The 53,007-nt window shown below is 66.0% G+C and carries 52 protein-coding genes and 1 tRNA gene (1 of these 53 cut by a window edge); 30 read left to right on the top strand and 23 right to left on the bottom strand.

Annotation, left to right across the window (positions count from 1 at the left end):
• Window positions 1–148: 148 nt before the first annotated feature.
• Window positions 149–646 carry a methylated-DNA--[protein]-cysteine S-methyltransferase gene (locus M1247_RS23815; protein WP_317158854.1) on the bottom strand — a complete coding sequence of 166 codons (498 nt, stop codon included), beginning with the start codon at window positions 644–646 and terminating at the stop codon, window positions 149–151.
• Window positions 646–2,145, bottom strand: a complete 1,500-nt coding sequence (locus M1247_RS23810; RefSeq protein WP_317158853.1) for an AlkA N-terminal domain-containing protein — start codon at window positions 2,143–2,145, stop codon at window positions 646–648. Before M1247_RS23810 ends, M1247_RS23815 begins: the two co-directional genes overlap by 1 nt.
• A gap of 87 nt (window positions 2,146–2,232) precedes the next feature.
• On the opposite strand from M1247_RS23810, the gene glsA reads away from it, so the two are divergent.
• Complete coding sequence (glsA, locus tag M1247_RS23805; protein WP_317158852.1) at window positions 2,233–3,510, top strand: glutaminase A; 1,278 nt, start codon at window positions 2,233–2,235, stop codon at window positions 3,508–3,510.
• On the opposite strand, the gene M1247_RS23800 is transcribed toward glsA, so the two are convergent.
• From M1247_RS23800 to M1247_RS23785, 4 genes are all read right to left on the bottom strand, one after another.
• Window positions 3,485–3,997: a DUF417 family protein gene (locus tag M1247_RS23800; protein ID WP_317158851.1), complete on the bottom strand. Its 513-nt coding sequence runs from the start codon at window positions 3,995–3,997 to the stop codon at window positions 3,485–3,487. The genes glsA and M1247_RS23800 overlap by 26 nt on opposite strands.
• An 18-nt stretch (window positions 3,998–4,015) precedes the next feature.
• The gene (locus M1247_RS23795; RefSeq protein ID WP_317158850.1) at window positions 4,016–4,225 is read right to left on the bottom strand and encodes a hypothetical protein; all 210 of its coding nucleotides are present in this window, start codon (window positions 4,223–4,225) and stop codon (window positions 4,016–4,018) included.
• A complete protein-coding gene (locus M1247_RS23790) occupies window positions 4,222–4,839 on the bottom strand; it encodes a sigma-70 family RNA polymerase sigma factor (protein WP_317158849.1) in 618 nt (205 codons plus the stop codon). The genes M1247_RS23795 and M1247_RS23790 overlap by 4 nt, the downstream gene beginning before the upstream one ends.
• Window positions 4,840–4,974: 135 nt before the next feature.
• Window positions 4,975–6,579, bottom strand: a complete 1,605-nt coding sequence (locus tag M1247_RS23785; protein WP_317158848.1) for an adenylate/guanylate cyclase domain-containing protein — start codon at window positions 6,577–6,579, stop codon at window positions 4,975–4,977.
• Between the two features lie 46 nt (window positions 6,580–6,625).
• Here M1247_RS23785 and nucS point away from each other — a divergent pair, with 46 nt between their 5' ends.
• A complete protein-coding gene (nucS, locus tag M1247_RS23780; protein ID WP_317158847.1) occupies window positions 6,626–7,300 on the top strand; it encodes an endonuclease NucS in 675 nt (224 codons plus the stop codon).
• Window positions 7,300–7,581: an Rv1322 family protein gene (locus tag M1247_RS23775; RefSeq protein WP_317158846.1), complete on the top strand. Its 282-nt coding sequence runs from the start codon at window positions 7,300–7,302 to the stop codon at window positions 7,579–7,581. The genes nucS and M1247_RS23775 overlap by 1 nt, the downstream gene beginning before the upstream one ends.
• Window positions 7,582–7,591: 10 nt before the next feature.
• On the opposite strand, the gene mce is transcribed toward M1247_RS23775, so the two are convergent.
• On the bottom strand, window positions 7,592–8,065 hold the full coding sequence (gene mce / locus M1247_RS23770; RefSeq protein ID WP_317158845.1) for a methylmalonyl-CoA epimerase: 474 nt from the start codon (window positions 8,063–8,065) through the stop codon (window positions 7,592–7,594).
• Window positions 8,066–8,149: 84 nt separating this feature from the next.
• Between mce and M1247_RS23765 the strand changes: the two genes are divergently transcribed.
• The 3 genes from M1247_RS23765 to M1247_RS23755 are packed head-to-tail and all read left to right on the top strand — an operon-like array spanning window position 8,150 to window position 10,681.
• Window positions 8,150–9,328, top strand: a complete 1,179-nt coding sequence (locus M1247_RS23765) for an acetyl-CoA C-acetyltransferase (protein WP_317158844.1) — start codon at window positions 8,150–8,152, stop codon at window positions 9,326–9,328.
• A gap of 47 nt (window positions 9,329–9,375) precedes the next feature.
• Window positions 9,376–9,771, top strand: a complete 396-nt coding sequence (locus M1247_RS23760; RefSeq protein ID WP_317158843.1) for a DUF3817 domain-containing protein — start codon at window positions 9,376–9,378, stop codon at window positions 9,769–9,771.
• Between the two features lie 13 nt (window positions 9,772–9,784).
• Window positions 9,785–10,681, top strand: coding sequence for a tetratricopeptide repeat protein (locus tag M1247_RS23755; RefSeq protein WP_317158842.1), 897 nt, complete (start codon window positions 9,785–9,787; stop codon window positions 10,679–10,681).
• A 95-nt stretch (window positions 10,682–10,776) separates the two neighbouring features.
• Here M1247_RS23755 and glgB read toward each other — a convergent pair whose 3' ends face one another.
• Window positions 10,777–12,984 carry a 1,4-alpha-glucan branching protein GlgB gene (gene glgB, locus M1247_RS23750; RefSeq protein ID WP_317158841.1) on the bottom strand — a complete coding sequence of 736 codons (2,208 nt, stop codon included), beginning with the start codon at window positions 12,982–12,984 and terminating at the stop codon, window positions 10,777–10,779.
• 7 nt (window positions 12,985–12,991) lie between these two features.
• Window positions 12,992–15,070 carry an alpha-1,4-glucan--maltose-1-phosphate maltosyltransferase gene (locus M1247_RS23745; RefSeq protein WP_317158840.1) on the bottom strand — a complete coding sequence of 693 codons (2,079 nt, stop codon included), beginning with the start codon at window positions 15,068–15,070 and terminating at the stop codon, window positions 12,992–12,994.
• Between the two features lie 153 nt (window positions 15,071–15,223).
• On the opposite strand from M1247_RS23745, the gene M1247_RS23740 reads away from it, so the two are divergent.
• Window positions 15,224–17,815, top strand: a complete 2,592-nt coding sequence (locus M1247_RS23740) for a glycosyltransferase family 1 protein (protein ID WP_317158839.1) — start codon at window positions 15,224–15,226, stop codon at window positions 17,813–17,815.
• A complete protein-coding gene (locus M1247_RS23735) occupies window positions 17,812–18,660 on the top strand; it encodes a virginiamycin B lyase family protein (RefSeq protein WP_458695248.1) in 849 nt (282 codons plus the stop codon). Before M1247_RS23740 ends, M1247_RS23735 begins: the two co-directional genes overlap by 4 nt.
• A gap of 7 nt (window positions 18,661–18,667) precedes the next feature.
• Here the strand turns inward: M1247_RS23735 and M1247_RS23730 are convergent, their stop codons facing one another.
• The 3 genes from M1247_RS23730 to M1247_RS23720 all read right to left on the bottom strand — a co-directional run bounded on the left by M1247_RS23730 (window position 18,668) and on the right by M1247_RS23720 (window position 23,567).
• A complete protein-coding gene (locus tag M1247_RS23730; RefSeq protein WP_317158838.1) occupies window positions 18,668–20,110 on the bottom strand; it encodes a neutral zinc metallopeptidase in 1,443 nt (480 codons plus the stop codon).
• Between the two features lie 89 nt (window positions 20,111–20,199).
• A complete protein-coding gene (locus M1247_RS23725) occupies window positions 20,200–22,128 on the bottom strand; it encodes an ATP-dependent DNA helicase (RefSeq protein WP_317158837.1) in 1,929 nt (642 codons plus the stop codon).
• Window positions 22,129–22,217: 89 nt separating this feature from the next.
• Window positions 22,218–23,567, bottom strand: a complete 1,350-nt coding sequence (locus M1247_RS23720) for a nicotinate phosphoribosyltransferase (protein WP_317158836.1) — start codon at window positions 23,565–23,567, stop codon at window positions 22,218–22,220.
• A gap of 24 nt (window positions 23,568–23,591) precedes the next feature.
• Between M1247_RS23720 and clpS the strand changes: the two genes are divergently transcribed.
• The 12 genes from clpS to rdgB all read left to right on the top strand — a co-directional run bounded on the left by clpS (window position 23,592) and on the right by rdgB (window position 31,624).
• Window positions 23,592–23,894, top strand: a complete 303-nt coding sequence (gene clpS / locus M1247_RS23715) for an ATP-dependent Clp protease adapter ClpS (protein ID WP_317158835.1) — start codon at window positions 23,592–23,594, stop codon at window positions 23,892–23,894.
• 7 nt (window positions 23,895–23,901) lie between these two features.
• Window positions 23,902–24,480, top strand: a complete 579-nt coding sequence (gene aosR / locus M1247_RS23710) for an oxidative stress transcriptional regulator AosR (protein ID WP_317158834.1) — start codon at window positions 23,902–23,904, stop codon at window positions 24,478–24,480.
• A 2-nt stretch (window positions 24,481–24,482) separates the two neighbouring features.
• Window positions 24,483–25,502, top strand: a complete 1,020-nt coding sequence (locus M1247_RS23705) for a P1 family peptidase (RefSeq protein ID WP_317158871.1) — start codon at window positions 24,483–24,485, stop codon at window positions 25,500–25,502.
• Between the two features lie 13 nt (window positions 25,503–25,515).
• Window positions 25,516–25,932: a M67 family metallopeptidase gene (locus M1247_RS23700; RefSeq protein WP_317158833.1), complete on the top strand. Its 417-nt coding sequence runs from the start codon at window positions 25,516–25,518 to the stop codon at window positions 25,930–25,932.
• 29 nt (window positions 25,933–25,961) lie between these two features.
• The gene (locus tag M1247_RS23695; protein ID WP_317158870.1) at window positions 25,962–26,258 is read left to right on the top strand and encodes a MoaD/ThiS family protein; all 297 of its coding nucleotides are present in this window, start codon (window positions 25,962–25,964) and stop codon (window positions 26,256–26,258) included.
• Window positions 26,259–26,265: 7 nt separating this feature from the next.
• Entirely contained in the window at window positions 26,266–27,228 is a 963-nt protein-coding gene (locus tag M1247_RS23690; protein ID WP_317158832.1) for a cysteine synthase, read from the top strand.
• A complete protein-coding gene (locus M1247_RS23685; RefSeq protein ID WP_317158831.1) occupies window positions 27,225–27,893 on the top strand; it encodes a rhomboid family intramembrane serine protease in 669 nt (222 codons plus the stop codon). The genes M1247_RS23690 and M1247_RS23685 overlap by 4 nt, the downstream gene beginning before the upstream one ends.
• Complete coding sequence (gene murI, locus M1247_RS23680; RefSeq protein WP_317158830.1) at window positions 27,890–28,705, top strand: glutamate racemase; 816 nt, start codon at window positions 27,890–27,892, stop codon at window positions 28,703–28,705. Before M1247_RS23685 ends, murI begins: the two co-directional genes overlap by 4 nt.
• A gap of 64 nt (window positions 28,706–28,769) precedes the next feature.
• Window positions 28,770–29,537 carry a cyclic nucleotide-degrading phosphodiesterase gene (locus M1247_RS23675; RefSeq protein WP_317158829.1) on the top strand — a complete coding sequence of 256 codons (768 nt, stop codon included), beginning with the start codon at window positions 28,770–28,772 and terminating at the stop codon, window positions 29,535–29,537.
• Window positions 29,538–29,579: 42 nt separating this feature from the next.
• Entirely contained in the window at window positions 29,580–30,362 is a 783-nt protein-coding gene (gene rph / locus M1247_RS23670; RefSeq protein ID WP_317158828.1) for a ribonuclease PH, read from the top strand.
• Between the two features lie 27 nt (window positions 30,363–30,389).
• On the top strand, window positions 30,390–31,022 hold the full coding sequence (locus M1247_RS23665; protein WP_317158827.1) for a hypothetical protein: 633 nt from the start codon (window positions 30,390–30,392) through the stop codon (window positions 31,020–31,022).
• Window positions 31,019–31,624, top strand: a complete 606-nt coding sequence (gene rdgB, locus M1247_RS23660) for an RdgB/HAM1 family non-canonical purine NTP pyrophosphatase (protein ID WP_317158826.1) — start codon at window positions 31,019–31,021, stop codon at window positions 31,622–31,624. Before M1247_RS23665 ends, rdgB begins: the two co-directional genes overlap by 4 nt.
• Here rdgB and M1247_RS23655 read toward each other — a convergent pair.
• Together M1247_RS23655 and M1247_RS23650 are read right to left on the bottom strand one after the other, a co-directional pair.
• Window positions 31,621–31,971, bottom strand: a complete 351-nt coding sequence (locus tag M1247_RS23655) for a DUF3817 domain-containing protein (protein WP_317158825.1) — start codon at window positions 31,969–31,971, stop codon at window positions 31,621–31,623. The two genes, rdgB and M1247_RS23655, sit on opposite strands and share 4 nt — an antisense overlap.
• Complete coding sequence (locus M1247_RS23650) at window positions 31,968–32,354, bottom strand: hypothetical protein (protein ID WP_317158824.1); 387 nt, start codon at window positions 32,352–32,354, stop codon at window positions 31,968–31,970. Before M1247_RS23650 ends, M1247_RS23655 begins: the two co-directional genes overlap by 4 nt.
• Before the next feature lie 456 nt (window positions 32,355–32,810).
• On the opposite strand from M1247_RS23650, the gene M1247_RS23645 reads away from it, so the two are divergent.
• Window positions 32,811–32,896: transfer RNA gene (locus M1247_RS23645), tRNA-Leu, on the top strand.
• A 14-nt stretch (window positions 32,897–32,910) separates the two neighbouring features.
• On the top strand, window positions 32,911–34,605 hold the full coding sequence (locus M1247_RS23640; protein WP_317158823.1) for a DUF6398 domain-containing protein: 1,695 nt from the start codon (window positions 32,911–32,913) through the stop codon (window positions 34,603–34,605).
• 58 nt (window positions 34,606–34,663) lie between these two features.
• On the opposite strand, the gene M1247_RS23635 is transcribed toward M1247_RS23640, so the two are convergent.
• The 4 genes from M1247_RS23635 to M1247_RS23620 form a co-directional block, all read right to left on the bottom strand.
• On the bottom strand, window positions 34,664–36,037 hold the full coding sequence (locus M1247_RS23635; RefSeq protein WP_317158822.1) for a plasmid pRiA4b ORF-3 family protein: 1,374 nt from the start codon (window positions 36,035–36,037) through the stop codon (window positions 34,664–34,666).
• 87 nt (window positions 36,038–36,124) lie between these two features.
• Complete coding sequence (locus M1247_RS23630; RefSeq protein WP_317158821.1) at window positions 36,125–37,957, bottom strand: fatty acyl-AMP ligase; 1,833 nt, start codon at window positions 37,955–37,957, stop codon at window positions 36,125–36,127.
• A gap of 113 nt (window positions 37,958–38,070) precedes the next feature.
• Window positions 38,071–38,601 carry a DUF4333 domain-containing protein gene (locus M1247_RS23625; RefSeq protein WP_317158820.1) on the bottom strand — a complete coding sequence of 177 codons (531 nt, stop codon included), beginning with the start codon at window positions 38,599–38,601 and terminating at the stop codon, window positions 38,071–38,073.
• Window positions 38,602–38,610: 9 nt separating this feature from the next.
• On the bottom strand, window positions 38,611–40,089 hold the full coding sequence (locus M1247_RS23620; protein WP_317158819.1) for a neutral zinc metallopeptidase: 1,479 nt from the start codon (window positions 40,087–40,089) through the stop codon (window positions 38,611–38,613).
• A 238-nt stretch (window positions 40,090–40,327) separates the two neighbouring features.
• Here M1247_RS23620 and M1247_RS23615 point away from each other — a divergent pair, with 238 nt between their 5' ends.
• From M1247_RS23615 to M1247_RS23590, 6 genes are all read left to right on the top strand, one after another.
• Window positions 40,328–40,915 (top strand): peroxiredoxin, encoded by a 588-nt coding sequence (locus M1247_RS23615; protein ID WP_317158818.1) that lies wholly within the window; start codon window positions 40,328–40,330, stop codon window positions 40,913–40,915.
• A gap of 2 nt (window positions 40,916–40,917) precedes the next feature.
• Window positions 40,918–41,451 carry an alkyl hydroperoxide reductase AhpD gene (gene ahpD, locus M1247_RS23610; RefSeq protein WP_317158817.1) on the top strand — a complete coding sequence of 178 codons (534 nt, stop codon included), beginning with the start codon at window positions 40,918–40,920 and terminating at the stop codon, window positions 41,449–41,451.
• 124 nt (window positions 41,452–41,575) lie between these two features.
• Window positions 41,576–42,886: an MFS transporter gene (locus tag M1247_RS23605; protein ID WP_317158816.1), complete on the top strand. Its 1,311-nt coding sequence runs from the start codon at window positions 41,576–41,578 to the stop codon at window positions 42,884–42,886.
• Window positions 42,883–43,875: a LacI family DNA-binding transcriptional regulator gene (locus M1247_RS23600; RefSeq protein ID WP_317158815.1), complete on the top strand. Its 993-nt coding sequence runs from the start codon at window positions 42,883–42,885 to the stop codon at window positions 43,873–43,875. The genes M1247_RS23605 and M1247_RS23600 overlap by 4 nt, the downstream gene beginning before the upstream one ends.
• Before the next feature lie 114 nt (window positions 43,876–43,989).
• A complete protein-coding gene (locus tag M1247_RS23595) occupies window positions 43,990–45,192 on the top strand; it encodes a cytochrome P450 (protein ID WP_317158814.1) in 1,203 nt (400 codons plus the stop codon).
• Window positions 45,189–46,256, top strand: a complete 1,068-nt coding sequence (locus tag M1247_RS23590; RefSeq protein WP_317158813.1) for a phosphotransferase — start codon at window positions 45,189–45,191, stop codon at window positions 46,254–46,256. Before M1247_RS23595 ends, M1247_RS23590 begins: the two co-directional genes overlap by 4 nt.
• 4 nt (window positions 46,257–46,260) lie before the next feature.
• Here the strand turns inward: M1247_RS23590 and M1247_RS23585 are convergent, their stop codons facing one another.
• Both M1247_RS23585 and M1247_RS23580 read right to left on the bottom strand, forming a co-directional pair.
• Entirely contained in the window at window positions 46,261–46,965 is a 705-nt protein-coding gene (locus tag M1247_RS23585) for a FadR/GntR family transcriptional regulator (protein ID WP_317158812.1), read from the bottom strand.
• Between the two features lie 50 nt (window positions 46,966–47,015).
• On the bottom strand, window positions 47,016–47,789 hold the full coding sequence (locus M1247_RS23580) for a sulfite exporter TauE/SafE family protein (RefSeq protein WP_317158811.1): 774 nt from the start codon (window positions 47,787–47,789) through the stop codon (window positions 47,016–47,018).
• A 238-nt stretch (window positions 47,790–48,027) separates the two neighbouring features.
• Between M1247_RS23580 and M1247_RS23575 the strand changes: the two genes are divergently transcribed.
• Together M1247_RS23575 and M1247_RS23570 are read left to right on the top strand one after the other, a co-directional pair.
• Complete coding sequence (locus M1247_RS23575; protein WP_317158810.1) at window positions 48,028–49,002, top strand: arginase family protein; 975 nt, start codon at window positions 48,028–48,030, stop codon at window positions 49,000–49,002.
• Window positions 48,999–50,330 carry an MFS transporter gene (locus M1247_RS23570; RefSeq protein ID WP_317158809.1) on the top strand — a complete coding sequence of 444 codons (1,332 nt, stop codon included), beginning with the start codon at window positions 48,999–49,001 and terminating at the stop codon, window positions 50,328–50,330. Before M1247_RS23575 ends, M1247_RS23570 begins: the two co-directional genes overlap by 4 nt.
• A gap of 52 nt (window positions 50,331–50,382) precedes the next feature.
• On the opposite strand, the gene M1247_RS23565 is transcribed toward M1247_RS23570, so the two are convergent.
• The 3 genes in view from M1247_RS23565 to M1247_RS23555 are tightly spaced (each overlapping or abutting the next) and all read right to left on the bottom strand, a layout consistent with a single transcriptional unit that may run on beyond the window.
• A complete protein-coding gene (locus M1247_RS23565; protein ID WP_317158808.1) occupies window positions 50,383–50,685 on the bottom strand; it encodes a hypothetical protein in 303 nt (100 codons plus the stop codon).
• Window positions 50,682–52,187 (bottom strand): class I adenylate-forming enzyme family protein, encoded by a 1,506-nt coding sequence (locus tag M1247_RS23560; protein WP_317158807.1) that lies wholly within the window; start codon window positions 52,185–52,187, stop codon window positions 50,682–50,684. The genes M1247_RS23565 and M1247_RS23560 overlap by 4 nt, the downstream gene beginning before the upstream one ends.
• Window positions 52,184–53,007: the 3' portion of an SDR family oxidoreductase gene (locus M1247_RS23555; protein WP_317158806.1), read on the bottom strand. The gene runs 52 nt beyond the window's last position; the window shows 824 of its 876 coding nt (coding positions 53–876); its start codon lies beyond the right edge, outside the window; it ends in the stop codon at window positions 52,184–52,186. The genes M1247_RS23560 and M1247_RS23555 overlap by 4 nt, the downstream gene beginning before the upstream one ends.

The raw sequence follows: 53,007 nt of genomic DNA, 5'->3' as shown, positions 1-53,007 counted from the left end.
CCCGGAAGCTAAGCCTGCCAGCGCCGATGATACTACCCCTACGGGTGGAAAAGTAGGACACCGCCGAACACAAATTAAAGTCCTGAGCCCCCCAATTTCGATTGGGGGGCTCAGGCATTTCTATATGTTTTTCTTCATCGGCATTTTCTCAATTGAACAATGCCGGCGTCGCACGGCTTTTCTCCAGATCCAACAATGCACGTTTGCGCTCCAGGCCGCCCCCGTATCCGGTGAGGCTGCCATTCGAGCCGATGACGCGATGACACGGCACAATGATTCCGATCGGGTTATGGCCGTTTGCCAATCCGACGGCCCGGAATGCGCCAGGTGAACCGATCTCCCGGGCGATGTCGCCATACGTACAAGTTTCGCCATACGGAATGGATTGCAGCGCCGTCCACACCCGGCGCTGGAATGGTGTACCGACCATTTCCAACTCGAGTTCGAACACCGTTCGTTCGCCGGCAAAGTACTCCGCTAACTGCTCGACGGCCTCGGGAAACGCGTCCTCGTCAGGATTCCACCCGCTACGGCTGGGCTCATAGGTCTGATCCACCATGCGAAGGTGCATCAACCGGTCCTCACGGCCGGCCAAGGTGAGCGGACCGACCGGACTTTCCACGGTGCGGCATCGCAGTGTCGTCATCACTTCTCCTGTTGATTCGGCTTCGGGGGCCAGTCATTCACCGCGTGGTCCAGTGTGGTCCACAGGTGTTGTGTGGCGTAGGCCCGCCAGGGCCGCCACCGCGTGCTGTGTGCCAAGAGTGCGGCAGGTTCGGCCGGCAACCCGAGCTGTTCGGCAGCCACCCGGACGCCGAGGTCGGTGACCGGAAACGCGTCAGGGTCGCCGAGACCGCGCATGGCGATCACTTCGGCGCTCCACGGCCCGATGCCCGGGAGAGCCAGCAGCTGAGCGCGGGCCCGATCCCAATCGCAGCCGGGATCAAGCACAAGCTCACCTTCCGCCAATGCCCGGACCATCGCGTTCACTGTTCGGCGGCGGGCGGCAGGCATCGCGAGATGACCGGGGTCGATTTCTGCCAGTTCGGTGACGCTGGGAAACACATGGGTGAGGCCACCATGGGCGTCGTGCACCGGCTGACCGTATGCGGCCGCGAGCCGCCCTGCGTGGGTGCGGGCGGCCTTGATCGAGACCTGCTGGCCGAGCACAACCCGGATCGCCAGCTCGGATTCGTCCACTGTGCGGGGGATACGCTGCCCAGGCGCTTTTGCGACCGCAACGGCGAGATCGGCGTCGGCGCCGAGGGCTTCGACGACCGCCTCCGGATCGGCATCGAGGTCCAACAGGCGTCGGCACCGGGCGATGGCCGCCGACAGGTCACGGAAGTCGTCGAGCACCAACTCGCATCGCACGTGGTCAGGGCGGGGGCTGAGCCCCACAATGCCGTTGCCGTGCGGCAACCGGAGTGTGCGTCGGTAGGTGTCCCCGCGGACCTCCTCGACTCCCGGCGCGGCGCTCGCGGCCAGATGCCCGAACAGTCCCTCGAACGCAAACGGCGTCCGCACCGGAAGCCGCAGTGACAGCACGCCGGATGAGGAACTGTCCTGAGGGGAGAAGCGGGACCTGGCGCGTCGGCGCAGATCTGTCGGGGTCAGGGCGCAGACCGCCCTGACCGTGTCATTGAACTGCCGGATACTGGCGAATCCTGAGGCGAAAGCCACGTCACCGAAGGGCAATTCGGTGGTCTCGATGAGCACCCGTGCGGTCTGGGCCCGCTGCGCTCTGGCGAGGGCCAGTGGGTTGGCGCCCAACTCGGCCTGCATGATCCGCTGCAGCTGTCGCGTGGTGTAGCCGACCCTGGCCGCCAGGCCGGTGACGCCTTCCCGGTCCACCGCACCATCGGCGATCAACCGCATGCACCTCGCGACGACGTCGCCGCGTACGTTCCACTCGGGGGAACCGGGTGAAGCGTCGGGGCGGCACCGCTTGCAGGCACGGAAGCCGGCCGCCTGTGCCGCCGCGGCAGTGGGGTAGAACCGCATGTTGCGGGCGAACGGAGGGCGGACCGGACAACTCGGCCGACAGTAGATTCCGGTGGTCAGCACGGCGGTGACGAACCAACCGTCAAACCGGGCGTCCTTCGACTGGACTGCGCGGTAGCAGCGGTCGAAATCGTCATGCATACCTGCAACGATTACACGACCACACCGACAACACTGGCGGAAAACCGACATCGTCGTGGGGCAGCCGGCCCCGGATACACTGCACCCGTGGCCGAGTTGGTGCAGCGATACCTGGACCAGATCTGCGCCGAGCACAGCGGTTTGCATGACGGCGAGCTGGCGGGCTACATCCCCGAGTTGGCCACTGTGAACCCGGACGGTTTCGGGCTCACATTGTCCGCCTCTGACGGGTACGTCTATGAATCCGGCGATACAGCAGTCGAATTCACGATCCAGTCCATCTCAAAGCCGTTCACCTACGCGCTGGCGATCGACCAGATCGGTGAGGCGGCGGTGGATGCCAGGATCGGTGTGGAGCCCTCGGGTGAGGCGTTCAACGAGATCAGCGTCGACAACGTCACGAAGACGCCCAAGAATCCGATGATCAATGCCGGTGCGATCGCGGCCGTATCGCTGGTGCCGGGCGCCGACCCCGACGAACGGTTCGCACGCATCCATGACTTCTATTCAGCGTGTGCCGGGCGTCGGCTCGACATCGACCAGGACGTATATACGTCGGAGAAGTCCACCGGTAACCGCAACCGCGCGATCGCCTACATGCTGACGAGTTTCGGCGTACTGCAGGGCGATCCTGACGAGGTGCTCGACGTGTATTTCCGGCAGTGCTCGATCAAGGTCACCAGCACCGACCTCGCCAGGATGGCCACCACGCTGGCGCGCGGTGGGTTCAACCCGGTCACCGGGCAGCGGGTGACCGACGCCCCGGTGGTCCGGCGCACGCTCAGTGTGATGGTCACCTGCGGCATGTACGAGGCTGCAGGCGACTGGGTCAGTGCGGTGGGGATGCCTGCCAAAAGCGGGGTCGGCGGCGGCATCGCCGCGGTATTGCCCGGGCAACTCGGAATCGGGGTGTATTCGCCGCGCCTGGATGCCAAGGGCCACAGCGTGCGTGGGGTGCAGGTATGCCGGAGTCTGTCTGCCCGGTTGGGACTGCATTTCCTCACCGTCAGCAGGGAATCGTCGTCGGCATTGCGGGCCGTCTATGACAGCGGCCCCGGCATCCGGGTGTACGAGATTCAGGGTGATCTGTTGTTCACGGGCGCCGAGCAGGTGCTGCGCACCGCTTCGCGCGACTGCCAGGACTTCGACGTGGCGATCCTGGAGGCGACCGGAGTCGACGAGATCGATGATGCGGCCCGGGCCATGTTGACCGGTATGCGGGCCAGCCTGGCCGGCGCAGGCAAGGAGACCTACCTGGTCGACCCTGACGGCCGGGTGGTGTCCACCGATCGGGGTGGCGATTACGACGGCACCGTGTTCCGCACACTCGACGAAGCGATCAGTGCTGCACGTCAGCTGATCTGAGGCCACCGGCCACCGGTCGCGCAATGCCCGCACGTGCGGCCTGCAGTGATTCGCCCAGGCTCCAGAGTGCGACGCCGATGAGCACCAGGTCCTTCAGGAGGAACTGGCCGGGCAGACCCGAGAGCACGGGGATCGGACCAGCGTGGGCGGCGATCACGCCCGGTGTGGTGAACAGAAAGCTCAACGTCCCAAGGAACAGCACGATGGCCATGCCACTACCCACTGCTGATGCCCGCGCAGACAGCGGCCGCAAGGCGATGAGGACTGCCGCCACGATTTCGGCCGTACCAAGGGCGACGGCCACCGTCGTCACGCTCAAGAAGTCGTACAGCCAGCTCATCAATGGGCTGTGCTCGATCAAGGTGCGACTTTCCATTTTCACGTACTTGCCCACGCCGATCCACGCCAGCACCACGACCAGGCCGTACCGGCTGACCGCCTGCCCGAAGGCTGTGAGGCGAATCCGTGAGTCATCCGCGCCGGACAATGTTCCTCCTGTGGTCGATCATTGGTTGAGGATGGCGGCGAGCAGTCCGTCGAAGTCGTCGGCGCAGGGCCCGCAGGCGAGCAGGTGCGCCACGACGCCGGGATGGTGCCGCGCCCGTTCTTCAGCAGGTAATTCGACGAAGATGTGCAGAACCGCCATCGCCTCATCGCAACCGACGTCGCGTGGGTCGGTCGTCAGGAACCGGTTCAATCGGGTCAAATCGGTCACGGTTCGTCCCATGCAACGTGGTCGGTCAGATAGTGATTGGCGACAAGGAAACCGCGGATCTTACGTCGCGCCTCGAAAATTGTTTTGTAGATGGCGTTTCGGTTCACGCCGAGCTTGATGACGAGGGCGTCGAGCGGTATCCCTTTGACGACTATCTCGATGAACAACCTGCGCTGTCGTTCGGTGAGGGTGGTCTCCACAGCGTGCTGGATGGCGGCCATCAACTCGGCGGCTTCCGCATGCAGGCTGGGGTCGATCCCGAAGCGTTCGGGCAGCCGGTCCCAGTCCTCGGGCTGCAGCGCCACCTGGGGCTTGCGCCAATAGTGTCTGCCGATCTTGTTCGAGACCTCGAGGATCACGAACTTGTACGCCCACGTGGTGAACCGGCTCTCGCCGCGAAAGGTGTCCAGCTTGGCCAGAACGGCGAGAGTCGCGTCCGAGGCCGCCTGCGCCGCGATGTCGTCGAGTTCGACGCCGCTGACGGGTGTCTGGCGACGGCGCACCTCGTGGTGGGCTACCCGCAACAGCCGTTCGTGGAGTCGGCGGATTGCGTCATCGCGCGGACCGCCGGTGGCATGGAGCAGCCGCAACCAGTCCTCGGACTCCGCGTCCACACCACACTCCTTCGTCCCGCTGGGAGCCGACAGTGCCCCGATGGTTAGCGTCACCGTCGGTCGCCGTCTTACCCGTCGAATTCGAGGAACTCCGTCGCGCAGTTGCGGGTCTGCTACCTGTAGAAGCCGACCTGATCAGACCGGTACCGCCAGGCGGGTCGGTTCGTCGAGCCCGCGCAGCGTCACGGTGTCGCCCAGCGACCAACGGGCCTGCTCTGTAGCACCGGCATTGGCGATGGTGTCCGATGACGCCACCAGGTGACCGGGGACGGACTTGGCGAACTCGCACAGCCGGGACGCCTCGTTGACGGGTTCGCCGATCACGGTGTACTCGAACCGTTCTTTGGCGCCGACGTTGCCTGCCACCACCTGGCCTGCCGCCACCCCGATACCGGCGTCCAGTTCGGGCATCTCGACGCGCAGCCGGGAGGCTATCGCCCTGGCTGCGGCCAGCGATTCGTCCTCGGCGTTCTCCAGCGAAACCGGGGCGCCGAATACGGCCAGCACCGCGTCGCCTTCGAACTTGTTGACCAGGCCGTGATGGCGGTCGACCTCGTCGACGATCACGGCGAAAAACCGGTTGAGCAGCGCGACGACCTCGACCGCGGGGCGGTTCGCCACCAGCCGCGTGGAACCGATGATGTCGACGAAAACCACTGCGGCATGGCGTTCTTCGCCACCGAGGACGGGCTTTTCCTGCTCGGCCAGTAAGGCGACCTCGCGACCGACGTGGCGGCCGAACAGGTCGCGCACGCGCTCGCGTTCGCGCAGTCCGCGCACCATCGAGTTGAAGCCGCGTTGCAGCTGTCCCAGTTCGGTGCCGTCGAACACCACCAGATTGGTGCTCAGATGCCCCTGCTCGACCCGGTTGAGTGCGGCCCGCACGACGCGCACCGGTGTCACGGTGAGCCACGCCAGGATCCACATCAGGATGAATCCGAAGACCAGCGCGAACAACGCGAGGATCATCACGGCGACGGTGAACTCGGTGGGGCTGAGGTTCTGCAGCACCAGGTTGATCAGAGCGGCCAGGAAGATGCCCAGCACGGGTACGCCGGACCCCAGCGCCCACACCAGCATGGTGCGGCCCATGAGTCCCTCGGCCATCCGTCGTGGTGGCTTGCCCGCCTCCAACGCCTGGGCCGCCACCGGGCGGAGGGCGAACTCGGTGAACAGATAGCAGCTTGCCGAGACCACGATCCCGGGAAAACTGATGCCCAGCAGCCACTTCGGGATGTAATTGGTGTCGACCAACCCGTAGAGCGTGGTCAACAGGACAGCTCCCACACCCCACAGGAACAGCAGTACCCGCGTCAGCCGCCACGGCGCGAAGAATGTGTTGCGCTGGTCTTCCTTGGTCGGCTTGCGCTCCTCGATGGCCCAGCGCACGTTGTCGAACACCCGCCGCGTGGCCCAGAAGATCCCGATCACCAGCGCGGCGGAAATGTACACGGGAACCGCGATGAACGTGATCCACCGAACCTCCGGCTCGAACACGCTGGGGGTGGGGACCGCGACCATGACCACCAGGGTCGCCACGCCGATCCCGATGAGGTTGGCGATGATGACGAACGTCGTCAGGATGATCTGGATACGTATCCGCCGTTTGCGCTGGCTCTCCGACACCCGTCCCAATACCCAGGATCCGTACTCCGGCGTGACCGGGAGCCTGCTGCTCTGCCGGGTGACCGTCTCCAGCACGCGGCCCAGCCGGTGGGCGACCGATTTGTCCGCGTTCATGGTGGCGTCAGCCTAGTTCGTCGCGGGTGCCCCTAAGGTAGATCGGGTGCGCCTTGTCATCGCCCAGTGCACTGTGGACTACGTAGGTCGGTTGACCGCTCATCTTCCGTCGGCTCGTCGGCTGCTGTTGTTCAAGGCCGACGGCTCGGTGAGCGTGCATGCCGACGACCGCGCCTACAAGCCACTGAACTGGATGAGTCCTCCCTGCTGGGTCACCGAGGAAACCCCCGATGATGCGGTGCCGGTGTGGGTTGTGCAGAACAAGGCCGGTGAGCAGTTACGCATCACCGTCGAGGATGTCGAGCACGATTCCCAGCATGAACTCGGTGTCGATCCCGGTCTGGTCAAAGACGGGGTGGAGGCGCATCTGCAGAAGCTGCTGGCCGAACACGTCGAGTTGCTCGGCACGGGCTACACATTGGTGCGTCGGGAGTATCCGACGGCCATCGGGCCGGTGGATCTGCTGTGCCGCGACGAGCTGGGTGGTTCAGTGGCCGTGGAGATCAAGCGGCGCGGCGAGATCGACGGTGTCGAACAGTTGACCCGCTACCTCGAGTTGCTCAACCGGGACAGCGTGATCGCCCCCGTAGCCGGTGTGTTCGCCGCCCAGCAGATCAAACCGCAGGCCCGCACGTTGGCCACTGACCGCGGTATCCGTTGTGTGACATTGGACTACGACGGGATGCGCGGCATGGACAGCGACGAGTACCGGCTGTTCTGATGCCGCGGCGGCGCAGAGAACCTCGTCGGCTGCCGCCGCTACCGGCGTCGCGTCGAATCGAGGCGGGTCCGGACGGTTATCAGTACGAGGTGCGCTCGATTGCGGCGTCGCGCGCCACCAAGACCTACCGCTGTCCGGGATGTGATCACGAAATTCGTTCCGGGACCGCACATGTGGTGGCCTGGCCGGTGGAACTGGGGGACGGTGAGGATCGGCGGCACTGGCATACGCCGTGCTGGACCAACCGGGCCACGAGAGGCCCGACGCGTAAATGGTCGTAAGGGCGTCGGCTCAGTGTTCGTCGTGAGCCGGTTCGACCAGCTCTACGAGCACGCCACCGGAATCCTTCGGGTGGATGAAGTTGATGCGTGAGTTCGCGGTGCCGTTGCGCGGTGCGTCGTAGAGCAGCCGCACGCCGTCGCTGCGCAGCCGCTCGGAGAGTGCATCGATATCGCTGGTCCGGTAAGCCAGCTGCTGCAGGCCCGGGCCGCGCTTGTCGAGGAACTTGGCGATGGTCGAGTTCTCGTCCAACGGGGACATCAATTGGATCTGAGCGCTGCCCTTGGGTGCGCCACGCACCGAGAGCATCGCTTCACGCACGCCCTGCTCTTCGTTGATCTCCTCGTGCAGCACGATCATGCCGAGATTGTCGTGGTACCACTTGATGGCAACATCCAGGTCGGCGACCGCGATGCCAACGTGGTCGATCGCCGTCACCAGCGCGGTGCTGAGCAGTGGACGGGCATCAACCTGATCGGCGGTCATAACGTAACGGTAACCTTTAACTGAATGGTTGCGGTATGTGATCGGCCACACAGCTCTTACAAGAACACCCCCTGGAGGTAACACATGACCACGTCAGTGATCGTTGCTGGAGCTCGTACTCCAGTGGGCAAGCTGATGGGTTCGCTCAAAGATTTCTCGGGTAGCGATCTCGGCGCGATCGCCATCCGCGGCGCCCTGGAAAAAGCGGGCGTCGACGCTTCGGCCGTCGAGTACGTGATCATGGGCCAGGTGCTGACGGCCGGCGCGGGGCAGATGCCCGCCCGGCAAGCCGCGGTGGCGGGCGGTATCGGCTGGGACGTTCCTTCGCTGACCATCAACAAGATGTGCCTGTCCGGCATCGATGCCATCGCGCTGGCCGATCAGCTGATCCGGGCCGGTGAATTCGACGTCGTCGTGGCGGGTGGGCAGGAGTCGATGACCCAGGCCCCCCACCTGCTGCCCAAGAGTCGCGAAGGGTACAAGTACGGCGACGTGACCGCGCTCGACCATCTGGCCTACGACGGGTTGCACGACGTGTTCACCGATCAACCGATGGGTGCCCTCACCGAGCAGCGCAACGACGTGGACAAGTTCACCCGCGCCGAGCAGGACGAGTTTGCTGCCCAATCGCACCAGAAGGCCGCCGCGGCGTGGAAGGACGGTGTCTACGCCGACGAGGTGGTTCCGGTCTCCATCCCGCAGCGCAAGGGCGATCCGATCGAGTTCGCCGAGGATGAGGGCATCCGCGCCAACACCACCGCCGAGTCACTGGGCGGCCTGCGGCCGGCGTTCCGCAAGGACGGCACGATCACCGCGGGCTCGTCATCGCAGATCTCCGACGGCGCGGCGGCGGTTGTGGTGATGAGCAAGGCCAAGGCGCAGGAGCTGGGCTTGACCTGGCTGTGTGAGATCGGCGCCCATGGGGTGGTGGCGGGCCCGGATTCCACGCTGCAGTCCCAGCCCGCCAACGCGATCAAGAAGGCGATCGCGCGCGAGGGCATCACCGTCGACCAGCTCGATGTCGTGGAGATCAACGAGGCATTCGCGGCGGTATCGCTTGCCTCGACCAAGGAGCTGGGCATCGACCCGGCGAAGGTCAACGTCGACGGTGGCGCGATCGCCATCGGCCACCCGATCGGGATGTCGGGTGCCCGGATCACGCTGCACGCCGCTCTTGAACTGGCGCGACGTGGCTCGGGCTACGCGGTGGCCGCACTGTGTGGCGCCGGCGGGCAGGGCGATGCGCTGATACTGCGTCGCTGAGAGCTATCCACGACGCTGTGTAGTAGCTAGCGTGTCGCTCAGGCACAATGGCGGCTATGACAAGCTCTTTTGACCTGCGTTCGGTTCCAGGTTGGTTCCGGCTCATCGCGCTGGCCGAGGCCGTCAGCTGGGCCGGACTGCTGGTCGGGATGTATTTCAAGTACCTGGGTAGTCCACGTACCGAGGTCGGCGTGAAGGTTTTCGGCCCCATTCACGGCGGCGTCTTCATTGCCTTCGTCGTCGCCGCAGTGCTGGTCGGGATCGCGTTCAAATGGGGTATTGGCACCTGGGTGCTGGCGTTGCTGGCGAGCATCGTGCCATTGGGTAGTGTGATCTTCCTCATGTGGGCCGACCGGACCGGCCGGATGGGCGTTACCGCGGGCGCTGAACGTGGCCCGGCACTGGCCTCGCAACCGGGCGCAGCCGTACCAGAATCGACGTGACAGACTTGATGGCGTGACTCGTCCACGTCCTCCCATCGGGCCGGCCCTGGCCGGCGCCGTCGACCTCTCGGCACTCAAACAGCGCCCGGCGCCTGCCGGCGACGGTCCCGCGCCCGCCGGTCCTGGCGGCATCGAGGTCACCGAAGCCAATTTCGAAGCCGAGGTGCTGACCCGGTCCAATGAGGTACCCGTCGTGGTGCTGCTGTGGTCGCCACGCAGCGATGCCAGCGTGCAACTGGGTGACGCCCTGGCCGGTCTGGCCGCCGCGGACGGCGACAAGTGGTCGCTGGTCGTGGTGAATGTCGACACCACACCGCGGGTGGCGCAGATGTTCGGCATCCAAGGCGTGCCGACGGTGATCGCGTTGGCAGCAGGTCAGCCGATCGCCAGTTTCCAGGGCCCGCAACCCGCCGAGCAGCTGCGCCGGTGGGTCGATTCCCTACTTGACGCGACGGCGGGCAAGTTGAGCGGCGCGGCCGATGACGAGCAACCCGAACAGGTGGATCCCGCACTGGAGCAGGCCAGGGACCACCTGGACAACGGCGACTTCGATGCGGCGCAGACCGCCTATCAGGCGATCCTCGACGCCGACCCGAACCATGCCGAAGCCAAGGGCGCGGTGCGGCAGATCGCCTTCCTGCAGCGCGCCAGTGCCCAGCGGCCCGATGCGGTCGCGGTTGCCGATGCCGCGCCGACGGACATCGAGGCGGCGTTCGCCGCGGCTGATGTGGAGCTGCTGCAGCAGCAGATCCCGGCGGCATTCGATCGGCTGATCGCACTTGTCAAACGCACGTCCGGGGATGAGCGGACCGCAGTGCGTACCCGGTTGATCGAGCTGTTCGACCTGTTCGATCCGGCCGACCCGGCCGTGGTGGCCGGCCGGCGCAACCTCGCCAACGCCCTGTACTGACCCCCGTTCCCCCGGCGAGCAGACAGTTGGGTCCCCAAAACCACGCGTTTTCGGGTACCGAACTGTCTGCTCGCGCGGAGGACCGCGAGAAGGAATCAGGCGGGCTCGAACCACAACATCGCCAGCGGCGGCAACACCATCACCGCCGAGGCCGGCCGGCCGTGCCACGGATCATCGGTGGCCTCCACTGCGCCGAGATTGCCGATGCCCGCGCCGTTGTACATCGCCGCGTCGGTGTTGAGCACCTCGCGCCACGGGCCGGCGTGTGGCAGCCCCAACCGGTATTGGCTGTGCTCGCTACCGGCGAAGTTGACCACACACGCCAGCATCGAGCCGTCACTGCCGAACCGAAGGAAACTCAGCACATTGTTGGCCGAATCGTTGGCATCGATCCAGGAGTAGCCCTCGGGGCTGGTATCGCGGCTCCACAGAGCCGGACGGGTGCGATAGACCGCGTTCAGATCGCGTACCAGCCGCTGCACACCTCCGGAGAACCCGTGCTCGTCGAGCTGGAACCAATCCAGGCCGCGCTCTTCGGACCATTCCGCACGCTGCCCGAACTCCTGGCCCATGAACAGCAGTTGCTTGCCCGGGTGAGCCCACTGGTAGGCCAGCAGGCTGCGTAGCCCGGCCGCCTTGTCGTGGTCGCCACCGGGCATCCGGCCCCACAGGGTGCCTTTGCCGTGTACGACCTCGTCGTGGCTGACGGGCAGCACGTAGTTCTCGCTGAACGCGTAGAGCATCGAGAAGGTCATCTCGTGGTGGTGATAGCTGCGATGAATCGGGTCACGGCTGATGTAGTCCAGCGTGTCGTTCATCCATCCCATGTTCCACTTCATCGAAAAGCCAAGGCCACCAAGGCTGGTCGGCCGCGTCACGCCGGGCCACGAGGTGGACTCCTCGGCCACGGTCACGATTCCCGGGCTGAGCTTGTGCACGGTGGCGTTCATCTCCTGCAGGAACTGCACCGCTTCCAGGTTCTCCCGGCCACCGTAAACATTTGGGGTCCAGCCACCTTCAGGACGTGAGTAGTCGAGGTAGAGCATCGACGCGACGGCATCCACGCGAAGGCCGTCGATGTGATATTCCTGCAACCAGTACAGCGCGTTGGCCACCAGGAAGTTGCGCACCTCAGCCCGGCCGAAGTCGAATACGTAGGTGCCCCAGTCGAGTTGCTCGCCGCGGCGGGGATCCGAGTGCTCGTAGAGCGCGGTTCCGTCGAACCGTCCCAGCGCCCAGGCATCTTTCGGGAAATGTGCAGGCACCCAGTCGACGATCACGCCGATTCCGGCGCGGTGCAGCGAGTCGACCAGGAACCGGAAATCGTCAGGGCTGCCCAGCCGCGACGTCGGCGCGTAGTACGAGGTGACCTGGTATCCCCAGGACCCGCCGAACGGGTGCTCGGCGACGGGCAGGAGTTCGACGTGGGTGAAGCCTTGCTCGACGACGTACTCGGTGAGTTCGGTGGCCAGTTGCCGGTAGCTCAGGCCCGGCCGCCACGACATCAGGTGCACCTCGTAGGTGCTCATCGGCTCGAATACCGGATTCTGACTCGCCCGGCGTGCCATCCAGTCGCCGTCCGCCCAGGTGTACGAACTGGTGGTGACCCGGGACGCGGTCTGTGGCGGCACCTCGGTGGCGAACGCCATGGGATCGGCCCGGTCGGTGACCGCACCGTCGGCGCCGTGTACGCGGAACTTGTACAGGCCGTCGTTGTGAAACCCCGGCCAGAACAGCTCCCACACCCCGGACGACCCCAATGCCCGCATCTGGGCCTCGTTGCCGTCCCAATGGTTGAAGTCGCCGATGAGGCTGACGCCCTTGGCATTCGGCGCCCACACCGCGAAAGACACGCCGTCGACCACACCGTCGGCGGTCTTGAACGACCGTGGGTGTGCCCCGAGAATCTCCCAGAGTCTTTCGTGGCGGCCCTCGGCGAACAGGTGCAGGTCCAGCTCGCCCAGTGTCGGCAGGAATCGGTACGCGTCGGCGATGACGTGCGTGTCGACCGTGTCGTCGGTGCCGGGATAGCCGATTTCCAGGCGATAGTCGATCAGGTTGGTGATCGGTACCGCGACCGCGAACAGACCGGATTCAAGGTGTTCGAGCGGAAATCGGTCGCCACCGATGACCGCGGTCACCTTGACCGCGTGCGGGCGGTAGGCCCGGATGACGGTGTGGCCTGCGTGTTCGTGGGCACCGAGTACCCCGTGCGGATCATGGTGTTCGCCGGCGAGCAGCCGGTGAACATCCGACGGGTCTGGACGTAGCGTCGCGTTGGTCAGGTGCCTGCTTCTCGTCATCGTGCCCTCATTCCCTGCGTTGCAAGTCGAGTCGTCTCTCGTACGGTATGAGCGGCATGTTCAACACGTGTGCCACTGCCTTGGCAGGGTCGATGCGGACGTAGTTCGACTGTCCCCATTGGTATTCCTCGCCGGTGATCTCATCGCGCACCCAGAAGCGGTCGTATGACTCCATGCCGAGCGCTTCCATGTCCAGCCACAGCGTGCCCTGTTCCGCGCCGAAGGGGTTGAGGGTCACGACCACCAGCACGGTGTCCCCGGTGACCGGGTCGAACTTGCTGTAGGCCAGCAGCGCATCGTTGTCGACATGGTGGAACCGGATGGTGCGCAGTTGCCGGAGTGCCGGATGGAGTCGTCGAATTTCGTTGAGCCGTGCGAGGAACGGCTCCAGGGACGCGCCTTCTTCGAGCGCGGCGCCGAAATCGCGCGGCCGCAGCTGGTACTTCTCGGAATCCAGGTACTCCTCGCTGCCCTCGCGGACGGCGCGGTGCTCGTACAACTCGAAGCCCGAGTACACGCCCCACGACGAACTCATGGTGGCGGCCAGCAGGGCCCGGATGGCGAACATGCCCGGGCCGCCGTGTTGCAGACTCTCGTGCAGGATGTCGGGCGTGTTGACCCACAAGCTGGGCCGCGCACAGTCGGCGTATCGCCCGATGTCCTGGCCGAATTCGGTGAGCTCCCATTTCGCCGTGCGCCAGGTGAAGTACGTGTAGGACTGCGTAAAGCCGAGTTTGGCCAGCCCGTACAGCCGCGCCGGCCTGGTGAAGGCTTCGGACAGGAACAGCACATCGGGGTCGGAGTTCTTGACCTCGCCGATCAGCCAGGCCCAGAAGTTCGGCGGCTTGGTGTGCGGATTATCGACGCGAAATACCTTGACGCCGTGTGATATCCAAAACCGCACCACCCGTAACACCTCGTGGTAGAGGCCCACCGGGTCGTTGTCGAAATTGAGCGGGTAGATGTCCTGATACTTCTTGGGCGGGTTCTCGGCGTAGGCGATCGTCCCGTCCGGCAGCACGGTGAACCACTCGGGGTGATCCTTTGCCCACGGATGGTCAGGGGCGCACTGCAACGCCAGATCCAGTGCCACCTCCATCCCCAGATCTCCCGCCGCGGCGACGAATTGGTCGAAATCGTCAATGGTCCCCAACATCGGATGCACCGCGTCGTGGCCGCCCTCGTCGCTGCCGATCGCCCAGGGCGAGCCCACGTCGCCCGGCGCGGCGGTCACGGAGTTGTTGGGGCCCTTGCGGTGCACTTTGCCGATGGGATGGATCGGCGGCAGGTAAACGATGTTGAAGCCCATCCGCGCGATGCGGGGCAGCGCCGCCGCAGCCGTTTCGAACGTGCCGTGCATCGGGTGGCCGTTGCTGTCCCAGCCGCCGGTGGACCGGGGAAACATCTCGTACCAGGAGCTGAACCGGGCCAGCGGCCGGTCCACCCACACCCCGTATTGCTCACCGCGGGTGAGCAATACGCGCAACGGGTACTGCGCGAGCAACTCGGCCACCTCAGCCGACAGTGCCGCACCGGCGCGGGTGAACGGGTCGCCGGGCGCGCGTAGTGCGACGGCGGCTTCAAGGAGCGGATCCCGTAGTTTGCGTGGCATACCGGCAGCGGCGCGGTCCAGCAGTCGGGCACCGACCAGCAGGTCGTTGGAGAGTTCGGCCTCGCTCTGACCCGCGCCGAGTTTGACTTCCACCGCGTGGTGCCACGTGCGGATCGGGTCCCCCCAGCCGTCGACCCGGAAGGTCCACAGGCCGTGGCTGTCGGGGGTGAACTGGCCGTGAAAGACGTCCGGCTGGTGCCCGGGCGACATCGGCAGTGCCTGCGGTTTGATCCGTGGCGCCGGGCGGACCACTTCCTCGATCGGCACTGCGGGAGGGGAGTCTCCCGGGTCTTCGGCCAACCGCGGGTAATCGGTGCCGTGGTAGCGCACCACCAGGGTGGCCGCGACCGCATCGTGCCCCTCGCGCCACACGGTCGCCCGCACCGGCACCACCTCGCCGATGACCGCTTTGGCGGGGAAACGTCCGCCGGAAATCACGGGCGCGACGTCGTCGATCTCGATACGACCGGCCACCCACATCTCCTCACGTCGCCGCGGCGCTTGCCGCTGTCCGTTTCATGCCTCGTCGCGTCTAGTACCCACCGTAGTGGCCGACCGAACCCCGCGGGCGTGAAGAGCAAGCGCTCAGGGCTGCGATAACAGGATTTGTCAGTAAGGTTGGCTCACGTGAAAGCCCTCCGCAGGTTCACCGTCCGCACGCATCTACCCGAGCGTCTCGCGGCGCTGGAACGCCTGTCCGTCAACCTGCGCTGGTCGTGGGACAAGCCCACCCAGGACCTGTTCGCGGCGCTCGATCCCGAGCTGTGGCAGCAGACCGGGGCGGATCCCGTGGCGCTGCTCGGCGCCGTCAGCCCGAAGCGGCTCGACGAACTGGCCGCCGATGAGTCGTTTCTGGCGCGGCTCGACGAGCGGGCCGCCGATCTGGACAACTACCTGACCCGTCCCTTGTGGTACCAGCAGCAGGCCGACGAAGGTCGGGAGATGCCCAAGGGCATCGCGTATTTTTCGATGGAGTTCGGCGTCGCCGAGGTGCTGCCGAACTACTCGGGTGGCCTGGGCATTCTGGCAGGCGATCATCTCAAATCCGCTTCGGATCTGGGCCTGCCATTGGTCGCGGTCGGCCTGTACTACCGGTCCGGCTACTTCCGGCAGTCGTTGACGCTCGACGGCTGGCAGCACGAGACGTATCCGTCTCTGGATCCCCAGGGGTTGCCACTGCGGCTGCTCACCGACGCGGCCGGGGATCCGGTGCTGCTGCAGCTGGCGCTGCCCGATTCCCGGCAGTTGCGCGCGCGGGTCTGGATCGCCCAGGTCGGACGGATTCCGTTGCTGCTGCTGGATTCCGACATTCCGGAAAACGAGCACGAGCTACGCAGCGTCACCGACCGGCTCTACGGCGGTGACCAGGAACACCGGATCAAGCAGGAGATTCTGGCGGGTATCGGTGGAATCCGGGCGATCCGGGCGTTCATCGAAGCCGCCGACCTGCCGTCGCCCGAGGTGTTCCACATGAACGAGGGCCACGCCGGTTTCCTCGGTCTGGAACGCATCAGGGAGCTGGTGTCGGCGGGCCTGGATTTCGACACCGCGCTGGCCGTGGTGCGGTCCTCCACGGTGTTCACCACCCACACTCCGGTGCCCGCGGGCATCGACCGGTTCCCGGTTGAGATGATCCAGCGGTACTTCGGGAGTCCGCCCGGGGGGCCGGCAGACTCCCGGTTGCTTCCCGGTGTGCCATTGGACCGGGTGATCGCGTTCGGCGTCGAGGACGACCCGTCGAAGTTCAACATGGCCCACATGGGTCTGCGGCTGGCGCAGCGGGCCAACGGGGTGTCACTGCTGCACGGCCGGGTGAGCCGGTCGATGTTCAACGATCTGTGGTCGGGCTTCGATCAGGGTGAGGTCCCGATCGGATCGATCACCAACGGTGTGCACGCCCCCACCTGGGCGGCACCGCAGTGGCTGGAGCTCGGCCGGGAACTGATCGGCTCGGAAGCCGCCGAACCCGCAGTGTGGGAGCGGCTGCAGGAGGTCGACCCCGGCCACATGTGGTGGATCCGGTCGCAGCTGCGGGAGACGCTGATCGCCGACGTGCGCGACCGGTTACGTCGCTCCTGGCTGGAGCGGGGCGCCTCCGATGCGGAATTGGGTTGGATCACCACCGCTTTCGACCCGTCGGCGCTGACGATCGGTTTCGCCCGCCGGGTTCCGACGTACAAGCGGCTGACCTTGATGCTGCGCGATCCGGAACGCCTCGAGCGGCTGCTGCTCGACGAGACGCGTCCGGTGCAGTTGATCGTCGCGGGTAAGTCGCACCCGGCCGACGATGGCGGCAAGGCGCTGATCCAGCAGGTGGTGCGCTTCGCCGACCGGCCCGCGGTGCGGCACCGCATCGCGTTCCTGCCGGACTACGACATGTCGATGGCCCGGTTGCTGTACTGGGGCTGTGATGTCTGGTTGAACAACCCGCTGCGTCCGCTGGAGGCGTGCGGGACCTCGGGGATGAAGAGCGCGCTCAACGGCGGGCTCAACCTGTCCATCCGTGACGGTTGGTGGGACGAGTGGTACGACGGCGAGAACGGGTGGGAGATCCCCACCGCCGACGGCCTGGCTGATGAGACCCGCCGTGACGATCTGGAGGCCGCGGCCCTCTACGACCTGCTGGAGAACGCGGTCACCCCCAAGTTCTATGACCGCGACGAGCGCGGTGTGCCGACCCGATGGGTCGAGATGGTGCGGCACACCTTGCAGACCCTGGGCCCGAAGGTGTTGGCGTCGCGGATGGTGCGTGACTACACCGAGAAGTACTACCTGCCCGCCGCGCAATCGCTGCGCCGGACAGTTCAGTCCGCATCTGGTGAACCCTTCGGCGCGGCTCGTGAACTCGCGGACTACCGGCGGCGCGCGCAGGAGATCTGGCCCAAGATCGAGATCACCGACGTCGACAGTTACGGGCTTCCGGACACCCCGTTGCTGGGATCGACGCTGACGCTGACCGCGACGGTGCGGTTGGCGGGGCTGCGACCGGACGAGGTCGTGGTGCAGGCGGTACTGGGGCGGGTCGACGCCAGCGACGCGATCGTGTCGCCGGTGACGGTCTCGATGTCGCACACCGGGACGGGCGACGGCGGTAATGAGGTGTTCTCGACGAGCACCCCGTTGCCGGTGGCCGGGCCCGTCGGTTACACCGTGCGGGTACTGCCGCATCACCCGTTGTTGGCCGCCGACAACGAGCTCGGTTTGGTCACACTGGCTTGAGCAGGGCACTGACGGTCGCGATCGACGGCAACCCCTATGCGCTGGCGGCCGGGCCGGACGGCGCCATGTGGGTGACGCTGTACGACAGTGGGCAGATCGCCCGTGTCGGCGAAACCGGTGAGTTGACCGTGTATCCGGTCGCTGCGGGGTCGCGGCCCTCCATCATCACCGCCGGGCCCGATGGTGGGTTGTGGTTCACCCGTTACGGCGACGACCGGATCGGCCGGATGAGCACGTCGGGAGAATCGACGGCCTTCGAACTGTCCGAGGGCAGCGCTCCGTTCGGCATCGCCGCCGGCGACGACGGCGCCCTCTGGTTCACCACCATGACCTCGGGGGAGATCGGCAGGATCACCACCGACGGCGAGGTCAGCACCGCCGCTGTCGTCGGTGGAATGCCGTCGATGATCACCCGGGGTCCCGATGGTGCGATGTGGTTCACCCTCAACAAGGCGGGCGCCGTCGGCCGTGTCGACAGTGCCGGGAGCGTCACCGTCCGTGAATTACCCACCGCAGCAGCGGGTCCGGTGGGCATCACCGCGACCCACGACGATGCGGTGTGGTTCACCGAGATCCTGGCGGACAAGCTGGGGCGCATCCCCCTGAACGAGGCCATCCAGGAGATCGACCTACCGGGCAAACCGCACGCCGTGGTCGCCGACACCGCCGACGGGGTGTGGGTGAGCCTGTGGGGCGCCGATCAGCTCGCCAGGGTCAGCGGTGACGGTGAGGTGGTCACCATCGACCTGCCGCCGGGCAGCGAGCCGCACGGTGTCGCGATCGGCCCGGACGGTGCTCCGTGGGTGGCCCTGCAATCCGGGTTCGTGCTGCGGCTGCCTGCCTGAGGAGCCCTCAGGAGAACCGCTTGAAACACCGATCCTCGTCACCGAGGATGCCGGCCCGGAACGCGTCGATTCGGGAGAAGCCCGAGGGCACCGACTCGCCGTTGACGTCGCTGGCCACCAAGCCGTTGGTGAGGATGCCCGAGACCGCCTCGTCGATATCGCCTGCCGTCAGCAGGATGGTGTCCCCGTCCGGAATCGACACCGGCGTGGTCATCTTGGCCGTCGCCACCCCGGTCAGGCACGCGGTGCGCAGGGCCGCCTCGGCGTTGTCGAGCACCAGACCGCGTTGGTGTTGCAGCGCAAGCATGTAGCGCGATATCAGTACCGAATAAGCAGTGTTGTCGCCGCCGGCCAGCCCGCGTGGGTCCTCGTCTTCGGGTTGGGCCCCGAGGGCATCGAGCTCCGCCAGGTCGACCACGATGGTGTTGGTATCCGGACAGAATGAAGCCGGCGGGCTGGGCCTGGCGTCCGGGCAGTCGGCGGCGGAGTCGGCGTCGAAGCTCAACCGCGGTGGCGCGGACGGCTTGAAGAGGATGTTGAGAGCGGCGACCATCGAGCGCACCCAATCCGCCGTGATCGGCAGCTCACCGGTCTGGTCCTCGGGCAACAACACCGGCAGATTCCCGCGGCGCTGGCCGATCTCCTTGACGTCGATCGCAGCGCATGCCGCGGCACCGTCGGTGAAGCCGAATTGGAACGCCGAGACGCGTTCGAAGGCCGAGCCGTGTTCGTCCATCCCGATCTGGGCGTCGTCCTCACTGAGCAGTGGGTCGCGGAAGGCGATCACCGCGGCCAGCAGATTGTTCAGGCCGTCGCCGGTGTCGATCGTGAACCGGGGCGAATTTCCCTCGGCAACCCACCGCATGTAGGTGCCTGCCAGGCAGTCGGCCTGCTGTTCTGACACCAGGGTGGGGGTTCCCCGGCGGACCAGCTTTGCCTGCTGCTGGATCGAATGGCCGTACTCGTGCGCCAGCACCATCGCCACGCCCATGTCGCCGTTGGCCTTGCGCAGGGCAGGCAGCAGCACGCCGCGGTCCCAGCCGATCGTCCGATCGGGCTTGCAGAACGCGGCATTGACCAGACCATAGGTATCCAGACCGCAGAACTCCTCCCCGAAACCTTCGGCGTCCCAGGAGATCAACTCGTCGACCGGTTTGAACTCGCCCTCGAACGCGTCCCGGTACGCGGTCGCCCAGAACTCTTCGATGTCGCTGACCGCACTGGCGGCCAACTTATCGATCTCGCCACCGTCGGAGTTCCACACCTCCCGCGACGGCTCGGCCGGATCGGGCCGCAAACCGCTCGGGCCGTCGGTGGCGGGCATGCCTGCGACGGAGAACGGATCGTCGAACACCGAGACGGGCGCACCGGACACCACGGTGGAGCAGGCGGCAACGGGCAGCAGCACGATCGTGCAGAGCAGGGCTCCGATGAAGTGCTGTCGGCTCATATTGCCGCCTTCCGGTGGGCTCGGGCGGCCGGTGCGGCGCGCAGAGGTTGCTCACAGGATAGGGAACTCCCACTGCCCGGACGGGAGTTTCAGCCGGCGCCGCGCAGCCGGCGCAGTGCCTGGTGGACGCGGTCGGGGTCGGTCGTGGCCCAGAACGGGGGCAGCGACGCGCGCAGATAGCCGCCGTAGCGCGCGGTCGCCAGCCGGGAGTCGAGCACCGCCACCACACCGCGGTCCTCGGTGTGTCGCAGCAGCCGGCCCGCCCCCTGGGCGAGTAACAGCGCGGCGTGGTTGGCGGCCACGGCCATGAAGCCGTTGCCGCCGTGTGCGCTGATCGCCCGCTGTCGCGCGGTGAGCAGCGGATCGTCGGGGCGGGGAAAGGGGATTCGGTCGATGATCACCAGCGAGAGTGACGGGCCAGGGACGTCGACGCCCTGCCACAGCGAGAGGGTGCCGAACAGCGAAGTCTCGGGGTCAGCGGAAAACTGTTGCACCAATGCCGAAGTGGTGTCTTCACCCTGGCACAGCACCGGGGTGCTCAGCCGGTCACGCATCACCTCGGCCGCGGCCCTGGCCGCGCGCATCGAGGAGAACAGGCCGAGGGTCCGTCCTTGCGCGGCGGTGACCAGTGCCTCGATCTCGTCGAGTGTCTCGGCCCCGGTGCCGTCCCGTCCCGGTGCCGGTAAGTGCTTGGCGACGTACAGGATTGCCGCCTTGGCGTGTTGGAACGGCGAGCCGACGTCGATGCCGCGCCAGCCGGGTTTGGTGTTCTCGTCGTAGTTGGCCAGCCCCCAGTTGCGGGCCATGGCGTCGAAGTTGCCGCCCAGGGTCAGCGTGGCCGAGGTCAGCACGGCGGTGGTGTGCGCGAACAGCCTGGTACGCAACAGGCCTGCCACCGACAGCGGCGCCACCCGCAGCGTCACCCGAACGGGGCCGCCGCTTTGTGCGCCCCGCGTGCCGTCGTCGCGATCCACCCACACCACATCGGTCCGATCGGGGATGGCCGGGACGAACGAGGACAGGATGCGGGTCGCGGTGTCGCTGACTTCGTTGAGGGCCGTGACGGCCTCGGTGCGGGCCGAGGCGGCCTTCGGATCGTTCGGGGTGGTGTCGATGGTCATCCTGGCGGTGTTCGCGGCGTCGCGCAGCGCGGTCAGGTACGTCGCCAACTCATCGTCGAGCACGTCGATGCGACCGGCTTCCAGGTCATGCAGCATCGAGGACAAGGTGGCGGTCGCGGCCTCGAATCGTTGCGCGAGTTCGGCATCGACGAGCCGACTCATCCTGCGGTGCGCGACACCCATCGATGTCGCGGACAGTTCGGCGGTGGCCACCCCGGTGACCCGGTCGGCCAGCTCGTGGGCTTCGTCGACCACCAGCAGCTCGTATTCGGGCAGCACCGCGGCATCCGAGATCGCATCGATGGCCAGCAGTGCGTGGTTGGTGACGACGACGTCGGCGGTACCCGCCTTGGCGCGGGCCCGCTCGGCGAAGCAGTCTGTGCCGAACTGGCAGCGCGATACGCCGATGCATTCCCTGGCCGACACGCTGACCTGTCCCCAGGACCGGTCGGGCACGCCGGGGACCACCTCGTCGCGATCGCCGGTCTCGGTGTCCGACGACCAGTCGATGAGTCGCTGTACATCGCGGCCCAGTGCACTGACCGCCATCGGCGAGAACAGCTCATCCTGAGCAAGAGCGTCCGGTTCGACTGGATCATTCTGGCTACCGTTGTGAACCTTGTTCAGGCACAAGTAGTTTCCCCGGCCCTTCAGCAACGCGAATTCGGGTCTGCGCGGCAGCACATCGGCGAGGGTGTCGGCCAGCCGGGGCAGATCGCGGTCGACCAACTGGCGTTGCAACGCGATGGTCGCGGTCGAGACCACCACGGGTTGCTCGGCCTCAAGGGCACGGGCGATCGCGGGCACCAGGTAGGCCAGCGATTTGCCGGTACCGGTGCCTGCTTGCACGGCGAGGTGCTCGCCGGAGGAGAAGGCGTGCGCGACGGCTTCGGCCATCTCGACCTGGCCGCTGCGGCGGGTGCCGCCGAGACCGTCGACCGCGACGGCGAGAAGTTTGGTGACGACAGGATCCGACGTGATGGCTCCTAACGGTCGTCGACGGGTGAGGCGGCAGAGACCAGCCGGGTGCTGATCGCAGGCTCACCGCGGGAGAGTTTCAGCCCGTCCCAGGGCAGGCTGTGCAGGCCGGCCCGCACCCGGTCGCGGGCGATCGCCAGATCGTCGACCGCGCCGGCGACCGGCTCGCCGTCCCTGATCAGGGGTACCGACAGTGCTCGCGCGGTGAGCCCGCGCGGGGTGGGCGGGGGTTGGCCATACGGGTACACCACTTCCTCCACGACGGTGCCCGACGGCTTCGCCAACCTCAGGGCCTGCTTGCGCCCGCCGTGGGATTCCTTGTGGCTGCTTCGTTTGGCCACTTCGATGCCGTCGACCTCGACCAGTTTGTAGACCATACCGGCGGTGGGTGCGCCTGACCCGGTCACCACCGAGGTGCCCACGCCGTAGCTGTCGACGGGTTCGGCGCGCAGCGCCGCGATCGCGAACTCGTCGAGGTCACCGGAGACCACGATGCGTGTCCCGGTGGCGCCCAGTTCGTCGAGCTGGGCACGAACCTGCCGGGCCAGCACGCCCAGATCGCCCGAGTCGATGCGTACCGATCCGAGTTCGGGGCCTGCAGCCTCGATCGCGTTGGCCACGCCCGCGGTGATGTCGTAGGTGTCCACCAGTAGCGTGGTGTCGATCCCGAGCGCGGCCACCTGGCCCCGGAATGCGGCGAGCTCGTCAGGCCCGGACGCAGTGGTGTGCAGCAGGGTGTAGGCGTGGGCCGCGGTGCCCAGCGCGGGCACGCCGTAGCGGCGCTGGGCCTCCAGGTTCGACGAGCCCGCGAAACCGGCCAGATAGGCGGCACGGGCCGCGGCGACAGCGGCCTGCTCATGGGTGCGCCGCGAACCCATCTCGATCAAAGGGCGGTCTTCTGCGGCGCCGGCCATCCGGGCTGCGGCCGAGGCGATCGCCGTGTCGTGATTGAGGATTGACAGGGCCAGGGTCTCCAGCACCACGCATTCGGCGAAGCTGCCGTGCACAGACAACACCGGCGAGCCGGGGAAGTAGAGCTCACCCTCGGCGTAGCCCTCGACGTCTCCGCTGAACCGGTACCCGGCCAGGAAATCCAGCGTGGCCGGGTCCAGGAAGTCTGACAGTGCCGCCAATGTCTCGGTGGCGAATCTGAACTGCGCCAAGGCTTCCACGAAGCGTGCGGTACCGGCGACCACACCGTAACGGCGGCCCTCGGGCAGCCGGCGGGCAAACACCTCAAATGTGGTTTGCCGGTGTGCGGTGCCGTCGCGCAGCGCAGCGGCAAGCATGGTCAGCTCGTACTTGTCCGTCAGCAACGCGACCGTCACAGCAGCAACCGTAGCTGTTTCCTTCGTCACGGGCGGCGCCGGTATTGTGAGCGCATGGTTACACCGGCGAAGGCCCGTCCGGGGACCCGCGAGGAACGCGATGCCGCCACCGACGGAGCCACCGAGAGCCCGTGGGTGACCATCGTCTGGGATGACCCCGTCAATCTCATGACATATGTGACCTACGTGTTCCAGAAACTGTTCGGCTACAGCGAGCCGCACGCGACCAAGCTCATGCTCCAGGTGCACAACGAAGGCAAGGCCGTGGTGTCGGCGGGTAGTAGGGAATCGATGGAAACTGACGTGTCCAAGCTGCATGCGGCGGGGTTGTGGGCAACCTTGCAACAGGACCGCTGAGAAGACAGTGCGCAAATGGAAACGGGTTGAGACGACGCAGGGCCCGCGCTTTCGCTCGGCACTGGCCGCGCACGAAGCGGCGTTGCTGTCCAGTCTGGTCGCCTCGCTGGTGGGGATGATCGAAGATCGTGAATCATCTTCTCCCGCAGATGAACTCGAAGCGATAACGGGTATGAGAACGGGCAACCCGGAGCCGCCCGAGGATGCCACGATGAAGCGGTTGCTACCGGACTTCTTCCGGCCCCAGACCGAGCATCCGGCCGGCTCGGGCACCGCAGAGAGTCTCAACGGCGCCCTGCGCGGGCTGCATGAGCCCGCCATTCTCGAAGCGAAACGTGAAGCAGCGCAACGATTGCTGGATACTCTTCCGGCCGACGGTGGCAAGTTGGAGTTGAGCGAGGAAGATGCCCAGGCCTGGGCAAGCGCGGTCAACGATGTGCGACTGGCGCTGGGCACCATGCTCGAGATCGGTTCCGACGGGCCGGAGCGGTTGTCGCAGGAAGATCCGATGGCTGGGCACCTCGACGTCTACCAGTGGCTGACGGTCCTGCAGGAGTACCTGGTCCTGGGACTCATGGGGAAGTGATGATGGGCTCGATCACCGATGTCGGCGGCATTCTCGTCGGACACCACCACCGGCTCGACCCGGACGCTTCGCTGGGCGCCGGATGGGCGTCGGGCAGCACCGTCGTGCTGGCCCCGCCCGGAACCGTCGGCGCCGTCGATGGTCGTGGTGGCGCACCGGGGACCAGGGAAACCGACCTGCTCGACCCGATCAACACGGTGCGCCACGTGGACGCGGTGGTGCTCACCGGCGGCAGCGCCTACGGTCTCGCCGCGGCCGACGGGGTGATGACCTGGCTGGAGGCCCACGGCCGCGGGGTGGTGATGGACGGCGGGTTGGTTCCCATCGTTCCCGCCGCGGTGATCTTCGACCTGCCGGTCGGCGCCTGGGCGAATCGGCCCACCGCAGAGTTCGGCTACGCGGCCGCCGACGCTGCGGGCACCGAGTTCGCGCTGGGCACCGTCGGGGCCGGTGTCGGCGCCCGGGTCGGGGTGCTCAAGGGCGGTGTGGGCACCACATCGATCACGCTGGATTCCGGGGTGACCGTCGGAGCGCTGGTGGTGGTCAACGCTGCCGGCGATGCGGTGGATCCACGCACCGGCCTGCCCTGGATGGCGGCACTGATCGAGGAGTTCGGACTGGTCGCGCCGCCCGCCGATCAACTCGCCGCATACGCCGACCGGCACGGTGAGCTGAGCCCGCTCAACACCACCATCGCGGTGGTCGCCACCGACGCCGCACTGAGCCCGGCCGGATGCCGCCGCGTCGCGGTCGCCGCCCATGACGGGCTCGCGCGGACGCTGGCCCCGTGCCACACCCCGCTGGACGGCGATACAGTGTTTGCCCTGGCCACCGGCGCCATCGTGGTCGAGCCCGACCCGAAGACCCCGGTGGCGATGTCCCCGGAGACCGCGCTGGTCACCAGCATCGGGGCGGCCGCGGCGGAGTGTCTGGCCCGCGCCGTGCTGGTCGGAGTTCTCGCCGCCGAACCGGTTGCCGGAATACCGACATACCGTGGCATGTTGCCGGGAGCATTCGGATGAAAGGTGAATTGCAGTGTTGGTGATACGGCGCGACCTCGTCGAGGCGATGGTCGCCCATGCGCGCGCCGACCATCCCGATGAGGCGTGTGGCGTGATCGCCGGGCCTGAAGGCTCCGATCGCCCAGAGCGTCATATTGCGATGCTCAATGCGGAGCGGTCGCCGACGTTCTACCGCTTCGACTCGATGGAGCAGCTCAAGGTGTGGCGGGCGATGGATGACGCCGACGAGGTGCCGGTCATCATCTACCACTCGCACACCGCCACCGAGGCCTACCCGAGCCGCACCGACATCTCATACGCGTCAGAACCCGACGCGCACTACGTCCTGGTTTCCACGCGGGACCCCGACCAGCACGAGTTTCGCAGCTACCGCATCATCGACGGCGTCGTCACCGAGGAACCCGTCGACATCGTCGAGCAGTACCAGTAGTACTAGAAAGGCGTCCCATGACTGAGCCCATTTCTGTCACCGTATCCATCCCCACGATCCTGCGTCCGCACACCGGCGGACAGAAGCGTGTCAGCGCCTCGGGTGCGACCCTGCAGGCCGTCATCACCGACCTGGAGGCCAACTACTCCGGGATCACCGATCGGCTCGTCGATCCGGCAAATCCGGGCAAACTGCACCGCTTCGTCAACGTCTACGTCAACGACGAGGACGTGCGATTCTCCGGCGGCCTGGACACCGCGATCTCCGACGGCGATTCGGTGACGATCCTGCCTGCCGTTGCGGGTGGATCAGCGGGTGGGGCGTAACGCCCGTATGACGCGCTACGACTCGCTGCTGCAGGCTCTCGGCAATACGCCGCTGGTCGGGCTGCAGAACCTGTCGCCGGCCTGGGAAGGGGATCCGCACGTCCGGTTGTGGGCCAAGCTCGAGGACCGCAACCCGACCGGTTCGATCAAGGACCGTCCCGCACTACGGATGATCGAGCAGGCCGAGCGTGACGGGCGCCTCGAGCCGGGCGCCACCATCCTGGAACCCACCAGCGGCAACACCGGCATCTCCCTGGCCATGGCTGCCCTGCTCAAGGGCTACAACATGATCTGTGTGATGCCCGAGAACACGTCGATCGAACGGCGTCAGCTGCTCGAACTGTACGGCGCGCGAATCATCTACAGTCCGGCCGAGGGCGGCTCCAACACCGCGGTGGCGACCGCCAAAGAACTTGCCGCGGAGAACCCCTCATGGGTGATGCTCTACCAGTACGGCAACCCGGCCAACACCGATGCGCACTACTACGGCACCGGCCCGGAACTGCTGTCGGACCTGCCCGAGATCACCCACTTCGTCGCGGGGCTGGGCACCACCGGAACCTTGATGGGCACCGGCCGGTTCCTCCGCGAACAGGTTGAGGGCGTGCAGATCGTCGCCGCCGAACCGCGCTACGGCGAAGGCGTCTACGCGCTGCGCAACATCGACGAGGGCTTCATCCCCGAGCTGTACGACCCCGAGGTACTGACCACCCGGTTCTCGGTCGGCTCGTTCGACGCGGTGCGGCGTACCCGGGAGCTGGTGACCCGGGAGGGCATCTTCGCGGGGATCTCGACCGGCGCGGTGCTGCACGCCGCGCTCGGGATGGCCGCCAAGGCGGTCAAGGCCGGCGAGCGTGCCGACATCGCGTTCGTGGTGGCCGACGCCGGATGGAAGTATCTGTCGACCGGCGCCTACGCCGGTAGCCTGGATGACGCGGAGGACGCGCTGGAAGGGCAGCTATGGGCATGAGCGGACCGGGATTGCCGGTGCCATCCGCGCCGCAGCGCAAGAAGCCGCCGGCGTGGAAGGTGGGCGGCGCCACCATCGTCACGTTCATCGCCCTGCTGTATGTCATCGAACTCGTCGATCAGCTCTCCGGCGGCCGTCTGGACCGCAACGGCATCCGGCCACTGGAAACCGACGGACTGTGGGGCATCCTGTTCGCGCCCCTGCTGCATGCCAACTGGCAGCACCTCGTCGCCAACACGGTCCCGGCACTGGTGCTGGGTTTTCTGGTGACTCTGGCCGGCATGTCGCGCTTCGTCTGGGCCACCGCGATCATCTGGATCCTCGGTGGCGTCGGCACCTGGCTGATCGGTGATGTGGGTGGCTGCGCGTTACCGACCAACCACATCGGCGCCTCGGGCCTGATCTTCGGCTGGCTGACCTTCCTGCTGGTGTTCGGCTGGTTCACCCGGCACGTCTGGCAGATCATCACCGGCCTGGTGGTGCTGTTCGTCTACGGCGGCATCCTGTGGGGCGCTGTTCCCGTGCTCAACACGTGCGGTGGAGTGTCCTGGCAGGGGCATCTGTGCGGGGCCGTCGCCGGTGTGGTTGCGGCGTACCTTCTGGCCGGGCCCGAACGCAAGGCGCGGGAATCCCGTAAACGGAGCCAGCCGTACCTGACCTCATGACAGATCAACTCGCGCCGATCGGGATCTTCGATTCCGGGGTCGGCGGCCTCACGGTGGCCCGCGCCATCATCGACCAGCTCCCCGACGAGGACATCGTCTATGTCGGTGACACCGGCAACGGGCCGTACGGGCCGCTGACCATTCCGCAGATCCGGGCGCACTCGCTGGCGATCGGCGACGATCTGGTGGCGCGTGGGGTCAAGGCGTTGGTGATCGCCTGCAACACCGCGTCGTCGGCGTGCCTACGCGACGCGCGCGAGCGTTATTCGCCGGTCCCGGTGGTCGAGGTGATCCTGCCCGCGGTGCGCCGCGCGGTGGCCGCGACCCGTAACGGGCGCATCGGGGTGATCGGCACCGCCGCGACGATCGCCTCGGGGGCGTACCTGGACGCCTTCGCCGCGGCCCGTGACACCGAGATATTCGGGGTGGCCTGTCCGCGGTTCGTCGATTTCGTCGAGCGCGGGGTGACCAGTGGCCGCCAGGTCCTCGGGCTCGCCGAGGGCTACCTGGAGCCGTTGCAGCGCGCCGAGGTGGACACCCTGGTGCTGGGCTGCACGCACTATCCGATGCTGTCCGGTTTGATCCAGTTGGCCATGGGGGACAACGTCACCCTGGTCTCCAGTGCGGAGGAGACGGCCAAGGACCTGCTGCGGGTGCTGACCGAGCTGGATTTGCTGAGGCCGCACGATGCGTCGCCGGCGGAACGCGTGTACGAGGCGACCGGCGACCCGGAGGCGTTTACCGCGCTGGCCGCCCGATTCCTGGGCCCGAGTCTGGACGGCGTGCGCCGTCACGCCGACGCCGGAACATGATCTCCGTCGCGCAAACCGGCCATGTCTTGGCCACGCCGACAGCGGGCATGGCAAGCTGGACACTGTGCGATTGACCGTACTGGGATGTTCCGGCAGTGTCGTCGGCCCAGACTCGCCGGCGTCCGGCTATCTCGTCACCGCATCCGACACCGTTCCGATGGTGATCGACTTCGGCGGCGGGGTGCTCGGTGCGTTGCAGCGCTATGCCGACCCCAACGCGGTCAACGTGTTGCTATCGCATCTGCATGCGGACCACTGTCTGGACCTGCCCGGCTTGTTCGTCTGGCGGCGCTACCATCCGATGCCCGCGACCGAGCGCGGAGTGATGTACGGGCCGGCCAACACCTGGTCGCGGCTCGGCGCCGCGTCCTCGCCGGAGGGCGGTGAGATCGACGACTTCACCGACATCTTCGACGTCCGCAACTGGGTGGACGGGCAGTCGGTGCAGATGGGTCAACTGAGCGTGATGCCGCGGCTGGTGTGTCATCCCACCGAGTCCTACGGCATGCGGTTCACCGATCCATCCGGGGCGACGTTGGTCTACAGCGGCGACACCGGTTACTGCGATGCGCTGGTGGACCTGGCCCGCGGCGCGGACCTGTTCCTGTGCGAGGCGTCGTGGACCCATGATCCGTCCCGGCCGCCGCGGCTGCACCTGTCGGGCAAGGAGGCCGGGCGCACGGCCGCCGAGGCGGGCGTCGGAGAGTTGCTGTTGACCCACATTCCGCCGTGGACCTCGCGCGAGGATGTGATCAGCGAAGCCAAGGCGGAGTTCGACGGCCCGGTGCACGCGGTGGTGTGCGGCGAGGCGTTCGACGTCACGCGGGGCTGAGTCATCGCGGGCGGTGTCGGCCTGACCCGATAGGGTTGTCGCGTGTCCAGACGAGAAGACGGCCGCCTCGATGACGAGCTGCGCCCGGTAGTCATCACCCGTGGCTTCACCAATCATCCGGCCGGGTCGGTGCTGGTGGAGTTCGGCCAGACCCGTGTCATGTGCACCGCATCGGTGACCGAAGGCGTGCCGCGCTGGCGCAAGGGTTCGGGGCAGGGTTGGCTGACCGCCGAGTACGCGATGCTGCCGGCCGCGACCCATGACCGCTCGGATCGCGAATCGGTCAAAGGGCGTGTGGGTGGGCGTACCCAGGAGATCAGCCGGCTGGTCGGGCGTTCGCTGCGGGCCTGCATCGACCTGGGCGCACTGGGGGAGAACACCATCGCGATCGACTGCGACGTGCTGCAGGCCGACGGTGGCACCCGTACCGCCGCGATCACCGGCGCCTATGTGGCACTGGCCGATGCTGTGACGTATCTGGCTGCGGCGGGGCGGCTTTCGGATCCGCGGCCGCTGTCGTGCGCGATCGCTGCGGTGTCGGTCGGTGTGGTCGACGGCCGGGTGCGTGTCGACCTGCCCTACACCGAGGATTCCCGTGCCGAGGTGGACATGAACATCGTCGCCACCGACACCGGAACGCTGGTGGAGGTCCAGGGCACCGGCGAGGGGGCAACTTTCCCGAGGTCGACGTTGGACAAGCTGCTGGACGCCGCGCTGGGTGCGTGCGAGCAGCTGTTCGTGCTGCAGCGTGAGGCACTGGAGTTGCCCTATCCCGGGGTGCTGCCGGAGTCGTCCACGCCCTCCAAGAAAGCGTTCGGAAGCTGACGTCTCTGGCCGGATAGCATCTCTCATATGGACTCGGCAGCTGAGAAAAAGCTCGTCGGCCAGATCCTGTTGGGCGATTTGGGTGCGTTGTTGCTGGCGGCCGGAGCGTGGGCCTATTTCACCGGACAGAACAACAGACTCGCGGGAGGCTTTTTCGTTCTCGTCGGTCTGGTGCTGGTCGTTCTCGCGGCCTTCTACTCACGTATCGATGGGTTGGTTGACCTCGGCCTGCTGAAGGTCCCTGCGGTCAAGACACGCCGCGCCGAGAAACAGATCGAGCTGGGCCAGGTCATCACCGGCGCAAATCTGAAAGAAGCAAGCGAGGCACTGGAAGCGACGTTGTCCCGGTTCACTCATCTGCCGGATCGCGGTCTCCTGGACCGCAACGTGCTGCTTGTGGAGGATGCAGTGTTCGCGATGGCGACGCTCACGCCCCATGAACAACTTCTCGTCAACAACGAGGTCGAGCGGATGGGCCGACCTGACTTCCGAACCGATTTGGACCTGCGCGCAACCCGGCCCGGGGACACCGAGCGGGCATACCGCATGCACCGAGTGCCCCAGGCGGATATCAGGCTGTGGTACCGGCAGAAGAGCAAGGCCGAACCGCACACGCTGTACTTGATGGCCATCGAAAAGACGGGTGAGGACCTGCGTTGACTGATCTGCTGGTGGCATCACGCAATCCGAAGAAGCTGGCCGAATTGCGTCGGGTGCTCGATGTCGCGGGGGTGGCCGGTCTTTCGCTGATATCGCTTTCGGATGTGCCCGCCTTCGATGAGGCGCCCGAAATCGGCGCCACGTTCGAGGAGAATGCGTCGGCCAAAGCCGCCGACGGTTTCGCCGCGACCGGGCTGGCCTGTGTGGCCGACGATTCCGGAATTTCGGTGGATGCGTTGAACGGCATGCCCGGCGTGCTGTCAGCGCGCTGGTCCGGTGCGCACGGCGACGACGCCGCGAACACCGCGCTGCTTCTGGCGCAGATGTCCGATGTGCCCGACGAGCGGCGGGGCGCGGCGTTCGTCTCGGCGTGCGCGCTGGTATCGGCCGCCGGTACGACGGTGGTGCGCGGAGAGTGGACGGGGCTGGTGACGCGTGAGCCGCGCGGTGCCGGCGGGTTCGGGTACGACCCGATATTCCTGCCGGAGGGGTCGTCTCGCACCGCCGCCGAACTGTCGCCCGCCGAGAAAGATGCTGCGTCCCACCGCGGTCGGGCCCTGGCGTTGTTGGTGCCGGCGTTGCGGGAGCTCGCCGCGGGCTAGAGATCGAAGCGTTGCTTGATGTCCTGGGTGTTGAAGTGCTCCACGATGATGCCCAGGAACGGGATGGTGCCTGCGAGCAGCACGCCGATGGTCTTGCCGATGGGCCAGCGGATCTTGACCGCGAGGTTGGCGGTGAACATCAGATAGATGAAGTACACCCAGCCGTGCACCACACCGATCCAGCTCGGCGGATCGTCGACCTGCACGATGTACTTGAGCACCATCTCGTAGCAGAGCGCAATCAGCCAGAGGCCCGTCGTCCACGCCAGCACGCGGTAGCCCAACAAGGCCTTGCGGATCGTCTCTTTGGGAGTGGTGACCTCGGTGTCCGGATCGGGGGCGGTCATGTATCGGTCCTGTCTTTCTTTTCGGACTCGGTGTCCGACTTGGCCAGCTCGGCAAGGTAGGCGTTGTACTCGGTGAGCGTCGGGTCGCTGCTGATGTCCTGCGCTGTCAGCGTGGGCCGTTCGGGCAGCAGGCCGGCGGGGATCTCGGTGATCTCATCCTTGGGCTGCTGTGGAGGCGCATCCTCATAGCGGACGAACTTGTAATAGGCGTAGAAGCAGAACGCGGCGAACATCGGCCACTGCAGGGCGTAGCCCAGGTTCTGGAATGTGCCCGAGGCTGACTCATACCGGGTCCACTGCCACCAGGCCAGGCCCAGGCAGCCGGCGGCGCCAAGGGTCACCAGCAGGATGAGCGCTGGTCTCCTACGCCGCGTAGTGGACATTCGTCCACGGTACCGCGCAGCTCTTGGGCCCGACGAATGTGTCGAGGTCAGCGCGGCTACTGCAGTCGTTTGGTCAGGGGTCGTTCGCTGGACCTGAGGCCAACGATTCATGCGATTCTGAGCCACCGTTTCGGCCGGCGATTCCTGCGGCCTCGAGACGCCGTTTCCTCCGGGCCGGACGCCGCCCTCGGTCGGCCCGCTTGTTAGCGACTTTGTCGCTAGCAGCGGGGCAGCCCAGATCCTGTGGCTAACGCGGCTGAAGTGACAGCCTTACACCGCTGGGGTTCGGTGCGTGGTACTTAAGACACTGAAGCGACCCATGTGGCGTTTTCAGCGACTTTGTCGCTAATAGGCGGGCGCGTCGACATAGGTTCGGACGCCCGTGACTGCTGTGACAACTGGGGTTCAGGCCTCGGGCACATTCGGTATCAATGAAGCGGTACGATCGGGAACCTTGCGGGCGTGATGGAACGGCAGACATGCCGGCTTTAGGTGCCGGTGCTCGAGAGAGCGTGAGGGTTCGAATCCCTCCGCCCGCACCACTAGGGTGACGCCCATGTCGAAGAAGAGTCGGCAGCACAAGCACAAGCGCGCCAAGGCGCGGCGGCCATCCCAACCGCGGCACGATTCAAGTGCTCCCGGTCTGCTCGAAGGCGTCGTCCGGAATCTCTCCGATCCGCATCCGCTGGGCTTGCTCTCGTATGTCAGCACCCTGATGGCTGTTATGGACCGCCGCGGTCGAAATCCCTTCGCCGGGCCGGATACCGATCACGACGCGACCAGCCTGGACGAGTTTGCGGGGATGCTCATCGAAGCGCAGCTCCCTGAGACGACGGCTCTACTGAGGGTCATCGCCGAACTGGGCGGTGCGGACGATCTGCTGCGGACCCGAATCCGGCGGGAACTGTCCGGGCGTCTCAAGCCGCAGGTCCGATGGCTGGCCGAGCTGTCGGAGCCCTCGGTGTATCGCGCCCTGCGGATGAGCCATGCCCTCGGCGACGGCGACGACATCATCTTGGGGGCGCGGCTGGCCGGCGGACATGAGCTCACCATCGTCGTCTACATCGACCACAACGTCGGCACCCTGGTGAAGGACGCGTTCGTTGTTCCGGCACCGATCGCGGAGGTGTTCGCCCAGTCGCAACAGATCGCCGAAGCCGACACGAGCTGGGACGAGCTCAGCTTTGCCGACGCGCGGGCATGGGTGCAGGACGGGATCGAGCGGGCCGCGATCACCTACCCACCATTCGAGTCCGACTCCTGGCCAGGCTGTCGCGCGCTGGTGGAATGGGTCATCCGGACGTTACCCACCGGTGGCACCGGCCATCAACCGCCACAGTGGGACGAGAGGAAGACCAAGCAGCTGGCCGACAAGTTCTTCGCCTCTCCTGACGGGGCCGGGCTCGACGACGCCGAGCATCGCGACCTGCTGGAATCCCTGCTGTGGTACGGCACGGACTACGGCCCGGGCGATCCACTGCGCTGGAGTCCCGTCGGGGTGGAGATCCTGCTGGCCGATTGGATTCCGCGAAAGATTGTGGCGCCGAGCGATTACCTTGCCAAGGCGCCGGATCTGCTGAGGGCATTCATCAGGTTTGCGCACACCGAGGTTGGTCTGAAGTCGATGTGGACCGACCAGGCACTCGCGGCCGTCGACGAATGGGAGCCGGAGTACCAGAGCGTGATTCGCTCCGAACGGCTTCAAGGCCCGGCGGCGCTGCTGGCCCAGATGGGCCTCGACGTAGACGAAGACGGTTGGCTCGCGGCGCAGGTCGGCGGTCAACCGGCCCTCGACGCGCTCGACGATGCGCCCTTGCCCGATGAGCCGTTCTGCTGGGACGGGATCCCCGAGGACGCCGCTCCCCGGGTTGCTGAGGTACTCACTCTCGTCGACCGCTGCTGTGACGAGCTGCTCGATGTCGAGTACCGCACTGCCTGCCGCAGACTTTTCGCCCGGATCGCGTCCTCGTCGCCGTCGAGTTTCAGCCGGGGGCGGGTGGAAACTGTGGCTGGCGCGGTGGTTTGGATCATCGGTAAGGCCAATGATCTGTTCGGACTGTACGGCACCGGGATGCACGTCAAGGACCTGCTGAGTCAGTTCGGGATTCGACAGGGCGGCGTCTCGCAGCGCGCCGAAACTCTGTTGCGGGCAGGCGGGTTTCACCCCAGCACACACGAACTACGACTCGGGTCACCCGATTATCTGGTGTCGAGTCGCCGTCGCCACATCATCGAACTCCGCGACCGCTGAGTCAGGCCACGCTTGTCGCCGCCGGGGTTCGGCGCTCCGCTGCCCGACGGATACGGCGTCAACCCTGGGGGCGAAGTGCTGCCCGTGCCAATGTCGCCGCGGCGTGGCTTAACCGGTTCCGGTTATGCCGTGAAACGGGCTCCGTCGCGACGTTGATCAGCACGTCATGCGCTGGCAGTTCGTAGATCTCGTGGCCCTTCACGTCGGTCCCGTCGCGGTGACGCCAGCCGAGCTCGGTGAGCGCGACGCCGATCGTCTGCAGCGGCAGGTCCGCGTTGTCTGAGGTGGCGGCAAAGGCAAGCAGCAGCAGGGTCGCGTGGGATTCAAAGCTGCGTTCATCAGCGACGGGCAGCAGCCTCGACGCCAGGTGGTCCCACAGTGCGGACGGATTCCCTTGGGCGACGGCACCCGCGCGCGTCAGCACCAACGTGCCCTTGTGTTTGCGAAGCAGCCCGGTGGATTGCAGGGTTTGACGGAAATGCAGCAGCGGGATCGACTGGGACTCCCGGTTGCGGCTGCCGGGCCAATCGCCCATCGCGGGTAGGACTTCACAGGCCGCCGCCGCATCGGCCGGTTTGAGATATCCCGCGGATGTCAAGGCGATGCCGCCGTCCGCGGCGCGGTCCAGAAACCATTGGTGTCCACGCAGCGACACGGCCGATTCCGCGGGGTCGAGGGTGGACGGTCCGGACAGCAGCCGCTCCATCCGGTCAGTCAGCTCATCACCGATCGCGGTGTAGCCAAGTCGGTGGATGAGGTCGATGAGCCGCTGGTCGACACCGGCTTCGCGCAGCCGAAAATACGGTGCGCGCAGCGCCTTGTTGATCTCGTCGATATCGAAAGCCGCTGGGTCTTCAATGATTTCGGCGAGATCCTCGACGTCGGTGCGCCCGCCACAATCCTCGGGTGGTGCGGCACGCTGGCCGTCGACGGCGACAGCTGCTGGGCAGTCCGCGCCCGCGGGCAGGATTTGTTCGAGCCGCAGGCTCAGCTCCCACGAGTCGCCATAGTCATACAGGTACTGCAGAACATCGCCGGTCTTCGCGAAGGTCTCGTCGAGGCGCACCTCGTCGGCAGGGAGCCCGTCGTCGTCGCCCTCGTCGACGTCATAGGGGCACAGGAACAGCTGACTGTCCTTGTCGAACGAATGACCGCCGAGCGAAAAGCGGTGCAGGTGCGAGTCGGTCCAGCCGAACGCCGCCTGCAGCACCTGATGCACGACATCCAACGGCAGGTCTGAGCGTAGATCGAGCCGACGCCAGATCGGCGGTCGGGCGTGGTCGAGGTCGAGACGGAGCCGGAAGACCGCCACGTCCGCGCGTCGTGGATGACGAAGCGCGGGCCGCGTCTTCGGCGCAGGGTCCGAGTCGACGAAGCCGGTCAGTCGCCCCGTCAGTTGTCGCACGTCGGCACCATCAGCCTCGCCTGCCATGTCACAACCATATCGGGGTGCCACCCCAGCGAAAGGGACGGCACTACCGGCGGTACTTCATTTCAGGAGGTACGCAACACTGCCGACTTACCGATCAAACCGTCCAGCCAGATACTCACTGCGAGAGGCATTCCGGGCAAGTTTTCCGCTCGTCGTCCGCGGGATGACCCCGGCGGCGACCATGCGCACGTCGGCGACGCGGACGTGGTGTTGGCGGGACACCGCCGCGCGCACGGCGTCGGCGATCGGTCCGGGGTCGGCGCGACCCGCACCTGCGGCGCGTTCTGCGACGATGACGAGTTCCTCGCCGCGCTCACCGGGCACCGAGAACGCGGTGACGTAACCGGAGCGCACCCCTTTGGAGGCGTTGCTCACCGTCGTCTCGATGTCGTGCGGGTAGTGGTTGCGTCCATCGATGACGATCAGGTCTTTGATCCGGCCGGTCAGATACAGCTCGCCGTCGATGTAGACGCCGAGATCGCCGGTGGCCAACCAGTAGCCGTTCTCCGGAGCACCTTCGGCGTGGCTACCGGTCGCAAGGCGGGTCTGCAGTTTGTTGCCGAAGACCCGCTCGGTCTCATCGGGCCTGCCGAAGTAGCCGCGGCCGATGTTGTTGCCGTGCAGCCAGATTTCGCCGACCGTGCGGTCCGGCACCTCTTCGCCGTCGGCGTTGGCGATCGCCGCCCACTGGTTGGGGATGGGCTGACCGCATGACACGTGGGTGACGGCGCCGGGATCGGTGGCGGCGACGGTCACTGCCAGTCCGTCGGACAGCTGCGCGCGATCGAGGTGAACGGCGCCTGCCGCGGCGGTGGGCGCGATGCTGGCCACCGAAAGCGTGGCTTCGGCCATTCCGTAGGACGGTTTGATCGCGGTGGCGGGCAGGCCGTAGGGAGCGAATGCCGTCGTGAACTTCTCGACGGCCGCCAGGGTCACCGGCTCAGACCCATTGAGTAGGGTCACCACGTTGCTCATGTCGAGGGCTTCACCCTCGGGCGGCAGCCCACGTTCGGCGGTCAGCTCGAATGCGAAATTCGGTGCCGCCGCGAAGGTCCGGCCGTACACCGCCTCGGCGGCGAGTTGCTTGATCCAGCGGTAGGGCCGCCGAACGAAGGCCATCGGATCCATCAGCGTGATCTGACCCCCGCACAGCGCCGGGAACATGATCATGATCAGACCCATGTCGTGATAGAGCGGCAACCAACTGACGCTGCGCACGCCCATGTCCAGATCGCCGGCCAGGATCATCTGCAGGACGTTGGTGCAGACGTTGCGGTGGGTGATCTCCACGCCGGCCGGGCTGCGGGTCGAGCCCGACGTGTACTGCAGGTAGGCGATGTCGTCGGAGTCCAGCGACGCCCCGGTGAACATCGCGCCGAGGGCGTCGGGAACGGCGTCCACCGCGATCAACCGAGGGCGGCTCGCGGCGGGCAGGTTCCGCAGGAAGGTCCGCACCGACTCCGACGCGGCGGTCGTCGTCAGCACCACCGTGGGTTTGGCGTCGGTCAGCACCGCGGCCAACCGTTCCGCATGACCTGAGAGGCTCGGCGCGAACAGGGGGACCGCGACGTTGCCCGCGTGGATGGCCGCGAAGAACGCCGCCACGTACTCGACCCCCTGAGGGGCCAGGATCGCCACGCGATCACCGGCCGCGGTGACCTGCTGCAGACGAGCGCCGATGGCGCAGACCTGCGCCCACAACGCATTCCAGCTGAGTTCGACCGCCCGCCCTTCCGGGTCCTGCGAGTAATCGAGGAAGCGGTAGCACGCCTCGTCGCCGAATGTGCTGCGGTTGCGGTCCAGGAACGACGTCAACGTCACGCCGTCAGGTACGACGATCGTCCCGTCCGCGCCGACGTAGTGCTCGATGCTGGACTCCGGCCGTTCGACCACGGCGCTGTTCAGAGGTTCCCGACCCATAGCACAAGAGAATAGTAGGGCCTCTAAATACCCTATGCATCCTGGGTTTATGACGGTAGTCACCGCTCGGTGTCAATGTGATCTTGGTCATAGTCGGCCACGCCGATATGGGCCTACCTCGGGCCGTCCACCGCGTACGTTCCGTCGTCGTCGGTGAATTCCACGTTCACGCGACGCACTGTCCCGTTGATGTCGACCTCGCACGTGAAAGTGGCGCCGACCCGGACCTGTGGGTTCTCACCGTTGTTGCACACCACCGCCGCGACCGCGTTGGCCCCGTAGCCGTTGAGCGGATCGGACAGGATCTGCGTCACTCCTGCCTCGGCGCGATGGACGTCCAGCACCGTGCCGCCCGACGCCCCCAGCGTCCACACGGCCCACCCGATGGCAACGAGCACCATGGCACCGACGGCCGCACCCGCCGCGAGGGCCCAGGTCCGCGACGGCTTGGGCGCCGGGCGGGCGCGAGGGGGATCGGGCCGGTGAGGGTTGGGTGGCCGGAGCGGGGGGTGAGGCGGACCGTAGGGATTGGGCCGTGGAGTGCGCGGAGGCGGCCGATGCGGAATCGCAGGCCGGCCGGCGGGGGCGCCGGGTGGCGGCGCTCCGCCGGGCCTGGACCACCATGGCTGTTCGGGACCGCTCACCGCCGCTCCTTAACCTGACTCACCGAAACGTTGGTAGCACTGCGCAGCGTCGCCCTGCAGGCCGGACCGGTAGGCCAGGATCCGGCTGAATCCCGCGGGCAGCAGGGTGCCGTTGACATCGCTGGCCGCCAGCCCGTTGGTGAGCAGGCCGCTGATCGCCTCGTCGGTGTCGCCCGCCGACAGGGTGATCGGCTGACCGGGTTCGGCCATCCTGGCCTGCCCGACGCCGGTCAGACACCCGGTGCGCATGGCCGCCACCGGGGTATCGACGGCCAGGCCTTTCTCGTGCTGCACCGCGAGCGCGTAACGGGAGGTGATGACGGATATTGCGGTGTTGTCGCCCTGCAGCAGTTGCTGTTCGTCGTTCTCGTTTTTGGCGGCTCCCAGCGCTTTGAGTGCGGGGAGGTCCACCACGATCGTGTTGGTCGACGGGCAGTACGACGCCGGCGGTGACGCTTTGGCATCGGGGCAGTCCTGGGCGTCGGTACTCAGCGACGGCGGATTCGTGGGGGAGTAGATCGGCGCCAGCGCCGTCATCACGTCGTTCAGTAGATCTGTGGTGATGGCGCTGTTTCCGGACTCCGCGTCGCCGGAGAGGTCCGAATCGAGGAAGTTGGGCAGATCTCCCCGACGCTTCTTGATATCGCTCATGTCGATCGCCGCGCACTGGTCGACGTTGCCGCTGAATCCGATCTGGAACGCGCTGACCCGGTCGAGTGCCGAACCGTGTTCGTTGCCGGTCAGCACGGCGTCCAGTTTCGTCATGAGCGGGTCACGGATGTAGATCAGCCCGGCGAGCACGTAGTTGAGCCCCTCGCCGGTGCTCAGCTCGAACCGCGGTGAATTTCCGGCCGCCACCCATCGCAGGTATACCCCCGCGAAACAGTCGGCCTGCTGTTCGGAGACCAGTACGGGTGTCGTCGCGTGGTCGACGAGCCCGGCCTGGGCCTGGACCGAGTGGCCGTATTCGTGTGCCATCACGCCGACCACACCCATCTGGCCGAAGTACTGCGCGGCCACCGGGATTGCGACGCCGCGGTCCCACGCCATCAGGTCGTCGTTGAAGCAGTAGAACGCATTGGTCAGGCCGAACGTGTTCTCGCCGCAGATGTCCAGCCCGGGCGATTTGTCGGAGTTGAACGAAACCAGGGTCCCGACCGGGGCGAAGGCGCCCGGCAGCGACCCACCGGAGTAGTTGTGCGACCAGAAGTCCTCGATGTCGTCGATCGCCAACAACGTCAGGTTGTCGATCTGTCCGCCGTCACTGTTCTCGGCGCCGCGGCTGGGGGCGGGCGCGTCGGGCCGCATACCGCTGTGCCCCTCGGTGACCGGCAGCCCGCCGACCCGGTCGGGGTCGAACAGCATCGACGTCGCACGTCCCTGGACGACGGTGGTGCCGGCGCAACCCGCCAGCAGGACCGCGCAACACACCAGGACCAGCCACCGGCGGAGCGCCCGACCTGCCACCTGCCCTGCCTTCCGCCGCATGTACCCATGCCAGTTTTACCCGCCCGACACGTTCGACGCGCCGGCGCATGGCTGACTCGGACGTGCGCGCCAATCTCGTTGCGACAACACAGATAATGATGCGACCCGCTCGCAAACCCGCGGGTTGTGTTGACAATCACGTCGGATCCGGTTGCCACAACCGCCTCGTAACGGACAGAATCGTGGACGTGCAGTCTGGAATTATTCCAGAAAACGAAGACGATGGGATATGTTTGCAATGGCTCTTTTGTCGATTGGCGCTCAGTTTCCGGAATACGACCTGGCCGCTGTGGTGGGCGGGGATCTGTCCGAGGTCGACGCCAAGCAGCCCGATGATTACTTCACCCGTGTGACCAACAAGGACCACGACGACAAGTGGCGGATCATCTTCTTCTGGCCCAAGGATTTCACGTTCGTGTGCCCGACCGAGATCGCCGCCTTCGGCAAACTCAACGAAGACTTCGAGGACCGCGACGCCAAGGTCATCGGCGTGTCCGTGGACAACGAGTTCGTGCACTTCCAGTGGCGTGCCCAGCACGACGACCTCAAGAAGCTGCCTTTCCCGATGGCCTCGGACCTCAAGCGTGAACTCGCGCAGGCCACCGGCGTGCTCAACGCCGACGGTGTCGCGGACCGCGCGACGTTCATCGTCGATCCCAACAACGAGGTCCAGTTCGTCTCGGTGACCGCCGGTTCGGTGGGTCGCAACGTCGACGAGGTGCTGCGGGTACTCGACGCCCTGCAGTCCGACGAACTGTGCGCCTGCAACTGGCGCAAGGGTGATCCGACGATCAAGGCCGGCGAGTTGCTGGCAGAGGCGGTCTGACCGTGAGTCTGGACAACATCAAGTCCGCATTGCCGGACTACGCCAAGGATCTCAAGCTCAACCTGGGCAGCATCGCCAACAGCACCGAACTCTCCGAGCAACAGCTGTGGGGTGCATTCGTGGCGACGGCGGCAGCCACGAAATCGGAGCGGCTGCTGAAGGAGATCTCCGAGGACGCGCTCGACGTGCTCAGCGAAGAGGCGTACCACGCCGCCCTCGGCGCAGCCTCGATCATGGGGATGAACAACGTCTTCTACCGCACCAAGGGTCAGCTCGACGGTCGCTACGACGATCTGCGTGCCGGGCTGCGGATGAACATCATCGCCAATCCGGGTGTCCCGAAGGCGGACTTCGAGCTCTGGTCGCTTGCGGTGTCGGCGATCAACGGCTGCGGGCACTGCCTGTCCGCCCATGAGACCGTGCTGCGCGACGCCGAGGTGTCACGCACGACGATCTTCGAGGCCATCCGCCTGGCGTCGATCGTCTCGGGAGTCGCCCAGGCGCTCGCAACCGTGGACGTGCTCTCGGGGGTCTGATTGCCAATGCGCATGCGCGAATGCCCGAAAAGAGGCTTACGCGCATAACCGAATGGGTAAACTCGCCTCTCGCGATCTGAGAGGCGAGTTTCCATTGGCTTTCCCGCTGAAGAATTCCCACCGCGTGGACCCCGTCGTGCGCAAGGCGATCGCTGGCGCCTCCATCGGCAACGCGGTGGAGTGGTTCGATTTCGCCATCTACGGCTTCCTGGCGACCTACATCGCCGCCAATTTCTTCCCCGCCGGCAATGAGACGGCGGCGTTGCTCAACACTTTCGCGATCTTCGCCGCCGCATTCTTCATGCGGCCCCTCGGCGGGTTCGTGTTCGGCCCCATGGGCGACCGGTTGGGCAGGCAGAAGGTCCTGGCAGTGGTGATCCTGCTGATGTCGGCGGCCACCCTCGGCATCGGGCTACTGCCCACCTATACGACGCTCGGCGTTGCCGCCCCACTGCTGCTGCTCGGCCTGCGTTGCCTGCAGGGCTTCTCGGCAGGCGGTGAATATGGTGGCGGCGCAGTCTATCTCGCCGAATACGCCGGGCAGCGGCACCGCGGCTTTGTGGTCACCTTCATCGCCTGGTCGGGGGTGCTCGGGTTCCTGCTCGGCTCGATCACCGTGACCCTGCTTCAGGCGCTGTTGGCGCCGGAGGCCATGGAGAGCTTCGGCTGGCGCATCCCCTTCCTGGTGGCCGCGCCGCTCGGACTGGTCGGGCTCTACATCCGGCTGCGTCTGGATGACACGCCCGCCTTCACCGCACTCGACAAAACCGACCGCGTCGCCACATCACCACTGCGCGAAGCGATCCGGACCGCACGCAAGCACATCCTGCAGGTCATCGGGATGTTCATCGTTTTCAACGTGGGCTATTACGTCGTGTTCACCTTCCTGCCGACGTACTTCATCAAGACCCTGCAGTTCACCAAGACCCAGGCGTTCCTCTCGATCACCCTGGCGAGCCTGGTCGCGCTCATCCTGATCCTGCCGTTGGCGGCCCTGTCGGACCGGATCGGGCGTCGGCCCCTGCTGATCGGCGGCTCAGCGGGCTTCGTGGTGCTGGCCTATCCGCTGTTCTTGCTGATGAACTCGGGTTCGGTGGTTGCGGCCATCGCCGGCCACTGCGTGCTCGCGGCCATCGAATCGGTATGTGTGGCGACGGCCGTCACCGCCGGTGTCGAGCTGTTCGCCACCCGGGTGCGCTACAGCGGCTTCTCGATCGGCTACAACATCGCGGTCGCGGTCTTCGGCGGCACCACGCCCTATGTCGTCACCTGGCTGACGGCGTCCACCGGCAACAACCTGGCTCCTGCCCTGTACCTCGTCGCCGCCGCCGTCGTCTCGGTCGCCACCGTCTTCACCCTGCGCGAAAGTGCCGACCGCCCGTTGCCGGGTTCGGGAGACCTCTCTGAGCAGCAACGTGCCACGATGGCACCGTGAGCACCAGAGGAACCACTACCAGGCCGACGAAGGCCGACGTGGCCAGGCTCGCCAAGGTTTCCACGGCGACCGTCAGCTATGTCCTCAACAATGTTGAGGGCCAACGCATCTCGGAGCAAACCAAGACGGCGGTGCGAGATGCGGCTGCGCAGCTCGGGTACCGGCCGAACCTGGCGGCCCGCAACCTCGCAGTCGGCGGCAGCGGGGTGGTGCTCTACATCGTGCCGCGGACCGATCTCGGGGAGCTGCCACTGGAGGTCGGCAGTCGCCTCACCACCGCACTCGGTCGACACGGCATCGTGCTGTCGATGCAGCTTGAGACCGACGACGGCCAGAACATCGTCGACGCGGTCGCGAACTTCAACCCTGCCGCGGTTGCAGGCGTGTTCCCGCTCGCCGGCGCCGCGGCCGCGGCGGTCGACGCGGCGGGGATCCCCCAGATCTACCTCGGTAGCGAGAAATTGCGGGCGCTCGGATCGCTGCACCTGACAGTCGGGGCGATGCGGGTGGAGCACCTGATGTCGCGCGGGCACACCCGCTTGGCGTTCGCGTACTCCGGCGCCGAGGTGTTGCGGCCGCTCGGTGACTACTGGTTGTCGGGTCTGCGAGCGGCCGCCGACGAACACGGGCTGCCCGATATCGAGGTCGCCAGTGTGGACATCGACGGGTCCGACGCGGCGGAGATCGTGTCGACATGGGTGTCCGCCGGTGTGACGGCGGTGTGTGCGCAAAGCGATGAGACTGCGTTCGTCGTGCTGCACGGGATACGCCGGGCCGGCCTGCGCTGCCCGGGGGATCTCGCGGTTATGGGCGTCGACGCGATACCGCTGGGTGCCGTGAGTTCCCCACCGCTGACCTCGGTGGTCTTCGACGCCAAGACCATCGTCGATGCCGCGGTCCCGGCGATGATGGCCGAACTCGGTTATCCCACCGTCGCTGACGAGCCCGGTGAGGACCCTGCCCGGCTCATCGTGCGCGACAGCACCTGAGCGTTACATGTCTCCGGTCAACCGTAACCCGCTCAGACCTTGTCGGACGGATGCTCGGCCGTGTAACTTACGCGTGTAAGCAACTCTGCGCAGCCCTCAGAGAGGCGGTTCGCTGTGAGCGTGAGTACCACCAGTGACGTGTACTTCGACCCGTATGACGTCGAGATCAACGCCAACCCGTATCCGACCTTCGCCCGGCTGCGCGACGAAGCGCCGCTGTACTACAACGAACAGCACGACTTCTACGCACTGAGCCGGTTCGCCGACGTCAACAAGGGGCTGGTCGACCACGAGACCTTCAGCTCCGCCCGCGGCGCGATCATCGAACTGATCAAGGCCGACATCGACATCCCTTCCGGTGCGCTGATTTTCGAAGATCCGCCGATCCACACCATTCATCGCAAACTGCTGTCCCGGATGTTCACCCCGCGAAAGATCAACGCGCTGGAACCCAAGATCCGCGAGTTCTGCGCGCAGGCCCTCGACCCGCTGGTCGGTACCGGAAAGATCGACTTCGTCACCGACTTCGGCGCCATCATGCCGATGCGGGTGATCAGCGCCCTGCTGGGTATCCCCGAGGACGATCAGGAGATGATCCGCGACCACGGCAACGCGCAGCTGCGCACCGAGGCGGGCAAGCCGATGAAGGCGGCCCAGGAGGGCTTGGTCGACGGCTCGATCTTCGAGACCTACATCGACTGGCGCAAGGACAATCCGTCCGACGACATCATGACCGATCTGCTCAACGTCGAGTTCACCGACGAGCACGGGGTGACCCGCAAGCTCACCCGCGAGGAACTGCTGATCTACATCAACGTGGTGGCAGGTGCGGGCAATGAGACCACCACGCGTCTGATCGGCTGGGCGGCAAAGGTTCTGGCTGAGCACCCCGATCAGCGGCGCGATCTGGTCCAGAACCCGGCACTGGTCCCGCAAGCCATCGAGGAGCTGCTGCGGTTCGAACCGCCCGCCCCGCATGTCGCGCGCTATGTCACCCGGAACATCGACTTCCACGGGCAGACCGTGCCCCAGGGCAGCGTCATGATGATGCTCATCGGTGCGGCGGTTCGGGACAGCCGCCAGTTCCCACCCGATGGTGAGGTTTTCGACATCCACCGCGAGCAGCGTCAGCACCTGGCGTTCAGTGTCGGCACCCACTTCTGCCTCGGCTCGGCACTGGCCCGGTTGGAGGGCCGTATCGCCCTCGAGGAGATGCTCAAGCGATTCCCCGAGTGGGAGGTCGATGTGGACAATGCCCAACTGTCACCCACCTCGACGGTCCGCGGCTGGGACAAGATGCCGGCGTTCGTCAAATGACCGCGAGCCTGACCGTCCCCAAGAGCTGGGATGGGATCACCGCCGAATGGATGACGGCCGCGCTGTCCCGGGATTTCCCCGGCGCTGCGGTCGAGGACGTCACCGTCGAACTACGTGATGACGGCACCAACCGGCGTGCGAGGCTGGCGGTGACTTACTCCGCCGGTACGGGGCCCGCGACCGTATTCGTCAAGGCCGTCGATCCCGAGCACAAGGCGATGATCAAGATGACCAGCGGGCTCTTGCACGAGCCGCGCCTGTTCAACGCGAATCTACCTCTGCCACTTGAACATCCGAAGGTATACGCGGCACTGATCGATGAGGCCGAAGAGGACTTCATGCTTGTCATGGAGGACCTCACCGCGCGCAACGCCGATCCCCGCGATGCCACCCGGCCGTTGACCGTCGAGCAGGCGGCCGCCGGCGTCCGCGGCCTGGCCCGCATGCACGGCGAGTTCTGGGGCACCCGCGTCGAGCGGCCGGCGCTCGACTGGCTGGAACCCTTCGTGCCGTGGGACGGCATGCAGTACGCGCCGCTGCCCGCCGCGCTGGAACGCCTCGGTGACGATGCCCCGGAGTCGGTCCACGCACTGTCCATCGATCAGCTCGTCGAAGGCATCTGGAAGCCCTACATCCACACGCTGACCAGTTCTTCGCAGACCCTGCTCCACGGGGACGCCCACATCGGCAACACCTATCTGCTGCCCGACGGGGACGTGGGCTTCCTGGACTGGCAGGTGGCCCGGCGCGGCAACTTCTCCCTGGACCTCGGCTATTTCCTTCAGGGCGCGTTGCGGACCGAGGACCGGCGCCTCAGCGAGCGGGTACTGCTTGAGGAGTACCGCGACGCGCTGGGCCTGCCCGCCGGCGAACTTCCTACCACCGAGGAGATCTGGTTGCGCTACCGGGCATCCGTCGCCCATGGCCTGACCCTGTGGCTGGCCACTGCCAGCGCGGGGGAGCTGTGGCAGCGGCCTGACATCGCACTCGCACTCGCGCAACGCTATTCGGCGGCCTACGAAGATCTGCAGACCGCGGCCGCGATCGCCGATATCTGCGGCTAGGTACTCAAGTCGAGAGTTGTTTGTCTTCGACGATCTGGCCGACATCCTGGATGTGCTCGTCCATCGCTATGAAGGCCTGCGCTGGATCGCCGCCCTGTATCGCGGCAAGAATTCTCTGATGTCCGGCAATTGATGCTTCGCGGCCTTCACGGGTTGCGTGTGACCCGTGTCTGGAGGCGCTGATCCAGTGCTTCATCTGTTCGACAAGTGCGACCAGGAGCGGGTTCTGGGTGGCTCGGGCGACGGCTTGATGGAACTCCTCGTCGAGCCGGAGGGACTCGTCGGGGCTCAAGTCGCCGCTTGAGGTACCGAGAATCTGCCGCATACGGAGAAGGTCTGCCGCGGTGGACCTTTCGGCTGCGCGGGCAGCAATCGACGGTTCGACCACGTGTCTGAGATCGACGATGTGGAGCATTTCGCGATCAGCTTGGTTCAACGCTCCCAGTAGCGCACCAACTTGTGAGTTCGGTTCGAGAACCACAGTCCCTCGGCCAGGCTTCCGATCCGCCAGGCCTTTCATTTGAAGCTGCACCATTGCGTGTCGAACGCTGGTGCGAGATACGCCGAGCTTCTCTGCAATTTCCCGCTCGGGGGGAAGTTTTTCCCCTGGCCGGACCTCGCCGGTTGCAATGAGTTTTTCGAGGTAGGTGGCAACCTCGGTGCTTACCATCGACGCGTTCAGACCAGCGCCCGACCAATCGATCGTCACTCGGTTCCTCCCTGCCACTGCCTGTCGCCATAGCCAGCCCAGTTGGTCGATCATCCCTGCTTAAGCATAACTGCGGCCACGGTGAACCCCAGGACGCAGACGGCTCGGCGGAGAGTTTCAGGGCTTAGTCGCCGGGCGGCGAACCCACCGAGGAATCCGCCGATGCAGGACGTGGCGCACAGGATCGCCACCTGAAGCAGGCTCACTTGACCTAACCCGATATAGACCGTCGCGCCTGCGGTCACGATGACGAGCGACAGAAGTGCCTTAAGCGCATTCAGTCGCTGCATGTCGTCGGAGATGAAAATCCCGAGGACTGCAAGCAGCAGCACGCCGAGCCCCGCGCCGAAGTACGACCCGTACACGCTGGCAAGCAGGCCGCCTGACTGGATTCCGAAGCGAGATATCTCATTACGAGTTGTCGTCGCTTCCTGGCGTCTTCGGTTATTCACCCACGCAGCCAGTCGCGGCTGCGCCAACAACAACAGGCAGGAGATGATCACCAAGTACGGAACGGCACGCTTGAATGCGTTTCCGGGAGTGGCCAGCAGGAGCAGCGCCCCAACAATGCCACCGAGAATGCTCACCGCCAACAACCCGACGAATCGTCTGCGCTGACCGTGCAACTCTCGTCGGTAGGCGTAGGCGCCGCCTGCATAACCCGGAACCAGTCCGATTGCAGAAGTGATGTTGGCGGTCACAGGCGGAACGCCGAGCGCCAGCAGCGCAGGGAACGATATCAACGTGCCACCGCCTGCGGCGGTATTGACGGAGCCCGCCAAGACGCCCGCGACCGCCAGCAGTGCGATCTGGCCAGGTGACATAACGACCTCTCAGAGCTTGTGATCTGGACAGGGGAGGTGGTCCGGATCGGTGAAAATTCGCCCGATCTTCTTGCGTTGGTCCTGGGCCAGTGATTCAATGACTGTTAGCTTGGTCACTTGGTACGACCAAGTGTCCAAGTTAGCTTAGGTCAGCCGCCGCGCTGACGCCAGCACTACGACGAACGGCCCATCCGGTAATTGCCGCGCCTTCACCCGAGCCACGAGGTATTCACACTCCATGACAAGCGCTTTCGAGCAGATCAACTCCAGCCGGTTCGAACTCGGCACTTTTGCCGGCGTGCCCCGCAGTACATCGCGCCCCGTCGGCGCAGCCCTTCTCGGCCTGCCCTTCGACACCGGCACAAACAATTTTCGAATCGGGTGCCGTCAGGGGCCCGACCACATCCGGCGGTCGCACCTGCCGGATCGCCAGTTCCTGTTCCACTCGGATCGAGATTTTCTCAGAGATCTCAACGTCATCGACCTGGGGAACCTCTCGTTGACACCCAGCCGGCTCGAGGATGCGTTCGATCAGATCAGTGCAGCCGCGTCGACGATTTATCGAGCGGGAACTGTGCCCGTAACGCTTGGGGGAGACGGCTCGGTGACGTTGCCGCAGCTGCGTGCCGCGCACGCCGAGTTCGGCACACTCGCGGTGATTCACTGCGACGCGCACACAGACACTTCGGATGTTCCTGGTGCCGGCCGGTATACGACAACCACGACATTCCTCCGGGCAGCCGAAGAAGGGCTGATCGACCCGGAACGGACTTACCACATCGGCACGCGAGGCACCCTGTCCGCGATCACTGGCACCCGGACGAATATCTCCGGTGTGGGCCACCGGGTCCTGTCCATGGATGAGTTCATCGGCGAAGGTCCGAAGGCAGTCGGTGAGCGTCTGATTGCCGAGATCGGTGATCTTCCCGTCTACATCTGCTGGGATATGGACTTCTTTGATCCTGCAGCAGCACCCGGAGTGGCGATGCCGGAATGGGGAGGAGCTTCGGCCCGGGAAGGCTTCGAACTTCTTCATCAGTTCAGTCGGCTGAATGTCGTCTCGTTCGATCTCAACACGGTCAGTCCTCCCCACGATCCACTCGGGTTGACCGGCAGCTTGGCGGGGCGCGTCATCATCGAGTTCCTCGACGGACTGGCAGCGCACCGCGAGCTGACTGCTGCCACCGCCGTAAAGGACGGCGCCACCAAATGACCAGCGCCAGCGGTGATTCCGTACAGGTACGCCCACAGCACAAGCGCGCTGCGCTGGGCGCGTTCTCCGGCCAAGCGATCGAGTACTACGACTTCTACCTGTACGGAACGGCAGCTGCACTCGTCTTGGGAAAGCTGTTCTTTCCCTCTGACAATCCTGTGGCAGGCACACTGGCAGCGTTTGCGACATTCGCCGCTGGTTTCCTGTTGCGTCCACTGGGTGCGATCGTCTTCGGTCACTACGGAGACAGGCTCGGCCGCAAACGCGTGCTGGTCGTCACCCTTCTGATGATGGGTAGCGCGACCACATTGATCGGTCTGTTGCCGACGTATGCGACGGCCGGCGTCTGGGCGCCGATTGCGCTGGTGTTCTTGCGATGCGTCCAGGGTTTCGCGCTCGGTGGTGAATGGGGCGGTGCCTCGCTGGTATCGGTTGAGCACGCGCCGAAGGGAAAAGCGGCGTTCTACGGAGCGATCCCTCAGCTGGGCTCCCCCGCGGGCCTGCTGTTGTCCACCGCCATGGTCCTACTGATGGGCTTCATGTCAGACGAGGCCTTCCACTCGTACGGTTGGCGCATACCTTTCCTGGTGTCGGCTGCACTCCTTGTGGTCGGCCTGCTTATCCGCGCTGGCATCGACGAAACCCCTGACTTCGTCAAGGTCCAACGAGATCGCAAACAGGTGACCGTCCCACTTGCCGAGCTCTTCAAGACCTGCAAGAAGCCACTGCTCATCGGACTGAGTGCAGCGATGCTCACCAGCGGCGGATATTTCCTCGTCAATACCTTCGTCGTCTCCTACGCAGTCGAAGAACTCGGTTTGGACCGCAGCATCGGCTTGATCGGTCAGATCATCACCTCCGCGATCCAGGGCTGCCTGATCCTGGTAATCGGCCTCTGGGCGTCGACGCGCAAGCCTCGTTTCCTCGCCGGGGCGGGGGCGGCACTTGTTGCCGCATGGGCATTTCCGCTCTTCGGGCTACTCAATACGGAAATACCCGTGGCGATTTGGTTCGGACAGGGTGTGGCCACCATGTTCCAGACCGGTCTCTGGGCAATGCTGCCTGCGCTCTTGGCCGCCCAGTTCCCAGCCCACCTCCGGTACACAGGTATCTCTCTGTGTTACCAGGGCGCCAGTCTTCTGGGCGGATTCACCCCTCTGGTCGCCACATTCCTGGTGTCGCAGACGCAAGCTTCCTGGCCCGCTGCGCTTTTGCTGATGGTGCTGGGTACGGTGAGCGCTATCGGGTGTTTTGCCGCCGTGGGAAACTCGGTCGATTTGTCGAAACGACAAGAACAGCAACCCGAGCGTGGTTATTCGCGAACGTGAAAGCCCTGCGAGTTGCCGGCCGAATTCTCGCAGACGGTTCACAGTCGCGGGTTCAGTCGCTGGCAGGCAGCGGCTTGGCTTCCTTGAGACCCAGCGGGGTGGTGCCGATCGATAGCGTCCCGGCGCCGGCCTTGGTGACCAGCACCTCGGCACCGGCATCGTCGACGTAACGCTTGCCCATCAGATTGCCCTCGGAGAATGCCGGATCGATCGTTGCGCCGTCGTCTTTTTGAGCGTCCAGCGGCACCATCGCGGCGCCACCGGCGCGCAGATCGTCCAGGCTGTCGGCGCTGCGGACCACGATGACCTGGGTGTCGCACACCTGGCTCTGCAGGCGGGTGCCGTTCTTGATCACAATGCTGACTCCTTTGAGATGGGTGCGAGTTCATCGACGAGTTGGCGGCGCAGCACCTTGCCGGTGGCGTTGGTCGGCAGTTCATCGCGGAAGACGACGCGATCTGGGGTGCGCGATCCCCGCAACTGCTTGCGCACGTGGTCGCGCAGCTGATCCGGATCCGGGGACACCCCGTCGGCGGGTACCACGACGGCCACGATGATCTGGCCCCACTGTGGATCCTCCGGCCCGACCACGGCCACGTCCCGGACATCGGGATGCTCGACGAGGACGTCCTCGATCTCGGCAGGCGCGATGTTCTCCCCGCCGCGGATGATGGTGTCGTCGGAGCGCCCGCCGATGAACAGATAGCCGTCGGCGTCAAGCATCGCAACGTCTTTGGTGGGGAACCAGCCCTGCTCGTCGAGGACCGACCCGATCTCGGAGTACCGGCCCGAGACCTGCTCGCCGCGCACGAACAGCTCACCGGTCTGACCGGCGTCGAGCACCGTGCCGTCCTCGGCGCGGATCTGCACCTCGATCCCGGGCACCACCTGGCCGACCGAGCCGAGCCGATGCATCCCGGCCGCGTCCCGGGCGGCCAGCGCGGCCCGATGGTCGTCGGGACCGAGAACCGCGATCGTGGAACTGGTTTCGGTCAGACCGTAGGCGTTCACGAAGCCGACAGCCGGCAGCAAGTGCAGTGCCTTGCGCACCAGCGGCAGTGCGACCTTCGAGCCGCCATAGGCGAGGTTGCGAAGCGTCGTCAACTCGGCACCGGTCGTCTCCAGTGCGGTGACGATGCGGTCGAGCATGGTCGGCACCACTGTCGCCGACGTGACGCCTTCGGTGCGCACCAGCTCGACCCATTTATCGGCGTCGAAATTGCGCAGGTACACCATTTTCCGGCCGGCGTAGAGATTCGACATGGCCGCGCTCACGCCCGCGATGTGATACGGCGGCACGCAGATCAGTGCTGCGTCTTCCGCTGCGGCCGAGTCGAATTCGACTGTGCCGGTGATGTAGCTGGTCAGGTTGTTGTGGGTGAGCTCGACGGCCTTGGGGCGCGAGGTGGTGCCCGAGGTGAACAGCACCACGGCCACGGCGTCGGGGTCGACGAACTCCGAAACCGGGTCGGCCGAGCGGGCCGCCGCCAGGAACTCCTCGGCGGTGATCATCTGTTTGCCGGCCCCGCTGACCACGTCGGCGTACTCGGCGTCGGCGATCACCAGGGGCTCGGGCAGCCGGTCGATGAGCTCCCGCAGGCCGTCGGCACTGAGTCGGTAGTTCAACGGGGTGAACGGCACGCCGGCGCGGGCCGAGGCGAACAGCAGCAGCGGCAGCAGCGCGCCGCCGGTGCCCACATAAGCGACCTGCGCAGCCCCCGTCGCGGTGATGACACCGGCGCCGCCGTCGGCGAGCGCGCTGACCTCGGCCGTGCTGAGGCGCAGGTCGTCGGACACCACCGCGATGCGGTCGGGGTTGCTCGACGCTGCCATCTCCAGCAGCAGCGAAATGCTCATAGGCCCTGTCCCGGTGCGTCGATGAAGATGTCGATGATGGGATTGTCCCCGCCACCGTAGCGGCACAGATCTGCCGAGCCCGCCGCGGTGAGCACCTCGGAGTCGATGAATGTCTGACCGGTGACCTCGGCTGCCGCGCGCGACAGGATCTCGACGGCCGCGTCGGCCATGATCTCGGGGCGGCGGGAGGCGGCGACCAGGTCCTGACCGTCGGCGAGGTTGGTCACTGCCGATGTCGCGATGTAGGTCTGCGGCCACAGGCAGCTGAACCCGATACCGTCCTCGGCGTACTCGGACGCCCAGCCCAAAGACAGCAGCGTCATCCCGTACTTCGACAGGGTGTAGCTCGGATGTGCCCCCAACCAGTAAGGGTTCATGTTCAGCGGCGGGGCCAGCGTCAGCACATGCGCGCCGGCTGTCTGTGCTCCTCGCGTGCGCGCCGCGGCGGCGCGCAGATGGGGCACTGCAGCCTTGGTCAGCAGGAAGGTGCCGCGGATGTTGATGTCCATCATCAGGTCGAACTTCTTGGCCGACAGCGCCTCGGTGGGTTCGGTGGCGATGGCGCTGGCGTTGTTGACCACGATGTCGATCCCGCCGAAATGCTCGACGGCAGCATCGACGGCGCGCTGCACGTCCTCTTCTTTGCGGACGTCGCCGACCACCGCGACCGCCTTACCTCCGGCGGCCTCGACGTCGGCGACAGCGGTGTGGACGGTGCCAGGGAGTTTGGGGTGTGGTTCGGCGGTCTTGGCCAGCAGCACCACATTCGCCCCGCGTCGCGCAGCGCCGAGTGCGATCGCCAGGCCGATACCGCGGCTAC

It is taken from the genome of Mycobacterium appelbergii (assembly GCF_032883035.1).
In the GTDB taxonomy this organism is placed as follows: Bacteria; Actinomycetota; Actinomycetes; order Mycobacteriales; family Mycobacteriaceae; genus Mycobacterium; species Mycobacterium appelbergii.
Note: the sequence above shows the minus strand (reverse complement) of the source record. Positions and strands in the feature narration are given on the sequence as shown.

What these genes read in the sequence shown, in the direction of transcription:
- M1247_RS23815 (WP_317158854.1), bottom strand. Translation starts at nt 646, where the DNA reads ATGACGACACTGCGATGCCGCACCGTGGAAAGTCCGGTCGGTCCGCTC.
- M1247_RS23810 (WP_317158853.1), bottom strand. Translation starts at nt 2,145, where the DNA reads ATGCATGACGATTTCGACCGCTGCTACCGCGCAGTCCAGTCGAAGGAC.
- M1247_RS23785 (WP_317158848.1), bottom strand. Translation starts at nt 6,579, where the DNA reads ATGAACGCGGACAAATCGGTCGCCCACCGGCTGGGCCGCGTGCTGGAG.
- M1247_RS23775 (WP_317158846.1), top strand. Translation starts at nt 7,300, where the DNA reads ATGCCGCGGCGGCGCAGAGAACCTCGTCGGCTGCCGCCGCTACCGGCG.
- mce (WP_317158845.1), bottom strand. Translation starts at nt 8,065, where the DNA reads ATGACCGCCGATCAGGTTGATGCCCGTCCACTGCTCAGCACCGCGCTG.
- M1247_RS23765 (WP_317158844.1), top strand. Translation starts at nt 8,150, where the DNA reads ATGACCACGTCAGTGATCGTTGCTGGAGCTCGTACTCCAGTGGGCAAG.
- M1247_RS23760 (WP_317158843.1), top strand. Translation starts at nt 9,376, where the DNA reads ATGGCGGCTATGACAAGCTCTTTTGACCTGCGTTCGGTTCCAGGTTGG.
- glgB (WP_317158841.1), bottom strand. Translation starts at nt 12,984, where the DNA reads ATGACGAGAAGCAGGCACCTGACCAACGCGACGCTACGTCCAGACCCG.
- M1247_RS23730 (WP_317158838.1), bottom strand. Translation starts at nt 20,110, where the DNA reads ATGAGCCGACAGCACTTCATCGGAGCCCTGCTCTGCACGATCGTGCTG.
- M1247_RS23725 (WP_317158837.1), bottom strand. Translation starts at nt 22,128, where the DNA reads ATGGCCGAAGCCGTCGCGCACGCCTTCTCCTCCGGCGAGCACCTCGCC.
- clpS (WP_317158835.1), top strand. Translation starts at nt 23,592, where the DNA reads ATGGTTACACCGGCGAAGGCCCGTCCGGGGACCCGCGAGGAACGCGAT.
- M1247_RS23705 (WP_317158871.1), top strand. Translation starts at nt 24,483, where the DNA reads ATGGGCTCGATCACCGATGTCGGCGGCATTCTCGTCGGACACCACCAC.
- M1247_RS23690 (WP_317158832.1), top strand. Translation starts at nt 26,266, where the DNA reads ATGACGCGCTACGACTCGCTGCTGCAGGCTCTCGGCAATACGCCGCTG.
- M1247_RS23685 (WP_317158831.1), top strand. Translation starts at nt 27,225, where the DNA reads ATGAGCGGACCGGGATTGCCGGTGCCATCCGCGCCGCAGCGCAAGAAG.
- murI (WP_317158830.1), top strand. Translation starts at nt 27,890, where the DNA reads ATGACAGATCAACTCGCGCCGATCGGGATCTTCGATTCCGGGGTCGGC.
- M1247_RS23665 (WP_317158827.1), top strand. Translation starts at nt 30,390, where the DNA reads ATGGACTCGGCAGCTGAGAAAAAGCTCGTCGGCCAGATCCTGTTGGGC.
- M1247_RS23655 (WP_317158825.1), bottom strand. Translation starts at nt 31,971, where the DNA reads ATGACCGCCCCCGATCCGGACACCGAGGTCACCACTCCCAAAGAGACG.
- M1247_RS23650 (WP_317158824.1), bottom strand. Translation starts at nt 32,354, where the DNA reads ATGTCCACTACGCGGCGTAGGAGACCAGCGCTCATCCTGCTGGTGACC.
- M1247_RS23640 (WP_317158823.1), top strand. Translation starts at nt 32,911, where the DNA reads ATGTCGAAGAAGAGTCGGCAGCACAAGCACAAGCGCGCCAAGGCGCGG.
- M1247_RS23635 (WP_317158822.1), bottom strand. Translation starts at nt 36,037, where the DNA reads ATGGCAGGCGAGGCTGATGGTGCCGACGTGCGACAACTGACGGGGCGA.
- M1247_RS23630 (WP_317158821.1), bottom strand. Translation starts at nt 37,957, where the DNA reads ATGGGTCGGGAACCTCTGAACAGCGCCGTGGTCGAACGGCCGGAGTCC.
- M1247_RS23620 (WP_317158819.1), bottom strand. Translation starts at nt 40,089, where the DNA reads ATGCGGCGGAAGGCAGGGCAGGTGGCAGGTCGGGCGCTCCGCCGGTGG.
- M1247_RS23615 (WP_317158818.1), top strand. Translation starts at nt 40,328, where the DNA reads ATGGCTCTTTTGTCGATTGGCGCTCAGTTTCCGGAATACGACCTGGCC.
- M1247_RS23590 (WP_317158813.1), top strand. Translation starts at nt 45,189, where the DNA reads ATGACCGCGAGCCTGACCGTCCCCAAGAGCTGGGATGGGATCACCGCC.
- M1247_RS23580 (WP_317158811.1), bottom strand. Translation starts at nt 47,789, where the DNA reads ATGTCACCTGGCCAGATCGCACTGCTGGCGGTCGCGGGCGTCTTGGCG.
- M1247_RS23575 (WP_317158810.1), top strand. Translation starts at nt 48,028, where the DNA reads ATGACAAGCGCTTTCGAGCAGATCAACTCCAGCCGGTTCGAACTCGGC.
- M1247_RS23570 (WP_317158809.1), top strand. Translation starts at nt 48,999, where the DNA reads ATGACCAGCGCCAGCGGTGATTCCGTACAGGTACGCCCACAGCACAAG.
- M1247_RS23560 (WP_317158807.1), bottom strand. Translation starts at nt 52,187, where the DNA reads ATGAGCATTTCGCTGCTGCTGGAGATGGCAGCGTCGAGCAACCCCGAC.